This is a genomic window from Mesorhizobium sp. M1334, from assembly GCF_040317995.1.
GTDB lineage: Bacteria > Pseudomonadota > Alphaproteobacteria > Rhizobiales > Rhizobiaceae > Mesorhizobium.
The window spans coordinates 1-44,373 of the sequence record NZ_JAMYLM010000033.1; the positions used below are offsets into that span (position 1 = coordinate 1).

A 44,373-nucleotide genomic window follows, 5' to 3' on the forward strand; every position below is an offset into this window, starting at 1 on the left:
AGGCAGATCACGCCACGGACTGCCAGTCCGCACGATCGAAAGAACCGCTTCGACGAACAGGCGATTGTCGTGGCCGCTTCGCCCAGGATCCGCTGGCTTACCCAGACAATGCGGTTCCATCTTCGCCCACTGGGCGTCCGTCAGCACGAATCGTTCCATCCAAAGCTTGGAATCACGATCAAGCCTGAATGGGAATCATGAATATCAACAGGCCCTAGTCCGAATCCCTGTGTCTTCAGCAGAACGAAAATCGGTTACTTGCGCAGAAATGATCTTCATAGCGTCCACCCTCTCCCAAAACACCCTATGGGAGCATTGGCGTCGAGCAAAGTCGAACGGAAGAACGCGAGCGTCCGAAACGCGGGCGACCGCTGGTCGCTGCTGACAGCCGAGCCGCCGCACGATGGGCGGAGACGAAGCGGGCTTTTAGGCTTTCAATCCTGCCGAGGCGCTTTTTCGGAGACGAACTCCTGGGCCTTCGCCATTCTCGTCGGACGCCAGCCGCCTTCAAGAGCGCATCAATTTTTCAGCCAGACGTAAGTGTGTTCAAATTCCGGACACCAAATCTCGATACTGGTCTTGATCTCGCACGTCCGGCCAGTCTGAGTAAGGCAGTGGAGCGCCACCGCTTGGTGCGCTGCAACGACCGGATCTCCCGGGCAAGTTCGCTTACGATTTCTGGTTTCAGGCGGGCTCGCCCTTGTTCTTCTGACATCACACCAAATGCCTCTTGTCGGGCCAAGAGTGCGGGTCGCTCCTAGGCGTCAGCGGCTAAGTGTATGGCTAACGATTTGCTATTGTACGCTTTCGTATCAATTTCGGCAATGGATTCGGTCGGCGTGGAGAAGGATCTTAGCCCTCCCAGAAATCCTGCAGCGACGCGTTACCGCGCCGGCCGGGAGTTTCCTCCCTCGTGAACACCGGACGCGAGTTTTCTTGACTACGATTGCAAAAGTCTGTTCTCTCTCCCCAGCAAGGCATTTCGAGGCAATCGTGGATAGCAAGCGGCTCAACCACAAACTGGAGTGCAAGGCCTGCGGCACGATCCTGATGGCCATCCCCGACAATCCCGACGACGACACGCCCGTTCGTTGTAGCAATTGCGGAGGGTACCTCGGGCAATGGGGGGAGCTGCGGGACGATTTCTACAAACAGGCCCGAGGCGCACAGGCGTTCGACCTGAACCAGGGCAACATCATCAAGAAGTAAGCTAATTCACCCAGGGACGGGCCGGCCCTTAAATTTTTCAGCGCAGCGGCAATGCCCAGCGAAACGTCAGGCGGACCGGCGTGACCGCTTCCACTCGTCTGGCTTGAAGGCTGAAAAGATTTGAGGAGAATAATTCAATCAGTCCGCGCGAGCGGAACCTAGAACCGCAAAAAGCCCGCCGGACCTTTGGGCACGATGGGCTTTAGCGTGAAGAGATCGCGTTCAGTCGTAGATTTTCACAATCTTGCGGCGTACCTGGATCGACCAGGACGGTTCGTCCGTCGACGATCACGTAGCGGTACTGAACGTCTGGCACCTCGTAAAGCTCAACAGTGTCAGGCAGAGCCGTGCCGATGTTGACCTCCACGCCGGGAAGGCTCAACGATGCCATTGGTTTCTTTTTCACGTACTCTCGGACACAGTATCTTGTTCAGGCTGAATGATGACCTCCTAAGCGGCGGCGGCGCTGACACCAACTAGCAAAAGGATCCCAGTCGCAGCCGATGAAAGTTGCTTTCGCATTTAACCTCCAAGCAAATTTCCGCTGCGGTGCTAGATTGCTGCCGCGACGGGTTGCTTACGTTGAACGGTGCGAAGCAATTCTTGTTCCACTGGCAGTTTGCGCGAACCCGCTGAAACACATACGCGCCAGCTCAAGGCTTGGTTTCTTCCTGAGGAGGCGCGCTTGGATCAGGACAACCAGGATGTGGCAATTTTTCACACGGAGAGGGCCGGTCGCCAACGCCGCCATAGTGTTTCACGAGTTTTGCGAAACCGTAGGCGAAGGCGAAAAGAAGCGCTAAAACAACCGCTATTCGGACGGCCATGGGATATTGTATCAGGATCCCGATCAGGAAGGGCGCGGATCACTTCCCTCGCGCAATTTCCTTCGCGAGATCGCCCGTTTCGCAAAGCCTGTGCTGAGCTCGTCAACCAACCGGTTGCTCACTTCGATCAGCCGATACAGCGCGTCTACCAACCGGCAGCTGGCCCCTAGGGTGAGCCTCGGCTGCTGGCCGGGCTGAAACCCTTCGCGGCGGTGACGTTGAATTCGGAGAAAGCGCGGCAAACATCGCTAAAGAAGTCCGCAGCCACGCCGTAGTCGGCTTAGCCAGCGGGCAAGGGACTATCAGGTCGTAAGTCCGTCAGTGTGGCGACTTCCCTGTCATGCCGCATCGGAAGGCCGAAAACACTGCGCGCACGAAGGCAGAAGAAGCGAGGACTAGTCGGCTGCTGGAGGAGGCAACTGCGTTTCGCCAAGCATCGGACATTCGAGCTTACGTGAGAGGCGCAAGCGAGGCCAATAACTCTTCGAACGAGAACGTGCCCGCAGACCAGTTTGAGCGCTGGGCCACCTGGGCGCTAGCCAATGCGGAACGTATCCATCCCGTCAAACCTCGGGCCTTCTCAAGGGGCATTGGCGAGCAAGCGAATTAGTAAAACCCGCCGCCATGAGGGAGCGGCCTCTTTAGGCAGTCTCCTTGCATTCTTGCGTCTTCCTGCGACTGTCGGCAGGTTCAGGCGACATGCAACATGGCACATGGCTGAATCGCTAGCTTGTTAGGGAGAAGGCATATGGGTCTGGTTTTTACCGGCGAAGAGGGAATCACTGAGCGGTTCGAGTTGTTGCTTGAAGCCTTTGATGGAACAGAGCGCGTCCTCGTCGTAACATCAACCGAAGCGATCGAAGACTTCGGCTTGGATGCCGTCCGCGAAATGGCATCTAAAAAATACGATGCAGGGCAGTTGGACGAGGCCGGCCGCGTTAGAGTTCTGACTAGCGACCTGCAAGGTAAATAGCCCGCCATCTTGAGACAGCGGGCTCTCTCGGCAGTTGCCTTGGAGTCCTGCGTCTTCCTGCGACTATCGGCAGGTTCAGACGACATCGGCGCCACATTGGGAGCTCAGGCGATGGCACCAGTTAGGGCGCGCTGTCTCGGGCAGCAAGCACCTGCGAAGATTATCTTTTTTTAATTTACCTTTTGCTGCGTCGAGCTCCTAGTCTCTCCCCCAGGGCCGAGAACCGCCGGCGATGCCTCCCACATCGCGACACGACGGAACCGGACGGCCCGGACGGAAGGCGGAAGGACCCCACGCCGCCGCTTTCCCTAACAAAAGGAGATGCCGCCGTGCGCTCTCTCAGGATTGCAACCCTCACCTCAATTCTCATCGCCCTTCCGTTGGCCAGCGCCTATGCCGCCGGACATGCCAAGGGAGCCCTCGACGAGTCGACGCCGACCGTCTTCTATGGTCCGCGCCTGGCCGGCTTCCTCGACCAGGTACAGGGCATCGATAAGGGTATCACCGATGCTAGGCAAGAGAAGACGATCACGCCGGCGGAGGCGCAAAGGCGTGCACATGCAGGCCGCCCACATCAGCCAGGCAGCCGAAAGGACAGCCGGTGCGGATCATGGTCGGATCCCGGCTCCGAAATACCAGCAGTTGCTTCGCCAGGCCGATAATCTCGACCAGAAGCTCCGGCTCGACAGCGGCAGTGGCTTCTTAATCGGCGACGGCTCCGATGGTGGCCATTATCCAAACGGCTGAAATCATTACAGCGCCGCGCGTCCAGAAGGACGCGATGGCGCTTCGGAAATGAGAAAGCCCGCTACCGTGAGGCATGCGGCGGTCGGCTACGTGGCGGGCCGGCGGAGAGTTCAGTAACGGTACTCGGATGAACAGCTCCTAGACGGACTTCGGCGGCTACGCGCCGCTCACGGGCAATCTCACGTTGTCGCTGATTAATGCGGACTCCGATCTGCCCACATACCGCGTGTTCAAAAAGCGGTTTGGCTCGATGGCCGCCGCCTATACGCTGGCTGGCTTTCCAAGCATGGATTCAGAGCTAAAGCTGAGCTCGGCCGCGCGTAGGCGGGCCAGCGGCCCGGAGGGATTGCGACGCGACGTCTCGAAGCCTCCGAGCGAAGGACACGTTTGACCACCAAAACACCGAGGCTTGCCATTGATCCTTGCAAGCTCGCGCCAGTCCGTAGCCTCAGCAACCGCGTTGAGCAGAGGGGCGAGGCAAGCAGACGCTCTTCGTTCTAGCCTGTCAGCACGCAAGACGCGGGGCGCCCTCGTCGGCGATTTCGGGATCGAGCAAAGGTGGGCGCGCATTCCCAAATTCTAGCGCTTCGTGACACAGGGAGTTGTGGCTTCGCTAGTGTGGCGCCCCCCTCTCTCGCCGCATTGGCCGAAAAGATGAAGCAGCGGACGGGATCGGAGCCGTCGAGTGTACATCGTGACGGCCAAGATCAACAAAGACAACCTGAGACATCGGGAGCGAGGGCAACAAGGTATTAAGCGAGGGCGAACGATCATGCTCCCGTAGTCGCGGCTGCTTCGGATGGGCGAGCCCGCGTGTCCGGAGGGAGAGGACGACGCGGGTTCTTCCTTAGCTACTATTGAAAATGGTGCAAGACGGTGCGCCTCCGTTGCGATGCCACAGTGACTGAAGGTGGCTGACAGCTACTCGCGACTGTCGAAAGCCACGCAGAGGCACATGGCAGTTGCTGGCCTTTGGCGACCACGCCTATCTGGCGCTGACCCTGCGCCGCCGTCCTACGACCAGGTCCGGTTGCCTGAGCTCTCCAACCTCGCCACAAAGATGCGGGTGCCAACGGTGGTGACGAACGACGTTCTGTTCCACGAACCTGGCCGACGCGTCCTGCAGGACGTGGTGACGGCCATTCGCCACAACGTGACGATCAACGAGCTGGGGTTCCGGCGCGAGCTCCATGCCGACCGCTATCTCAATCACCCGAAGAAATGACGCGGCTGTTTGCGCGCCACCCGGACCGAGGCAGCGCGCGGAGCGGCATAAGTCATCCGTCCTCGCGCTTTCCACTTCCACCAAGCGCTGACGAGGCGTTGACATCGCAAGCCGCAACAAGTGAACTTGCGGCCGATGCAGATCAATCAGGTTCTCTCCTTCGCCATCATCGCACTCACGATGGCGGCGTTCGTGTGGGGCCGTTTCCGTTATGATCTCGTCGCTTGCGGCGCGCTGATCGCCACGCTCGCCACCGGAGTCGTACCATATGACGCGGCGTTTTCCGGCTTCAGCGACGATATCGTTATCATCGTCGGCAGCGCGCTGCTGGTCAGCGCCGGCGTGGCGCGCTCCGGCATCATGGAACTCGCCATCCAGCGCTACGCGCCAAACGTGATCGGCATCCGGGCGCAACTCGTCCTTCTGGTCGCCGTCGTCACCGTGCTGTCGGCCTTCGTCAAGAACATCGGCGCGCTGGCGATCATGATCCCGATCGCCTTCCAATTCGCCCGCAAATCCAACACCTCGCCCTCGGTGTTCCTGATGCCGATGGCATTCGGTTCGCTGCTCGGCGGGCTGATGACGCAGATCGGCACTTCGCCCAACATTGTCGTCTCGCGCATTCGCGAGGAAATCACGGGCACCGCCTTCACCATGTTCGACTTCACGCCGGTCGGTGCGGCACTGGCAGCAGCCGGCATCGTCTTCCTGGCGCTATTCTACTGGCTGGTGCCGGTGCGAACCCGCGAGTCTAGTTCCATCCACGAGGCGCTCGACAGCCACAGCTATGTCACCGAGGCGCGGGTCGTTGCCGACTCGGTGGTCAACGGCAAGAGCGTGGCCGACCTTCTGAAATATGCCGGCGGAGAAGTGGTGGTCACGTCGATCCTGCGCGCTCGCACTCAGCGTATCATGCCGCTGCCGGACGCGGTGCTGCGCGAGGGCGACATCATGCTGGTCGAAGGCCTGCCGGAGGCGCTCGACCGGGTCGTCGCCCAGGCGAAGCTCAGCGTCACCGGGAGCCGCGAGGCGGCCGGCGGCGGTGGCAACGAATCGTCCACCGCCATTGAAGCCGTCGTGGGCGAACATTCCTCGCTTATCGGCTGGTCCGCGCAACAGCTGGCGCTCTACGACCGTTTCAATGTCAATCTGCTGGCCGTCAGCCGCAAAGGCGAGCGCATCAGCGAGCGTCTCGGTGCAGTGACGCTGCGGATGGGCGACGTGGTCGTGCTGCAAGGCAATCCGCAGCGATTGCCTGAGATCTTGCGCGAACTCGGCGCCCTGCCGCTCGCCGAGCGCCCGATCCTGCTCGGCAGCGCGCGCCGCGGCGTCGTCCCAGTCCTCATACTGGCGGCGGCGATGGGTGCCACCGCTGGTGGCATGCTGCCGGTGCCGATTGCCTTCTTCACAGCTGCCGTCGCCATGGTGCTTTTCCGTGTCGTTCCCCTGCGTGAGGTCTATGCGGCGATTGATGGGCCGATCCTAGTCATGCTTGCAGCTCTTATTCCGGTCAGCGATTCGCTTCGCCGAACTGGCGCCACCAACGCCATCGCCGGATGGCTCGCCGATATCGCCACAACCCTACCGCCACTCGGCGCGCTGGCGCTGATCCTGATCGTCTCCATGGCGGTGACACCATTCCTCAACAACGCCGCCACCGTGCTGGTCGTCGCGCCGATTGCCGCCGGTTTCGCCGAAATGCTGGGCTACCGCCCCGAAGCTTTCCTGATGGCGGTGGCGATCGGCGCAGGCTGCGATTTTCTCACTCCAATCGGCCACCAATGCAATACGCTTGTTATGAGCCCCGGCGGCTACCGTTTCAGCGACTACCCACGGCTTGGCTTACCGCTGTCGATGTTGGTCATCCTAGTCGCCGTTCCGATGCTGATGCTGGTCTGGCCGTTGCAGTAGTTTTTTGCCATCGCGGCCACCAGGCGCTCGAGCGGACTGGAGCACTCTGAACAGCGCCAGCGTAATGTCTGATTTGGAAGCGTGCGCGACATTTGGGATGGTGCTGAAGAAGAAGCGGTTAGCGTGGAACCCGGCCATCCAGCGTGCCTATCGGAACGGCCCGGTTGCGCCCGTTGGCAGATTAGCAGACCGGCGCAGGCCCAGCACCAATCGGGGCCGCCGCCACGGCAAGCAACAGAACTGTTCGCGGTCGGTTACGGGCAACCGTGGACGTCTCTCTACGCGGTCCCGTCCGTCTCACTTCGTCATCGACCTCGCGCACCGGAAGATAGGCATTTGTTCCAGCCATTCCCGCATCTCGGCGGCAATCGAGTTCAGCGCATCTTCTGTCGTCGGCTCAAGCGGCACGCCAGTGACATTCCGAAGCAACAGGCAGCGCGGCGCAGAATGATCTGCAGATCGGCTCGAGGTATGTCTCCGACACAACAGGCGGCGCTTTCAAGTTCCTGGGCGACAGATAGACGAGGTATAACTCGGATGCTTTTCAATGGCGGGCTCCATTGCTCCTGCCGCAGAGGGATTCACGAGATGCGTTAAGATTGAGCCGGCAAGCCCTCGCGGTCGGTGCTGCCGTCCGCTGCTACTGTGGCCAGCAGATCGATGCCGGCATGGCGCATAAAGGCCTCGGCGACGCTCAACCGTTCCGGCCCGGCAAACGGGTCGGCCTCGCGGCCGCGGAAGCTAAGACGCTTTGCGCCCGCCGGGCGAACCTCGCCGGCGACCTACCGACAGTTCGCGCCTCGCTGCGGACGCTCATCTCTCACTGAAAACCGGCATTCTAACCATAACTGACTAAATTAGAAGTTTCTTACATACGTTTGGAACTTTGTAGCTTTCGTTCCATTTTCAACCGCATGCGAGAGTCTGTGGTCCACGACCCTGGAATGACGGTGAACAGGTCACCGCCTCGCTACTCGCTGGTCCTGCCCATATACAATGAAGAGCAGGTGCTGCCTCGGCTGGTCGAGCGGATCAGTTGGCTGATCGGCCGGCTGGACGGAGAAACGGAGGCCATCTTCGTCGATGACGGAAGCGTCGATGGAAGCGTCGAATACCTGCAAAAGATGGTCGCCGCCGAACCACGCTTTCGGCTGATCGAATTTTCCCGCAATTTCGGCCACCAGATGGCGATTACCGCCGGTATGGATGCCGCTGCGGGCGATGCCGTCATCGTCATGGATGCCGACCTGCAGGACCCGCCGGAGGTCGTTCTCGATCTGGTGGCAAAGTGGAAGGAAGGCTTCGAGATCGTCTATGCCCGCCGAGTCAAGCGCGAGGGCGACTCCTGGTTCAAGCGCTTTACGGCAAGTCTTTTCTATCGCCTGCTGGAGAAAATGACGTCGGTCGATATTCCGCGCGACGTCGGCGACTTTCGCCTGGTCGGCCGCAAGGCGCTGGAAACCTTCAAGCATATGCCCGAACATGACCGCTTCGTTAGGGGCATGTTCGGCTGGATGGGCTTCAAGCAGACGGCAGTGCCCTTTGAGCGCCACGCGCGAACCCTGGGCCAGACCAAGTACCCATTCTGGAAGATGATGCAGCTTGCGGTTCACGGCATCGTCAGTTTCTCCGAGAAGCCGTTGCGCCTAGCGCTCTGGGGCGGATTGGCCATTTCCGTGCTTGCGGTGGTCTTTGGTGCCTACGCGATGTTTGCCTGGTTTTTTGAAGCCGGCATCATTGCCGGGTGGACATCCACGGTGGTGATCGTGTCGCTCCTGTGCGGGATCAATCTTTTCATGACCGGCGTGGTCGGGCTCTATGTTGGCAGCATCCACGCCGAGGTGAAACGCCGCCCGCTGTACGTGATCGATCGGCTCACCGGCTTCGACGAGGCGATGCGTGCCGTCTCTGGTAAGCGCCGCCGATCGTTTCACAAGCCCAGGAGTGGAGTTCCCGCCAATGGGCGAACTCTTCGACAGCTATAATTCCAACTATGGCGAGGCGGTCGAAGGGTCCATCCGGTTTTCCGGACTCAGGCACGACTTCTTCCTTGTCGCCAAGGCGGACCTGCTGCGGCGTCTGGTGGTCGAGCGAAAGCTTCGGCAGGGTGGGTCGGCTGTAACGGCGCTGGATGTCGGCTGCGGCGTCGGTTCGCTCCACCCCTATCTCGACGGCGCTTTCGACAGCCTCGATGGTTGCGACGTCTCGCAAGACTCGATTTTGCGCGCCAGCCAACACAATCCGCGTGTGGCTTACAGGACATGCAGCACGCAGGGGCTGCCTTATGAGGACGGCACGTTCGACCTGGCTTTCGCCAGTTGTGTCGTCCATCACGTTCCGCCCTCCTCCTGGCTCGATTTCTTCCTGGAAATGCGGCGCGTCGTGCGGCCAGGCGGTGTCGCCTGCATCATCGAGCACAATCCCTATAATCCGATGACGCGTCTTGCGGTGTTCCGGTGTCCGTTCGACCACGATGCGGTCCTGCTCAACGCGGCCAGAGCAAGGTCCCTCTTTCAGGAAACAGGCTTCAGGGACATCCGCTCCGAGCATTTCCTGCTGCTGCCCTCGGCAAGGCCCTTGGCCAAAAAGGTCGAGCGCCTGCTTTCTGCCCTGCCGCTTGGAGCCCAGTACGTGTGCAGCGCTTATGTCTGAGCGCCGTTCGACCGGCGACGCCGGGCTGAGGCTGCTGGCGCGCTTCGGGTCGGTCGGCATCGCTGCAACGATCCTGTATGCAGTGATGGCCACCGCTTTGGTCGAATGGCAACGGTTCGGCCTCTCGCCGGTCGGTGCCTCGCTCGCGGCTTACACCGCAGCCGCCCTGTTTTCTTATCTTGCTCATAAGTTCGTGACTTTCGCGTCGAGCGGATCGCATCGATCGGAGGCTCCGCGTTTTCTCTTGCTGACGGCAACCGGCTTCGCCGTGGCTTACGCGGCGCCGGCACTTTTGACGGCGAAACTCGGCCTGCCGCCGATCATTGCCATTCTGGTTACATGCTTGCTTGCTCCGGGGGTCAATCTCTTCATGCTCGACCGCTGGGTTTTTGCGCAGCGAAGACCCGGCCAGCAACGTGATCGCCCGCCCTAATCCGCCTCAATGGGATCGAGCCGGAGCGACAACAATTTGATGGAGCGCTTATAGATGTTGCTGGCGGCCGGACTTGGCGGAATGCCGTCGAGGTAGTCGAAGGCGATGTCGAGTGTCCTCGCCCCGGGGAGGGCCGCCGGTGGGATGACGAACGTGACCGTGCGTGGCTCTTTGCCGGACAGCATCACCGCATGCACCCGAACGCCGTTCACCGAGATCACAACCCTTTGCGTGATCTGTGGCGGACGAATGACAGCGGCCATTTGCAGCGTGGCCGTCAGGCCGTCGCGAAGCGGCGGTAGCTTCAGGCGAAGCCGCGAGGTCTCGCCCAGGGAATGGGTGCCGTCGGCTACCGGCCCCGACCAGCCACAGACCATCATGCCGGCGGCCTGTTTGGCCCCATCGGACCGGAAGGACACTGTCTGGCCAAGGGCGTAGCTGCCGACGGCGTCGCGGTTGAGGCAGGTTGTCGTCTGGTCGATGTAATAGGCGCGATAGTCGGCGTAGACGTTCGGATTGACGGCAAGCGCAAGGATGATGATTTCGGAGCCGGCCAGAACCGCCGCCAGCGCGTAGCCGCCAAGCGAGGCCGCGCGCCGATATGGGTCCGGAATGCTAGACCAGGGCAAGATAGCCCCCGATCCATGCGACGGTCATGAAATAGCAGGCGCCCAGGAAGAGACCCAGAGCCGCAAGAAAAGTCAGCTTCGACGCCGACAACAGCGTGGTCAGCAACATTGTCAGAGGCGCAAGCCCAACGACGTATCTGACCATCGAGGCCAGGTTCGTGATCAGCGGCGAGATGATGCAGCAGGCGCAGAACAGCGCGGCGCCATATTGCCTGCGAACCGCCAGAACCGCCGATAATGCGAGTCCTATGAGTGCGGCGAGCGCGCTCCATTGCGGGGCTGTGGGCAGCCATCCGTCTGTCGGAACGGCCGAGAGTCCATCCCATATAAAGGCGAGCGGATTGCCCGCCACCCGTCCAAACGCGCGCTGGACGTGCAGGAAGGCAAAGCCGTCCCCGACCGTCAGATAGAGGAACAGGATGTAGGCGAACAAGCCGGCAGGCGAGATGAGAATTGCAACGAGCAGATCCGGTCGGCCAAGCAACCAACGCGGGAACGACAGCGCCGATCCGCCCTTTGCGCGGTAATCCCTGAACATCTGAATGACGGTCGCAAATACAACAAGCACTCCGACGAGCCTGGTTGCCGACAGCAGAGCCGATGACAGCCCCGCGGCCAGATAGCTGGAGCGTTTGAGTGCGAGAAAAACGCACGACGTCAGCAGCACGAAAAGAGGTTCGGTCAGGAAGGTCGTGAAGTGAAAGGAGAACGGGCCGCTGAGCAGAAAGGCGCAATACAGCACATAAGCGCGCATGTTCTTCTCAATCAGCGGCCACGCCACCAGACAGGCCGCGTAGCTGCACGCAATCGATGTGATCGATGCAACCACTATCGTCGGGAAAGGGAAAACAGACCGAATTGCCGCCACCACCATCGGATAGAACGGGAAGAAGCCCCAGCGTCCGACATTGCTCTGGTTTGGAATGGGAAAGCGCTCATAACCGTGTTCGGAAATGTCGACATACCACGCGCAATCCCACCGGCAGAGCGCCTGGGTATAGGCTGCGAAGCCTGGTTCCGCCGAGACCGAAGCAAATGCGGCATAGCGAATGGCCAGTCCACTGACGACGAACAGCAGCGGCACCGCCGCGACCGCAATAAAGCGGCCGCCGGCGTTCCGACGCGCGACAGCTTCGAGCGCCAAAATCTGCCTCCACCCGTTCAAGTGGCTGGCGCCACGCAAAGCTAGATGACGCGCGCCCGGGTGAATTCAAGGCATGCAACGCGGCTCGAATGGCGGTACCGCTACCCCGCGCTTCTGAGCCAGACCAGCATCTCGCCGGGGTCGCGGTTGTCCCAGGCGAAATACGGCACGGCGGTGAGCTTCGCTTCCTCCACCGCCGGCGGTTTGGTGCGGTAGAGCCCCTCTTCCCAGTTTTCGAAAGCCTCCTTTTTGGCGATCGCCGAAAGTGTCACGACGCCGCCCAGAAGGTTCGGCTGCTGATGCGCCTCGATGTCGGCGGTTCGCGGCAGGGCGATGCGGTGCAGCTGGCTGGAATTGTCGGTCTCCTCGACGCAATAGATCAGCAGCCCGCGCGCCAGTGCGACGCGGCCGATATCCTGCCGCACCTGGGGGTTGGCGTATAGACGGTCGACCGCCATTTCGAGGTCGAGCTCGACGCGGTCGCCTTTGCGCCATTCGCGGCGGATCGCGGCGTAACCGTCGCTGCTGATGGCAGCCAGATCGACATCGGGGCCGTTGACCTTGAGCGCCGGCGATAGTGAGCATGCTCCGGCGAGCGCTCTCCAAGGAGACTTAGCCGTCTATCGACCGATCGAAAGAACCTTTACGTCTCAAGAGAGCATCTGCAGAACTGGCTCGCGAAATACCAAGACCAGCAGTCAAGTCCGCTTTCAGTCAGTGGCAAAGGCTGGCCTCAACGGCCGCTAAGAAGGCGCAGAAGCAGACGGTCGGCTTTCAAACCGGAGCGACAAGAGCAGACCTTTGTTCGGCGCAAGTGCCGTCCTGACGTGACGCAACGCGGTCTTTCGGCTGCGGGCGCCGCTGGCTGGAGCTGCGTTAGTCGATCGGAGGCCAATGGTATTTTCAATGGAACGCTAATATACATGGAAACCCAAACGAGCAGCGCCTGCCAGATATTGAGGAATGCCATGCCAAGGCTCATCTTCACGGCAATGTGTATCGCCGCCGCAACAGCCGCTAACGCCCATGATTGGTACGAAGACAAGATTGACCCGCAGACCAAATTCAAGTGCTGCGGTGGTTCTGATTGCCGCGCCGTACCTCGGTCTTCGGTGCGGTCCAGGGTAGACGGTGGCTACACTTATTTGCCGCATAATTTCACCATCCCACGAGACCGGGTACAGGAATCCCCGGACGGTCAATACCACATATGCGAAAATAAATATGTTGTAACCAATCAGCTGTATTGGCGTTGCTTCTTCGCACCTCGTGTAGATGTATCTATACTTCTAAAGCATTAACCGCGCTTCCGCATTTCACATCCGCAAGGCGCTAGTCCATTAATTCTGTTGTACTTTCTTCAAATTGTCGAAGCTCAAGCCGTGCGCGACTGCCCCAGGGATTTCATTGAATACGCCGCGGCCACCGAGAGCCTGCGCACCCTGGGCGTTACTCCATAGGGCGCACTGCCGCGGGTGACTTCTGGGCGCGCTCCGCGGCTGGCGATTTCGGCCCCGATGGGCAGCCAAGCGATAGGGGATAACTGGCGCGGGATCATCAGCACGGTTGATGCGGGAGCGGCATTCGCCGGATGTGGTAGCTGCGGCTGCAGTCTCGAATTTGACGCATCAGCACTTGCAAATCGTCGGCCGAGGTCTTTTGCTCGCGCGATAGTTGCCCTTGACCGTTGAATGGTTGGCGAACAGATGAACAAGCTCGATCGACGGCGGCCAGAGTCAGAAACGGACGCCACCGTAAATGCCGCGAGACTTGGAACTCGGCTGCGCCTCGCCCGCCAGACACGCGGCATGACGCTGAAGACGCTGGCTGGGGCTGCGAATTGCTCGGAAAGCCTGCTGTCCAAGATCGAGAACGGCAAGGCTTCGCCGTCACTGCCCATGCTTCACCGCCTGGTCGAAGTTCTCGACACCAACATCGGCTGGATGTTCGAGCAAGTCGATGACGACGAGGCGATCGTATTTCGGGCGGGCGCAAGGCCTTTGATCGCGCTCGACGCGCTACGGCGTGGCGAAGGCATTTCGCTCGAACGCATCATTCCATATTCGCCTGGCCACCTCCTACAATGCAACATCCATCACATCGAGGCAGAGGGCTCGAGCGAAGGTCCGATCCAGCATGCCGGCGAGGAAGTCGGTTATGTGCTCGCCGGCCGGATCGAACTGATCGTCGACGGCAAGAGCCATGCTCTCGCCGCGGGCGATGCCTTCGTGTTCAGGTCGGAGTTGCCGCATCATTACCGCAACATCGGCGAGGAACGCGCTAGCATTTTCTGGGTCAACACGCCGGCGACTTTCTGAGCAACGCTCTGCGGTCATTTGGATTGACAAATATTCAAGTCTCTTGAATGTTTGCCTTGTGCCTGTAGCACCAACGGGACCAGCCGAGGTCTGGTCCGCAAGCAAGGGGAACCGAAATGCGTCTGTTCAAACTTCTCGCCGGCTGTGCCGCCGCCATTGCTATGGGGTCGGCAGCGATGGGATCGGCGCTTGCCGATACGTTCGCTCTCGTCAACATCAACCAGCAGGCCCTGTTCTTCAACCAGATCAACGAGGGCGCGCAAAAGGCAGCCGACGCCGCCGGCGTCAAGCTGGTCATTTTCAACGCCAACAATGTGCCGAGCGCGCAGAACGACGCGATCGAGAACTACATCACGCAGAAAGTCGACGGCATCATTCTGGTCGCTATCGACGTCAACGGCGTCAAGCCTGCGATCACCGCCGCCAAGTCGGCCGGCATTCCCGTCATAGCTATCGACGCGCAGATCCCCGACGGCGACAATATTTCGTTCATCGGCGTCGACAACACCAAGGCCGGCGAGGACATCGGCAAATTCTACGCCGACTATGTGAAGACCGAGATGGGCGGCAAGGCCAAGATCGGTATCGTCGGCGCACTCAATTCATTCATCCAGAACCAGCGGCTCGACGGCTTCAAGAAGGCGGTCACCGAAAGCGGCCAGGCCGTCACCTTCCTCGACACGGTCGACGGCCAGAACGTTCAGGAGACCGCGTTGAGCGCTTCGGAAAACCTGATGACCGCCAACCCGGACATGAACTCGCTCTATGCGACCGGAGAGCCGGCCTTGCTCGGCGCCGTTTCGGCCGTAACCAGCCAGGGCCGCACCAGCGACGTCAAGGTATTCGGCTGGGATCTGACCAAGCAGGCCGTTCAGGGCATCGACGACGGCTGGGTGGTCGCGGTCGTGCAGCAGGATCCGGCCGGCGAAGGCAAGGCCGCGGTCGAAGCGCTGGGCAAGCTCAAGAAGGGCGAGAAAATCGATCCGATCATCAATATCCCGGTGACGATCGTGACCAAGAAGAATGTCGACCAATACCGCGCGATGTTCAAGTAAACTGCGTCGGCGACCGAGCCGCGGCGCCGCCTGAGGCTGCGCCGCGGACACATTGCAATCGCGTGGAATCCCAGATGAGCAGTGGCCAGACCTATCGGGTGCGGATGAGCGGCATCTCAAAGCGCTACAACGCCATCCAGACGCTCGATGACGTGTCGCTGACGCTGAAGCCGGGCGAGGTGCTAGGGCTGGTCGGCGACAATGGTGCCGGCAAGTCGACATTGAGCAAGGTGCTGTCGGGGGCTGTGGTTCCCGACGCCGGCACCATCGAAATCGACGGCAAGCCGGTGATCTTCAGCTCGCCGGCGGACGCACGTGCGGCGCGCGTCGAGATGGTCTACCAGGACCTGTCGCTCTGCGACACTGTCGATGTCGCCGGCAATCTGTTTCTCGGCCGCGAGCCGCGCCGCCGCATCGCAGGCATTTCCTTTCTCGACAAGAAGCGCATGCATGACGAGACGCGCCAGATGCTCGATCGGCTCGGCATAGTCATCGCCGACACCCGGCTCAAGGTCGAAAACCTCTCCGGCGGGCAGCGCCAGTCGATCGCGATCGGCCGCGCCGCCTCGTTCGAGCCGGCCGTGCTGATCATGGACGAGCCGACGGCAGCGCTTGCCGTGGCCGAAGTCGAGGCGGTGCTCGAACTGATCCGCGCGGTCAGTGCGCGCGGTGTCAGCGTCATCCTGATCACCCACCGGCTGCAGGATCTGTTCCTCGTCTGCGATCGCATCCAGGTCATGTATGAAGGGCGCAATGTCGCCGAGCGGCTGATCGGCGAGACCAATATCGAAGACGTGGTCAATCTGATCGTCGGCCGCAAGTTCAGTGCGCGTTCCGCCACCAATGGCTATCGCGGTGGAGCGCCGGCATGAGCGACGCGATCCACGCCGCCCAGCCCTCACGAGTGCGCAAGGGCACCTGGCGCGATGTGCTGCACGCCAATGGCAGTGTCGTCTCGATCGCGCTGTTCTTTCTGGTCGTCTGCATCATCTTCTCGGTTGCGACCGACGCGTTTCTGACATCGCCCAATCTGTTGAACATCCTGCGGCAGTCGGCGCCGCTGCTGATCGTCGCCGCGGCAATGACTTTCGTCATCACGACCGGCGGCATCGATCTTTCGGTCGGCTCCGTGCTGGCACTAGTGGCGACGCTGTCGGCGACGCTTTTGCAGTTCGGCCTGCCGTGGCCAGTCGTTATCGTCGCCATGTTGGCGCTCGGTGCCCTGCTTGGCGCGGCGCAGGGCTATTTCGTCGCCTATGAGGGCATCCCGTCCTTCATCGTCACGCTTGCCGGGCTTTCGGTGATCCGTGGCGTGGCGCTGCTGATCACCGGCGGCTATTCCATCCCGATCGAGCCAGGAAGCGCTTTCACCGTGCTGGGCCGCGCCTGGTTCCTTGGCGTGCCGGTGCCGGCGCTGATCGCGCTGGCGATCCTGGCCATCGCCTATCTCGCCTTCAACGAGACGCCATTCGGCCGCTATGTCACCGGTATCGGCGCCAACGCCGAGGCCGTGCGGCGTGCCGGCGTCAACACGCGGCAGACGACGCTCTTCGTCTACGTGATTTCCGCCACCGCGGCAGCCCTTGCCGGGATCATCATTGCTGCCCGGCTTGGATCGGGATCTTCGAATGCCGGACAGGGTTTCGAGCTGGAAGTCATTGCCGCCGTCGTGCTCGGCGGCACCAGCCTGTTCGGCGGCCGCGGAACGATCATCGGCACGGTGCTCGGCGCGCTGACCGTGGCCGTCATCGGCAACGGCCTGATCCTGGCGCATCTGTCGCCTTTCCTGACGCCGATCGTCACCGGAACGATCATCCTGATCGCCATCTGGCTGAACTTCCGCCTGTTCCGCGGCGCCGTGCGGAGCCGTTGAGCCGATGAGCGGTCTGTTCGATGACGCAGTGCCCGCCCAGCGGCTGCCAGTCGGGGTCGCAACCGGCCATGTGATGACCGTGCTCGGCCCGGTTCCGGTCGAGGAGATGGGCATCACGCTGATGCACGAGCACATCTTGCTCGATGGCGCGCGCAGCTGGAAATGCCCCTGCCACCCCGACGACATGGCGATCGCCGAGCAGCCGGTGAACATCGAGATCATCGGCGAGTTGCGCATGAACCCTTACGTCAACCGCGACAACGTCTCGCTCGACGACGCCGACCTGGCGCTGTCGGAGCTGCAGCGCTATCGCGCGCTGGGCGGCCACACCGTCGTCGATGCCACCAATATCGGCATCGGCCGCGACCCCGACAAGCTCGCCCGCATCAGCCGCATGTCCGGCCTGAAGATCGTCATGGGCACCGGCTTCTATCTTGAGCACACCCATCCCGAATGGCTGAAGGCGATGGATGTGGACGCCGTTACCGAGTTCATCGTCAACGACGTCGGCGGCGGCGGGACGCAACCGCCGATCATGGCCGGGTTGATCGGCGAGGTCGGCGTCAGCAAGGATTTCACCGCCGAAGAACGCAAGTCGCTGCGGGCTTCGGCGCGCGCCTCGCGCATCACCGGCGTGCCGCTGTCGATCCATCTGCCTGGCTGGGAGCGGCTGGCGCACGACGTGCTTGATATCGTCGAGGCCGAGGGCGCCGATCTCCGCCACACCGTACTCTGCCACATGAACCCGAGCCACGACGATCCCGATTACCAGAAAAGCCTCGCCCGGCGCGGCGCGTTACTCGAATACGACATGATCGGCATGGACTATTATTATGCCGACCAGGACGCGCAATCGCCCTCCGACGAGGAGAACGCACGCGCCATCGCGAATCTTGTCGAGGCCGGCTTCGGCGACCGCCTGCTGCTGTCGCAGGATGTCTTCCTAAAGATCATGCTGACCCGCTTCGGCGGCTTCGGCTACGGCTATATCCTGAAGCATTTCATACCGCGCCTGAAACGGCATGGCGTCGAGCAGGCGGCCATCGACCGCATGCTGATCGCCAATCCGAAGAGCGTGTTCGCGCGGCTCCAAGCGGCCTAGACTTACGACGGAGTTCAAATGTCCAAGAAGAAGATCCTGCTTGCCGGCGAATCCTGGGTGTCGACCGCGACCCACATCAAGGGTTTCGACCAGTTCCCGACTGTCACCTATCACACCGGCGCCGACGAATTGCTGGGCGCGCTCAAGGCGACCGACTTCGACGTCACCTTCATGCCGGCACATGAGGCGCAGCGCGGGTTTCCTCAGACGATGGAGGCGCTGTTAGCCTATGACGCGGTCGTGCTCTCCGACATTGGCGCCAACACGCTGCTGCTGCATCCCGACACCTGGGTCCACTCTAAGCCGACGCCGAACCGCCTGCGCCTGCTCCGCGATTACGTCAGCGGCGGCGGCGGTCTGTTGATGTTCGGCGGTTACTACAGCTTCCAGGGCATCAATGGCGGCGCGCGCTACCGCAAGACGCCGATTGAGGACGTGCTGCCGGTGAACTGCCTGGCATTCGACGACCGAGTCGAGGTTCCCGAAGGCTTTGCGCCGGTGCCGCAAGCCGGGTCGAGCCATCCCATCCTCAGGGGTCTCGGTTCGGACTGGCCGATCCTGCTCGGCTTCAACGAGGTGACACTGAAGGACAATTCGGAAGTTCTGGCCAGCGTCTCGTCGGATTATGGTTCGCTGCCGCTGCTTGTCACCGGCCATTACGGCAAGGGCCGCACCGTGGCCTGGACATCCGATGTCGGGCCGCATTGGCTGCCGCCGCAATTCATCGCCTGGCCAGGCTACAAGACCCTATTCGAACAGATGCTGGGCTGGGCGACCGGTGAGAGCTGAGCCATGCATGTCCACGTCGTCGGCAATGCCTGCGTCGATACCGTGTTTCGCGTCGGCCGCTTCCCTGCGGCTGGCGAGACTTTGAATGCCGTGAGCTATGCCGACGGGCTCGGCGGCAAGGGCGCCAATCAGGCGGTCGCAGCAGCGCGGACTGGTGCAGGGGTGACGTTCTGGACGGCGCTCGGCAAGGACCGCGAAGGCACATGGATCAGAGACCGCCTTGACAGCGAACTGTCAGACCTCGAGGTCAGCGAATTCGAGCTGCCGAGCGACCGCTCGACCATCGTCGTCGATCGAGGCGGCGAGAACTTCATCGTCAGCGGCGTTGCCTGCAGCGAAGCGTTCGATCCGGTGGCGCAAACAGCACTTGTCCGCTGGATCGCTCCCGACGATATCCTCGTCTGCCAGGGAAATTTGCGGACTGCCGTGACCAATGCCTGCCTCAGAGCAGCAAGGGAAAACGGCGCACGCACTGTTCTCAACGCCAGCCCGATCGATGCGGCATCCGTTCCCGATCTTGGCCTGGCGGAGTTTTTGGTTGTCAACCAATCCGAGGCGAAAACCCTGACCGGCCGGGATGACATGATAGCAGCCGCCGGCGCGCTGGTAGCCAAAGGTGCAGGCACCGTCGTCATCACGCTCGGCGCCGCAGGCTGTCTCGTGCTTGGCCCGGGCCATGAAGAGCCGCTTCGTTTGCCGGCGCCGCAGGTCGAGGCGCTCGACACCAGCGGCGCCGGCGATGTGTTCTGCGGCTGTCTCGCCGGCGGGCTTGCGCGGGGCATGTTGGTCACCTCGGCGCTGGATCTTGCGCTTGCGGCCGCCGCAATCGCCGTGACACGGCCGGGCACGCTGGCATCCTGTCCTTCCGCCTCCGAGGTGGCGGTGCTCATCGATCAAACGGAGCTCTCATGACCCAGATAGGCCAATCCGGCGGCGACGCACTCTTGCACCTTTTCGGCCGCACCAAGGTAGTGATCGGCGTCGTTCACCTGGCGCCCCTGCCCGGCGCGCCGCGCTACGACGGCGAGGCCGTGGAAGTGATTTACCAGCGCGGGCTCGATGACGCCAAAGCCTATCTCGACGGCGGCTGCGACGGCGTCATCGTCGAGAACCATGGCGACATCCCTTTCGCCAAGCCTGACGATATCGGGCCGGAGACGGCGGCCTATATGGCGGTCATTTCCGATCGCATCCGCCGCGAGCTCGGCAGACCGGTCGGCATCAACGTGCTGGCCAATGCCGCGATCCCGGCTTTGGCGATCGCCAGCGCTGCCGGCGCCGGTTTCGTCCGCGTCAATCAATGGGCGAACGCCTATGTCGCCAATGAGGGTTTTGTCGAAGGCGAGTCGGGCCGCGCGGCGCGCTACCGCGCCAGGCTGCGCGCCAACGGCATCCGCATTTTCGCCGATGCCCATGTCAAACACGGCGCACATGCCATCGTCGCCGACCGTCCGGTGGAGGAACTAGTCAAGGACCTGGTCTTCTTCGATGCCGATGCCATCATCGCTACCGGCCAGCGCACCGGCCACGCCGCGGATTTGGGCTACATCAGCATGATCAAGCAGGCCGCCGGCCTGCCGACGCTGGTCGGAAGCGGTGTCACGGCGGACAATGCCAAGGATATCCTCGCCATCGTCGACGGGGTCATCATCGCCAGCGCGCTGAAGCACGACGGCGTCTGGTGGAACCAGGTCGACTCTGCTCGAGTAAAGGCGTTCATGGGTGGTCTGAAGCGATAGCTGACTTCAACCGCCTAGCCCACCGGTCGGGCCACCTCCGTCAGAGACGACGGACAGGCCCAGGATACTGCGCGACCAGATCGTCGATGGTCAGCAATGTGATGCCTTTGACAATCGATTGAGCAATCAGATCCGATCGAAGGGGTCTTTGTGGATGGGTGGAAGCCCATCCACCGCAATGGCATGCTCGCTGGTGATTGGCAGCTAATGATAGCCATTGTCTATCAGGCCCCGACGTAAAAGACGCGCATCGACCCTAAAGTCAGGGCGGCCCAGACCGCGCTTGTTGGCAATCTCCCAGAGGCTTGCGGCGCTGAAAGTCAGGTGGTTGTCGACATTCTCGATTTCGGCGAGGGCGGCGGACGGGAGCTTCTCGGGCTCGCCCGCCGCCCAAAGCAGAAGATGGGTATCGAGCAGAAGTTTCATGCATCGCCGCCAAACAGCTTCTCGATTTCCTCAGCGGCCATACGATCAAAATCGTCCGGAACTGAAAACTGCCCGGCCATAAACCCCACGCGACGCATTTCGCCGGCGGCAGGTGCGTCTATGGCAACGACCTTGACCATCGGCTTGCCGGATTTGGCGATAATGAAGGATTCGCCTTTGGCCGCCCTCTCGATAAGACGAGACAGATGCGTCTTGGCCTCGTGGATATTGACGGTGGGCATTGCGGGCCTCTGACTTAGTCCATGCAACTTAGTCTACACGAGCCCGATTTTCGAGCGTGTTTCAATCAGTGAAGGTGAAGGATGCCGGATGCGGCTGATCCTTTCGGATCGGCCGCATGGCACGACTTCAACAAAGGCGCGTAATCGATTGTCTGAACTGCATGTTTGTTGGGACTACGTCTCACCTGATGTTGGCCGAACCTGTTGGTCCGCCATGCGAGGTCGGAGTTCACAGGACCGATTTTTGCCGAACAAATGCTCTACGATGTGCAGGGGCCGGAAGCGAAACGTTCCGCTTTTAGGGCGCTGCACCACAGCGGCGACGAGCCCGACGCTGTACCGAAGGCGATCGACGCGACGGGCGCCAAGGGCCTTACCGGACTCTATGTTCCCTTCACGATTCTCGGTTTAGTCGGTCGGCGGAATTGAGCGGCGCTCTCGAGGGCCAAGGCCAACCGCTTCTCGTCTTCGATGGCGCGATCGACTGCCTCAATCGAGGTGCTGCAGGCGATGACCTCCCTGCTCGAGCGCTGGCAATGCCTGGTGCGCCCCGCCACCTCGACCGGTGACGCGCTCGACATGCTTGGCGATACCGACTGGTTGCCAGACATTGTTATAGCCGACCAGCATCTCGACGGCGGCGACCTCGGCACCACCACAATCGCCGAGGTCCGTGATTATCTCGGCCGCGCCGTGCCGGCACTGATCGTCACCGCCGACGGTTCGGAGACCGTCGCCAACGCCGCCCGCGCCGCTGGCATCGAGCTGATGCGCAAGCCGCTGAAGCCAGCGCAGCTAAGGGCGCTGCTGGCGCATTTGCTGGCTTGAACTGGTCGTATCTTCCCAGCACACGGGTCACCGTATTCCAGCCATAAGGGTTGCAACAATCGAAGGCGAACGCAGTTTCGTCGAAGCCATCCTTGTCGCGACCGCCACCGGACGGCCGCGGATCGCGTCGTGACCTAGTACTACAGTTGCGGATGTCCATGCCGTTTGTAATGACAGATGGTGGCCGCGGCCTGATGTCGTCGTCGCCATAGCGCCAGGCGATGATGAAGGGCTTTTGTGTCGGTGGGAAGATGAGGATCCGGGCGAGGAGATAGCGGATCTCGGGGACGCTCGGGACGAGCGCAGCCATCCGGATCAGGCGGCGATTGGCTCCTTTGGACTCGTATCGTTCGGTTTGCTCCATGCGCTGCGGCGAAGATCAGCCGATAGCTTCGAGAGGAATGCCAGGGCGGCCATGCACAGGCTCATGTGCCGATGCCATCCGTGCCAGGACCGAGCCCCGCAATGATCAAGTCCGAGATCATCCTTAGCGCACTCAAAGCACTCCTCGATCGCCCAGCGCAGGCCGGCCACTGCCGCCAATTCGGCCAAGGAGGAACCGGGCGGGGCGGAGACCAGGTAGTAGGCTTTTTCTCCGGATGTCGATCGCTTGCGGCGGACGAGAAGCCAATGCTCGAAGCCGCCTTTTGACGTCCAAGGGCGGCGGATGCGTGCCCAGTCGAAGAGCCGAGGCCCTTTGGCGCCTTCACCTGCCGCATGACAGACCCAGTCGTCGGGCTCGAACTCGCTGGCCAGTTCCTCGGGCGAGGTTTCCTCAAACAGACGATCCCCTCCCCGGCGCATGAAGTGAGCGCCTCGAACCGCCAAGACATAGGGCTGCTCGCGAGCTTCCAGCATCCGGCGAAGGCCGCTGTCCGCCCCGTAGACAGCGTCGCCCAGAACGTAAGCGCACAGGCCGCCGGCATCGAGCGCCGCCTCGACCATGGCGCGCGCCATCTTTGGCTTGGTCGCAAACTCGACCGTCTCCGGGATCGACGCCCTGGCACATCGCGCCCGATCCTTTGTCCAGCTCTCCGGCAGATAAAGGCGACGATCGACCAGCGCTTGGCCGTAGCGGCTCGCGTAAGCCAAGAACACGCCGATCTGGCTGTTCTCGATCCGCCCCGCCGTTCCCGAGTACTGACGCGCGACACCGGCGGAACGATCGCCCTTCTTCACAAATCCCGTCTCGTCGACGATCAGGACGCCATCCTCATCGCCCAACGCCTCCACCACATAATCGCGAACCTCGTCTCGGAGCCGATCAGCGTCCCAGTGGCTGCGCCCCAACAGCGACTGCATCCGATAGGGCCGCTCCGCTCCGGACTGCTCAGCCATCAGCCAGCCTGTCTTGCACTCAATGGCGGAAAGAAGGCCGTCAAGGAAATCTGCGCCCGTCTCCCCGCAACTCACGACGAGGAAGCACCCGCCCCAACCCGCGCCTTCAGCGCTGTGAGCTCCTGCTCCCAAGCCAACAACGGCCCTGACCACGAAGCGACAGACATGGTTCCCTCCATAACCTGTCGAAGTGAATCAGAAAACCAATGATCCGCAACTGTAGTACTAGGCTGGTAATCCGTCACGGGGTGATCACATAACTACAAATCTGAAACGCTATCGTGCAGATAGCTGCGATCGAAATCGGCACGCCAAACGGCACGACGCCTTTGCGATCCAGATGCTGAATGTAAAGGCGGAAGGCGCCCGCGGGTAGCATGAAGGGGTTCTTCACGATCAGTGCCGTCGCGAGCGCGAAGACCAGCAGCAGCACTGAAAACACGACGAGCCCATTGCCGCCGATGAGGAAAGAGACGGCCGTCATCAGCTTGACATCACCGGCGCCGATCTTTCGCATGGCCCAGAACGGGAACAGCGCAACTAACAGCAGAAGGCCGGCAAGCGCGCTCAGACCCATGTCCCACCACGACCCGGTCAGGATCGACAGAAACTCCTGCGAGCCCAGCCCAAGGCACAAAACCAGCAGCACGTCACGATTGGATATTTTCTGGGTGGTGAAGTCGAGCCAGGCGATCCTTGCAAGCAAAGAAATGGCCAGTCCCTTCAGCAGCAGCGCTGCGGCAAGCAACATGCTACCGCCTTACCGCTCGAGATTCTTTACGCTGGACGACAGCAGCCGCAGATTGTTGGCGATCGTCGGATCGTTGGGCACCAGTTCGTATGCCTTGAGGAAATTGCTGCGCGCGTCCTGCAGCTTGCCGCGCAGCAGATAGGAATAGCCGACATTGTTGTAATACTCGGGCGTCCCGCCGACCAGCCGGAAGGCCTGGCTATAGGCTCGGTCGGCGAGGTCGAAGCGGCGGATGCGATCGCTACAGGCGGCCAGACCCATCCAGGCACCACCATCATTGGGCGCCAGTTGCGTCGCCTTGTAGAAAAGGGCGCCGGCATTGCCGTAATTTTCCGCGCGGAACTGGTTTTTGGCTTCGGCAACAGCCTGGTCCGAGGCATAATATTCGACATTGCTGATAGTCTTCAGTCCGTCGAAGGTGTCTCCAAAGGCAGTCAGTTCGACTTTCGCAGGCTCATTGGTGCGAACGACACCCGTGCTGTCCGCCCCATTCGTCTGACAGCCGGAAAGCACAATGACCAGCAGACTGGCTGCGGCGGCAAGGCGAATTGGCCCTGTCATTTCGTCCCCCAAACGAGTTCTCCGACTCAGTATTTCGACCAAAGCATATACCTGCCTAGAAGAAAACACCTTTCATCCGGACGATAATCGGCAGCAGCACAATCATCAAGACAACCGGAAAAACGCAAATCCCCAGCGGGATCATCATCTTGACCGGCAAAGCGTTGCCGCGCTCTTCAGCGCGAAGAATTCTCTTGCTACGCATCTCGTCGCTATAAACGCGCAAAGCGTCCGTGAGGCTGGTGCCAAGTTCTTCCGACTGCCGGAACAGTATCGACAGCGCCCGCGCCTCCTCAAGGCCAAGGCGATCGGAGAGATCTCGAAGACCCTCGCGCAGCGGTTTGCCGGCGCGCAGTTGCAGATTCATGATCGCAAGCTGGATGCCGAGCCATTTGTGGGTGCCGGCAAGTTCCTGACTGACACGCTCGACTGCCGCTTCCAGGCTCATGCCCGCGTCGGCGCAGGTGATCATCATGTCCATGAAATCGGGAAAGCCGCGACGATAGGTTTCCTTCTGCGCATTTTCGAAGCGATCCAGGGCGATGCTGGGAACGACGAGGCAAGCGAGGCCAAACAATGCAGCAGCTGCGAATGTCAAAAAACCTGGTATTTGCGGCGGCACCACTGCAACCAACCCGGTGTATGATCCGAGAAAGCCGATAGCGACAGCGCCGAAACGCGACAAGGTATACGTAAGAGGCGCGCTCGCTTGATAGAATCCTGCGCGAAAGAGCTTTGCTTCTAGAGCATCCGGCTCACTGCGTTCCTTTTCCATCGATCGGAAATAAGCATCGACCGGACGTTGCGCCGCAATCTTGGCAAGCTGTTCCTGCCCAAGAAGGGACCGGCGGTCGGCAATCCCCTCGGAACGCAAGCTTTGCGCCACCAGTTTCCGGGTCTGAAGCGCAGGCATAAAGGTGAACGCACCGAACAAAAATAGCGCTGCCGTGGCCAGGAAAACAGCGACGGAGACCAATAGGCCCAGACCCTGAATGTTCGTAAACAGGCCCATGTCCCGCTCCGGTCAGAAATCGAAGTTCACCATGCGATACATGATGATATCACCCATCAGCGCCCACAGACCGAAGATCAGGAATGCGGGCATGACGAGCGGGTTGTTCCATATGTCGCCGTAATAGCTGGGTGCAATGATCATGAGCAGACCGAACATGACGAGCGGAAAGAGCGAAATGATCCATGCGGACATTCGTCCCTCGGCCGAGAGCGCCCTGATTTTCATCCGTAATTTCCCCCTCTCGCGCAGCACCGATGAGAGGTTCGACAGGATCTCAGTGAGGTTTCCGCCTGTCTTGGCCTGGATGGAGAGCGATACCGAAAGCAGATGGAGACCTTCAAAACCCACACGTTGCGATAACTTCCGTACTGCCTGTTCAAGGCTGAGACCAAAGGTGATTTCGTCGGAAACAATACCGAATTCGGTGCCGAGCGGGTCAGGCATTTCACGCGCGACAAGGGCGATGGCAACTGTCGTGGGGTGACCGGCACGCAAGGAACGCACGATCATGTCGAGCGCATCGGGAAGCTGGGCAGCGAATTTCAAGATACGTTTATTGCGTGCGCGTCGAAGGACGAGAAGCGGCAGCGCAAATCCTACCAACAGAAAAGCGATCAGCGCCACGACGATGGAAAAGCCAAGAAGCAATGGCAGCACCAGCGCGAGCACCAGCCCGGCAAGGAGGTACATAGCGGCGAAAGCCAGCGGATTACCGGTGACGCCGGATTGTGTGTAGAGCCGGTTCAACATGACCATGCCAAAGATGTAATCGCCCGAATCGGTCAGCCCACGTTCGCGCAGCAAGCCTTGCAGGGTCTTTTCGGCAGGTGCCTCCTCCGCCAGGCGCGCCAGACGTCGGTTGATCGTACCGGCTCGAAAGCGCCGGGAGGCGTAAGACATATAAAGGGATTCGGCGGCAAGGATCATCGACGCTGCTGCAAGCACATAGATGAAGTAGAGCAAAGTCTGACCGGTCGGCATCAAAGCGGAACCTGCGGGTTGAAGGCATCTTTGGCGAAGTGGTGGCCAAGCGTCGCCGCTTCCTGGGCAAAGCGCGGGCGAACACCGGTGGCGCGAAAGTCGCCGACGATCTGGCCTTCCGCTGTCGAATCCCGGCGAACGAAATGGTAGATTTCCTGGAGCTGGACGACGTTGCCTTCCATACCGGTGAGTTCCGAGATGGAAACGACCCGCCTGCCGCCATCGGAAAGGCGTTGCGTCTGCACGATGATGTCGATGGCCGACGCAATCTGGGCTCGGATGGATTCGTGGGTCATCGGCATACCCGCCATGCCGACCATCTGTTCCAGCCGCGATATCGCATCGCGCGGCGTGTTGGCATGGATGCTGGTCATCGAACCCTCATGGCCGGTGTTCATCGCCTGCAGCATGTCGAAGGCTTCCTCGCCACGAACCTCGCCAACAATGATGCGGTCCGGCCGCATGCGAAGCGCATTCTTCAGCAGCTCGCGCTGACGGACCTCACCCTTGCCCTCGATATTGGGCGGGCGCGTCTCGAGACGGCCAACATGCGGTTGCTGCAATTGCAGTTCCGCCGCGTCCTCGATGGTGATTAGCCGCTCCTTGGCCGGGATGTAGCTCGACAGAGCATTGAGCAGGGTCGTCTTGCCGCTGCCGGTGCCGCCCGAAACCAGGATCGATTTGCGTGCCTGCACGGCGATCCGCAGCAGGTCGATCATCGGCTGGCGGATCGAATTGAATGCCATCAGGCGTTCGAGCGAATAGGGGTTCTTGGAGAATTTCCGGATCGATACCAGCGGGCCGTCGACCGAGATCGGCCGCACCGCAATGTTGACGCGCGAGCCATCTGCCAGGCGCGCGTCCACCATCGGCGCCGATTCATCGACGCGCCGACCGATGGCCGAAACAATCTTGTTGATGACACGCAGCAGATGTGTTTCGTCACGGAAGCGGATCGAGGTTTCCTCAAGCACGCCGCGCCGCTCGATGAAAACGCGGTTGTGGGTGTTGATCAATATGTCAGCGATCGAGTCATCCTTGAGCAGCGGTTCGATCGGCCCGAGCCCGAGCATCTCGTCGGCGGTGTCGCTGGTCAGTTGATCGAGTTCGCGCGCGTTCAGGGGCACGTTTCGACTGCGGACGAATTCGCGCACGATCGGTCGGATCTCATTCAGGATCTCGCCCTTGGACGCTGTTTCGAGGACGGCGAGATTGAAACGGTCGATCAGGTGACGATGGAGATCGACCTTGAGTGTGAGGAAATCGCCGCCATGCGGCGCGAGATCGGAGGCTGGGGAGGCCGGGGCAATAGGCAACACGGCCACCGGCTCGACCCGCGGCTCGCTTGGCCCCTTCATGAAACGGCCCAACATGGTGCTTCTTCCCCGTTAGATCCCCATCGTGAAACTAAGCGTTAACTACGGATGGCACAAGCGCCAGCCGCGCATCATGCAATTAATACTTCAGACGTAGTTAAGGTCAGGATTCAGAAACACGACCTTTATTTTGGTCAGGGGCGCTGTCCTAAATGAAACACGAGCTACTCGCTTTTCAATGGATAGTGCGTTTTTGTCACAAGGCGTCATGGAACCCACTTAAGGTCTTAGATATAAGGGAATATGCACTATCGCTAATGCTGCCTCACTTCCGCCATAGCCACGGCCAGATTGTGAACGAATGGTTCAGAGGGGTTGAAAATTCAGCCGAATCAATGTCTTGATTGGCGTTCGAGCGGAAATATTCTTGCCCGGCAATGTATCGGCAATGTATATGAGAGTTAAGGAACCATTAATCCCATTTGACTCTGGTTTTCGTCGGGACTTTGATCGAGATGACGGGGGATGCTCAGGTATGGATTTCATCCTTGGCTCGTCTCGTCGGGTTTGAGCCTCCAAAGGAGATTGGCATGAAGAAGCTCATGACGATGGCCCGGCAGTTCCGCGACGACGAAAACGGCGCTGCCATGGTCGAATATTCCATTCTGGTCGGCATCATCGCCGGCGCCGCGATTCTCATCATCGTCGGCATAGGACTGTGGGTGAACGGCCGGTTTACTGGCCTCTGTACCACTCTCAATGCCAGCGGCATCGGCACCTGCGGTGCGGGCGTAGGAAGCTAATCAAAATGCTCATTTTCAGGTCCGGATTTCGATCCGGGCCTGAATCCAATCGCGGCGGGCGAATTCCCGCCCTTGGGGTTTGGGGCTTGGGCTATGCGCGCCAATACACTTGTCATGATCATCCTCGCGGGCGTGTTCGGTGTGCTTGCGGTGGTTCTCATCAATATCTGGCTGGCCAGCCAGCGTAACGCCATGGCAGAAGCGAACGGTGTCCAGCGCGATACGGTCGTGGTGGCGGCGGTGGGGCTGAAGTTCGGCGACACTTTGACCGCCGACAAGCTGCGAGAAATCGCATGGCCGGCGGGCGCGGTTCCGTCCGGCGCTTTCAAGACGACAAAGGAATTAATGGCCGGCGAAGGCTCGAAGCAGGCGCTGCAGGCGATCGGCGCCAATGAGCCGGTTCTCGCAACCAAGATCACCGGCCCGGGCCAGCGCGCAACGCTTTCGGCAGTGCTCGGCGAAGGCATGAAGGCTGTTTCCATCAGGGTCAACGACGTGCTTGGCGTTGCCGGATTTGTCTTTCCCGGCGATCGGGTCGACGTGCTTTTGACGCGCACGGTGCGCAGCGAAGAAGGTCCTGACAAGAGTTTTGTCGACGTACTCCTGCAGAGCATGAAGGTGCTCGCTGTCGACCAGGTCGCCGATGAGACCAAAGACAGCCCGACAGTGGTGAAAGCGGTGACGCTTGAAGTCAGCACCAAGGACGCGCAGAAGCTAACCTTAGCTGCCGGCGCCGGCCAGTTGTCGCTGGCGCTTCGCCAGGCAGCCGCCAGCGAGGGCGAGACGACGGAACGCGTCACGCTTTCGGACCTGACCGGCGACACGCCGGCCGACGTTGCGGCCAGGCAGGCCGAGCTCGCCAAGCAGGCCGCGGCCGCGGCTGCTGCCGCAGCCGAACGCAAGCGTGCTGACGACAGGATCGCCGGGCTGACCCATGCCGTGGAGAAGGTGGGAAGCCGCCTTGACGAACTGGGCAAGGTAAAGCCGGCCCCGGCCGTGGCTTCAGCACCCGAAGTGCAAGAAGTCGTTAAGGAAGTGATAAAATATGTGCAGCCGGAGCCACCTGCGCGGGCTACGATCGGTGTGTTTCGAGGCGTGAAGCTCGAGACATATGATGTGCCGCGACAAAAGTAACACTGCTATTAGGCGTTGAATCAGGCGGCAAGGGGGGTAGCGTAGATGCGTATGTTCTGGGGACCACTGGCGGCAGCCGCACTGGCCTGTTCTGCGGCGCTATTGCCTTTTAGCCCCGCGGCTCATGCGGCCGATCGCAGGATCGACGTGTCGAACCCCAGCGTCCACCGTATCTTCCTTCCGATGTCACAGTCGGTGACGATCCAGGTGAATGCCGCTCTTGGCGATATCGTCGTCGCCGACGAGAAGATCGCCGATGCCCAGCCGATGACCGACAAGACGCTCTATGTCATCGCCAAGGGCGCCGGCACCACAACGGTCAATCTCTTTTCCGAGGACAAACGCTCGCTCGGGGTGATCCAGATCGAAGTCGGCGTCGACGTCAACGACATGGCGCAGGCGATCCGGCAAGTGGCGCCCAGATCACGGATCGAAATCGGCTCGGTCAACGGTAAGGTCAGGCTTGCCGGTCACGTCAAGGATGGCGCGACACTGGCGTCGGTCCTCGAGGTGGCGCAGCAATATGGACCCGACGCCATCATCAACTCCGTCATCGTCGACGATAGCCAGCAGGTCAATCTGGAAGTGCGCGTGTTGGAGGCCAAGCGCAATGCGGGTCGCGACCTTGGCGTGTCGATCAGGAGCACCAACAACAGCGGAACGACCCGCACCGGAACCGGTATTGCCGCCGCCGATGAGGACGGAGTGGTCCTTGGACCAGGCAATCTGCTGACCGGCCTCCTGTCGAACACAAATCCGTTCGCAGCGTTGATCACCCGCGTCATCGACAGCAACATCAAGGTCGACCTGATCATCGAGGCGCTTGAAGCCAAGGGCGTGGTGCGCATGCTGGCCGAACCCAATCTAACCACACTTTCCGGCGAGCCGGCCAGCTTCAACGCCGGCGGTGAAGTACCCATCCGCACCGTCGACAGTGATGGCGAGATCAGCATCGTGTACAAGCAGTTCGGCGTCAATCTGCTGTTCACGCCGATCGTGCTCGCCGACGACAAAATCCATATCAAGCTTGCGCCGGAAGTGAGCGACCTAACCGGTTTCACCCCCGCTGGCGACCCGATATTCACCAACCGCAAGCTCGCGACCGTCGTCGAATTGCGCGACGGCCAGAGCTTCGCCGTCGGCGGGCTTTTGTCGAGCAAGAACAGCAAGATCCAGAGACAGGTGCCGTGGCTCGCCCAGGTGCCGATCGTGGGCGCGATTTTCCGGAATTCGAGCAACCAGAAAGAAGAGACCGAGCTTGTCGTCATCGTCACACCGCATATCGTGCGCCCGACAAAGCCCGGCGAGCAACTGGCGACGCCGTTCGACAAGACGCGGCCCGCCAACGACCCCGAGTTTTTCGTGCTTGGCCAGTTGGAAGTAACCAAGGACATGGTTCGCAAATATGAACTGGGCGAAGGCGTCGTGGGGCCCTATGGCCACATGCTCGACCTGAAATCAAAGGACAAGATGCTCTATGTCAAGAAATAGAACCTTGATCCTCTTTTTGTGTGCCGGCGCGCTGACGGGCTGCGCCGACTATCTGAACCGGTACGACACGATGACCTTGGCCGCCGGCGACACGCAGAAATACAATTCGCTTCTGCAGACCGTCGATCCGCTCAATCCGGCCTCGAAAAATACAACCATCGAAGGCGACGGCGCGCGCGCTGCCGCTGTTGCCCAGGGCTACAAATTTCCACCACCGCCGCCGCCGCCGCCGGCCATCACGGTCAATGTCGGCAATACCGGGAAATGAACAGAAGGATGCGGTTTCAGCGCGCCAGGCAAAACGAGGAAACCTAGCGCCATGGAACAGAGAGTAAGGTCATGTTGCGGACCATTCGTGCGTTCTGGGGCGATGAACGGGGAATAGCGATGATACTCGTCGCCATCCTGCTGCCGGTGATCGTCGGCTTTGCTCTGCTGGTGATCGACATGTCCCGGGCCAACAGCCTGCACAACGACCTACAAAAGGGCGCCGATGCCTTCGCGCTGGCCACCTCAGCGGAGCTTGACGGCAAGTCGGACGCCATCATTCGAGGCGATCGCGCTCTTTCTACGCTTGTCTTCAATTCCTACCATTTCGCACAGCCACTTGCCGGCGATCCGCCTGGCGCGAAAGCGCTAGCAGCAGCCGGCGTGACAAGGCGGTATCTCCGTTCAATCCCGGCTGACGACAGCCTGCCGATAGCCGCAGGCGATGTGATCACTGACGAGGTTGGCGATGCTACCGACGCGAAGTTTGTTGAGGTGACCGTCACGCCGGTTGGTTTCGCGACGATATTCCCCGCCACTTTTGTTGGTAGCACAACAAACGGCTTCAGTGTCGGTGCGGTTTCGATCGCAGGGTTCAAGAGTGCCGTTTGCCACTTCACACCGGTATTTATGTGCAACCCGTACGAACTCGCACCGGGCGGCGTAACCCTTCAGCAGGCCGCAGCCGATCCGAACTTGCGCCGCCGACTGATCGAACTCCGCAAAGTCGGGAATGGTGCCGCCGCGGGACCGGGTAATTTCGGTTTCCTAGAGCCTCCCCAAAGCGTCGGCAACGGTGCGCAGGCGCTTGCCCAAACCATTGCGACTTCAAACCCGATAGGTTGCTATGGAAACAACAACGTCACCTCCAAAACCGGGCAGAACGCAGGCCCAGTACAGGACGCCTTCAACGTCCGGTTTGGTATAAAGACCACCGGCGGTCACTTCAACACTCCCGAATACGGTCCTGCCGCCAACGTGCGAAAGGGTGCGATAAAGACCCAAGGGAGTGCGAACCAGTGTCCCAGCTTTAACCAGTTGACCTTCAACCTGCCTGGGACAATGGGACTACCGCGAGACGCCGGTGTTACGCCGAACACAAACAACCGGGTGGGTGATGGCAACTGGAATCTAAACACTTACTGGAGTACCAACTTCGGGACGACGGCGAAACCGGCCGCATGGGCCACGACCAAGCCGACACGGTATGAGGTTTATCGCTACGAAATATCGGCCGGTCTGGCAGGGGCTGCGTCGAGCGGTGGGGAGAAGGGAACACCGCCCTCCCAATGCCAGTCCCCCATAACAACTGTCGATCGCCGCCTGATTTATGGTGCAATTCTTAACTGCAAAGCATTGACAGATGCCGGGAATGATTTGTCAGGCCATAGCGAGAATCTTCCCGTTGAATCGTTCGCCAGCTTCTTCCTGACCGAGCCCGTCTTATCGGCATCGGACGATGCCTCCGTCATGGTCGAGTTGGTCGATATCGCCGCAGGCGGACAGGGAACACTTGACAATTTCGTGCGTGACGAACCGCAGCTTTACAGGTGATGTGGTGTTGACGGCGTTGATGTCGATTTTCCGCAAGTTTGGTCGCGAGGAGCGAGGCACGGTTCTCGTCGAAATGACGCTGATCACTCCATTGATGATCAGCCTTTCGGCGGGCGTCTTCGAGTTTGGCAATCTTCTCCATCAGAAGCTGCTGATCGAAGCCGGCCTCAATGACGGAGCTCGCTACGCCGCGCGCTGTAATGCGCCATTTTATAATCCGATAGTCAATCCGGACGTGGACTGTGCGGCCTATGCGCAGAACATCGCCGCCACAGGATCGTACAACTGCAATGGAAATTGCAATGTTGCAAGCCGGGTCATGGGTTGGCTGCCGGGGACTGTCACGGTCGATCTCAATCACCTCGTCATACCGGTGACTACCGACCCTAATACTGGCTTGGCGAACTACCATAGCACGACAGCCAATGTCCGGGTGGTCCGGCTGGAAACCTCTTTCACTTATACCGGGGCGTCCTTGCTCAACTACCTTGGCCTGGGGTCTATCACCTTTTCCGCCGCCCACGAAGAACGCTATGTCGGGTGGTGAGATGCGCGCGTTGGGCAGATTCAGGAAAGAGCAGGCTGGCGCCGTGATTGTGGAGTTTGCCATCTGCATGACCCTGCTCCTGACCTTGACTCTCGGCTTCGTGGACTTCGGATATGCCTGGTACCAATGGAACGCCGCGACCAAGGCCGTCGAAATCGGGGCGCGCATGGCTTCGATTTCGGCGCCGATTGCGCCATCGATTGCGGCAGCAGGAACCGCGACAACGCCAGGCGATCCGATTCCTGCAGGCAACTACGACTACACATGCAACGGCGCCACGAGCGCATGCAGTTGCATCGGCACTGGTTGCGTGGCCGGAACTTTTACTGCCGCGAACTTCAATCGCATTTTTCGCGGCGACGCGACGGGCGTCGGCACCTGCCCGCCGCTTACTGCGGGGCAACGGCCGGGCATGTGTCATTTCTTTCCAATGCTTCAGCCCGCCAATGTGGTCGTCAGATATACAGCCACCGGGCTTGGCTACCTAACCCGGCCGGGCGGACCGGTGCCGACAATAACTGTCAGCTTGCAGAACGTGACTTTCCAATTCTTCTTCCTCGGCGGGCTGCTCGGATTCGGAAACGTCACCATGCCCTCCATGCTGAGCACGGTCACGGGCGAAGACCTGAAGAGCACCTATCCATGAACGCCATCAACACCAAGGTTTCTCCGACCAAACGAAAGCAGGTTGCACTGTTCTCGTCGGATCCGCAGTTCAAGCGCGAGGTGGCAACGCGGCTCGACGCGCTGGCCATCTACGATGTCCGGGTTTCGGAGACGGGTGACTTCCTCAAGGGCCCGCCCCCCGAGACGCGCCCAGGCATCGTCATTCTGGACCTTGGCAATGGCGAGCTGCTCGATAATGCGGGAATAGTCGCGGCGCGCGCCTTGTGGGCAACCGTGCCGCTGATCGCGGTCTCCGGCGAATTGACCTCCGAGCAGACGCGCATCCTGGTCCGCATGAACGCCTCGGACTGGCTGCACAAGCCGCTCGACGCCAAGGAGCTGCTGAACGCGGTCACCTTCCATGACACCGGCAACCAGGGCACCAAGAGCCGGATCATCACCTTCATCAGCGCCAGCGGCGGCGCCGGTGCAACGACGCTTGCCCTGTCGGCGGCGGAATTCCTGGCGTCGAAATCCACCGAACGGGCGGCTTCGACTTGCCTCGTCGATCTCGATTTCCAGAGCGCCAATTGCGGCGCTTATCTCAACCTGTTCAACCAGTTCGACCTGGCCGGGATCATCGGCCAGCCGGAAAGGCTCGATGTCGAACTGATGGATGTCATCAAGCTTTCGCGTCCGTCCGGCCTGACGCTCTATGCTTTCGAGAGACCGCAATTGCCGTTCGAGCCGCAGGGCGCCGATTTCGTGTTTCGGCTACTGGACCTCGTCGCCTATAGGTTCGACGACATCGTCATCGACCTGCCGAACAGCGAAACCCCCTGGCAGAATTCCGTGCTTTCGACGAGCGACGAGATCTTCATAGTCTTCGAACTCAACGTCGCCTCGCTGCGGCAGGGCAAGCGGCTCTACAAGAAAATCCGCGAGCTGCGCGGCAATGCGGTGAGCATCACCCTGGTCGCCAACAAGCACAAGCGCAAATGGTTCGGGAACCACTTCTCGCGCAGCGAACTCGAGAAGATATTCAAGGCGCCGCACATCAAGTCGGTCATCCTGGACAATGCGCTTCTGACCGATGCTTTGAACCGCGCGATCCTGCCTTCCGAAGTGGACGGGCGGGCGCGCTTCAACAGGGATCTGAAGCGGATGTTCAAAGAGCGGCTCGATGATGCTGCCCGCTAGATATCGCATCGTTGCGACCGGCGTTTGCGCATTGGGCCTGGTGCTTGCGCTGTCGGCCTCGGATTTCGCCCATGCGCGATCCGGAGTCTTGGGGCGCCCGCCGCTGCCGGCGATGGGCCCCAGCCTACGCAAGAGAGTTGCCCTCGAAACCACGGAACGGCCCGGAACGATCATCATCCGCAAGGATGAGAAGGCACTTTATCTGGTGACCGGACATGGCCAGGCGCTGCGGTACCAGATCAGCGTCGGGCGGGACGGATTTGGCTGGACGGGCATCGTCAAGGTGGGAGCCAAAACGGAGTGGCCACAGTGGCGCCCGCCCACGGAAATGCGTGCCCGCCAGCCGGATCTGCCCGAAATGGTGCCCGCCGGTCCTTACAATCCGCTCGGCGCAAGGGCTCTCTACCTGTCGCGCGACGGGCGCGATACGCTCTACCGCATACACGGCACCAACGCTCCTTCGGGCGTCGGCTTCGACGGAACATCGGGTTGTTTTCGGCTTACCAACACCGATGTCATCGATCTCTTCAAACGCGTCTCGGTCGGCGCAAAGGTGGTGGTTCAATGACAATGATCAGCGACCCGGATATACTGGCGATCTCCATTGGGCCGGCAGCCCACACGCGAGAGCAAGCTGTCATAGGCAAGGCCAGCAATGCAAGGACGATGGGCGTTGTCGCCGCCGCGGTCTTGCTGATCACGGCGGTGAACATAACAGCCGCCATCTATCTCTACCGCGGCATCAACGACCTGCGCTTTGTCGAAGGGCGGCTGGAACAGCTCGGAACTTTCGAGCAGCGGATCGCAGGCCGGCTCGATACGGTCAACAACGGTTTTCAAAGCCGGTTTGAAAGGCTGGACAGTCAACTGCAGAGTAGCTTCAGGCAGATCAATGGCAGTATTGCCCGACTTGAACAGAGCCTGCCCCTGGCCAATGACGACGTGTCGAGCGTAGCGGAGCCTTCCGTGATCGCGACCAACACCATGGCGGAAGCGCCGAGCGACGTCGACGGTGAAGAAGCGACCGAGCCCAGGATCGTCGAAGTGCCAGGCCTCCCCCAGAAGAGGATCGGGGCAGCGCTGCCCCCTGCCCCCAGCTCTTCCTACCAGCGCATAGAGCAACCCGACGGCAAGGTCTACTACCGCAAAATCGACTGAGCTGGCGTCAAGGGAGGTATTTCTGCGCTTGTGCGAGGGCGGCCCGCCTAGAGATCCAGTTGGAGAGCCAAGATGCGGGTTGCCAGGGCTTCGGAACGCCGTCGGGTTTCGTGAAGGAACGCCAAATGACAGTACGCGCATGCTGCCGCACCCAGAAGCATGACCAAACTGTTCTCCCAGGTGAAATCGAGCACCAGCGAAAATTGAGCGCCGCGAAGAGCGGTGAATGCCGCAATCGTGCTGGCGGTCTCCGAGTGACCGCTGACGGCCATCATCAGCCCTGCGAAAAGCAGGGCGAGGTGATTAGCAAGAAAGTAGAAAGCGGCTGACCTTCTCGCCTGGCAAGCCATCCAGCAAAGGGCCGCTGCGGCAGCAAGGACAAGGCCATCGAGGGGCATTGAGCCACCAAGATAAAGGTCGACCTGCTGCCAGAACATCGTCGCAAGCGGACGCAGTTCCAGCCAGATCCGCCACATTGTGGAACTGGCCGGATAGACCCCCAGCAAAAAGGTCGCGCCTCTCTCCGCCGCCAGGACCAGGAGCATGAGAGCCGGAAAGGCAAAAAGCAGAATCGGCTTGCGGTTCATGTCCCCCTCGACAGTGGACCAACAGGATAACCTGCAAAAGATCGCCAGAGACTTAATCAAAGGCGCGCTCCTGCCGAGCGAGCTTTAGCTAGCCGCCCTTTTATGTGCCATTTTGTTACATTTTCGAAACTTGTGGCCCCCAATCAGAGCTTTAGCCGGCCTTAAAACAATATCCACTCACAAATTTTCAAGAATTATTGAATAGTCTGTCAAAGCTCGGGGAGACATTCATCCGCCTCGATCAGGAAGCCCTGATAAGAGTGACCGCCTGCGACTTCTTATTTTCGGCGGCATCGAGGAAAGGTACCTAACATCACGGCACACAGCCTAGTCGACCAGAACCGGAACCCTATTACCCAGTGCGTGTAGCGACGGACAGATCGACGCTCGAACGAGACGGCAAGGCTTACTCGATCAGTCCGGGTTTAATCTGCTCGGTCGACATCAAGACCAGTCGAAAGACAATCCTGAATTACCTGCTCAAACCTACCAACAAGGCGGGTTAGGAGGCGATGAGTGAGCGATAGCGCCTCTCCTTCCGGCAATCGTAATCGGCTGCTTTTAACGATCACTCGAGAGGATTTCGGGCTGGAGTTCCGCGTCGTTGCGCGCGGCGGCATACGCCGCGGCATTCGTCTGGAAAAGGCTTTCTGGACGTCTCTGAAGCAGATGGCTGAAACTAGGAAATGCACAATCGGCATGCTGATCGAGGAGATCGCCGAGAGTTCGACCAAGACTGGTAACCTGACCTCGGCGATACGGGTGGCTTGCATAAACCGGCTCGCGGGTGAAAACCTGACCCTACGCAAGCTTGCTTCGATCAGAACGATCAACGCTATATTGCTTGCCTGCCCCTCGCCCGCTTTTGCCTTGGCATCATCGAAGAAGATCCTGACTTTCAATGCGCCGTTCCAGCAACTGGTCATGCGTCAGTTGCCGATCGGACCAAACAATGATTCACGACAAGATCTCAAACTGGCGCTGGATCTCAATGTGGCCGACATTTTCGCCCGGCTCGACGCCAATAGCGAAGTTCCAATCGCCAGCGGCTTTGTCATTAGGGCCGGCGAACGTCGGTACCGAGGTCAATTAAATTTAGTGCGGGCGCCCGTACCCGAACCGGAGTTGCTGATGGCGTTCGTCAACGGCGGCTAAAACTACTAACTCCGCGTTGGTTCCTGACCAGGAAACCTCGCGGTCTCTTGCCGAAAGCTTAGGGTTGCAGACCTTCGCCAGGTGCGACGGTCGCGAGGCTGCCTTTGATACTTCACCGTATATTGTTGCCAGGGGTTATGTGCCCGGTCACGAGGCAAATCAAAGTGCCACAGCGCCGTTGCGCATCCAGGAGGACAGCAAGCATTGGCATCTGTGGACGCCCCTTCGGACGCAAGCGATTTTTTTGGCGGTAGGCACGATGTCGGATGCTGCCATCTGTCCGGCCTCCTGATGCGGCCATCGGCTGCGGGCCCGTATGGGAGTTCGCGGACTGGATCCACATCAGCTTTGCGCGCTTGGGTAGCGCTCTGCCATTCCCTGGTTCTTCCAGCCCCGTCTTGCCGACTGTTGTGCCATACCTCCTTCGACCGACCTCGCGTCCCCGACAGCCTCTGACGTCGATCCCGGCTTACGCCGCGACCGCCGCCGGAGCTCGGTAACTTCCGCCCTTCGCCAAAAGGGCCCAGACAATGCGCGCCATCTTGTTGGCGAGCGCCACCGTCACCAGCATGCGCGGCTTGCGCGACAGCATTTGTTCCAGCCACGATCCCTTGGGAGCTCCGCGACGGGACGCCTGTTTGACGACGGCGCTGGCGCCGATAATCAGCAGGCGGCGCAGCGTTTCGCTCGCCCATCTTCGATGTCGCGCCGAGCTTCTGTTTGCCTCCGGTCGATCGCTGCAACGGTGTCAGACCCAGCCAGGCGGCGAAGTCGCGACCCTTGGCAAAGCTCTCGGCAGCGGGAGCAAGCGCGGTCAACGCCGTCGCGGTGATCGGCCCGATGCCGGGGATGGTCATCAGCCGGCGCGCCGTCTCGTCCTCGCGGGCACGGCGAGCGATCTCCCGGTCAAGATACGCGATCCGCTCGTCCAGCTCGGCCAGGAGATCCAGCATGACACGGAACATCGCGACCGCCGCCGCCGGTAAGGACGCGGCCATCTCCTCCTCGAGCATATCGCCGAGCATCGAGACGTAGGACAATCCCTTCGGCGCCACCCAACCGTACTCGGTGAGGTGTCCCCGGATGGCGTTGACGAGCTGGGTTCGCTGGCGAACCAAGAGATCGCGGGTCCGGAACACGAGGGCGGACGCCTGTTGCTCCTCGCTCTTCACGGCCACGAAGCGCATGGTTGGGCGCTGCGCTGCCTCGCAGATCGCTTCGGCATTCACCGCATCGTTCTTCTGCCGCTTCACGAACGGCTTGACGTAGGCGGGTGGGATCAGCCGCACGTCATGGCCCAGCGCCATCAGTTCACGGCCCAATGATGCGCACCGCCGCAGGCTTCCATAGCCACGGTGCAAGGCGGTTGCGCAGCGAAGAAGTCGAGCACCTTCGCCCGGCTCAGCCGCTTCGAGAAAACGCCTCGACCGCGTGAATCCGAACCATGCGCATGGAATACATTCTTCGCGATATCCAGACCGATCGTGGTAACCTCAGGCACGGACGCCCCCCTTCGAATGGTTGCAACACTCCATTCTGGCACAGCGATGCCGTCGGGAGGCTTCCACATGGGGTAATCGCGGGAGCGAGTCGCCCTGAAACCAATCATATCCTTGGAAGGTGGCTGTTCCCCGATAAGATGGAAATACGGGCTCACGACCTGACGCCGGGCCCAAGCATCTGATGGAGAACAGCCATGGAAGAATATATCGGTCTCGACGTGTCGATGAAAGAGACAGCGGTGTCGATCCGACGTGAAGGCAAGCGCGTCTGGCGCGGGAAGTGCGCCTCTGATCCAAAGATCATTGCCGAGCTTATCCGCAAGCGGGCGCCAGCCGCCAAACGCGTGGTGTTCGAGACTGGACCCCTTTCCGTCTGGTTCTATCACGCGCTACGCGCGGAAAGGGTGCCAGCGATCTGCATCGATGCTCGCCATGCCAAAGCTGCGCTCGATATGGCGGCGAATAAGACCGACGCGAACGACGCCGACGGTTTGGCGCATCTTGCAGAGGTGGGATTCTTCCGTGAGGTGCGGGTGAAAGGATTTGACAACATGCTGACCCGCACGCTTGTGGCGGCACAACCCGGCTGGTCCGGATCACCACCGAACTTTCCAACCAGATTCGTGGAATCATGAAAACGTTCGGGCTGCTCGTTCCTGCAGGTAAGGGAACCACGTTCGAGAAGAACGTTCGGCACCTTCTTATCGATCACGAGGAACTTGCTCTCATCGTGCTGCCGATGTTGGAGGCCTGGCGCGGCATTCGCATCCGTGCCGCCGAGCTTGGGCGCCAGCTCGTCGCAGATGCACGTCAGAGCCAGGCATGCCGCATGCTCATGTCGATCCCTGGCATCGGCGCCATCACCGCAACCTCATTCGCCACTGCCATTGAAGATCCGGGCAACTTCAAGACGTCCCGATCTGTTGGCGCCTGGATAGGCCTAACGACGCGCCGCTACCAATCCGGAGAAGTCGATTATGACGGCCATATATCCCGACGCGGCGACCGCCATTTGCGAGGGCTTCTCTACGAAGCGGCGTCGGTTATTCTGACGCGTAGCTCAACCGAGAGCGCCCTGCGGACATGGGGTCTCCAGCTCCGGGAGAGGACCGGCTTCAAACGAGCCGCCGTGGCTGTGGCGCGCAAACTGGCGGTGATAATGCATACGATGCTTAAAACCGGCGAGCTCTTTAATCCGAATGCAGGAGCCACAAAGTAAATCCGGATAGCGTTCAGAATCTGAACGCCTGAGGCGTCCCTGCCGGGACGTGAGCCGAGCCATTCCGCTGATGGGGTTGCACCGCTGACTCAGCAAAGTGCGTCGTCCACATTGAAGGCTCGTCCCGCGAAGCTCCATCATGCGGCGACCGATGTTGACCGCGAAGACAACCGTGTACCCGGCCAACGCATCTCCAAGCGCGAAGATACTTGACGTCCCCACCGCGATTAGACAACCCCATCAGCTTTAGACTAGCGGCAAGAGATCGCTGCGCGACAAGGCGGGGACTCTCAAGAAAACATCCAAAACGGATGGGCTGCGCGCTTAAGCTGGTTCGCAGCGCTATGAAACAGACTTGCCCGGCCGGTGTGTTGCCAAGCGACCGCTTTATCGCTCCCTATAGCCCCGAGCCGATCCACGGGCGAAAAGCCTTCGAAAGGTTTGAACCGATGTCTCCTTGAGTCAGTGCCGCGACGAGCAGTGAGCAGTCGAGTTCCTCCGGGAACGAGTCCTTCAAGTCACTCTGAGCTTCCATGCGAAGCGATCTCAATCTTGCTGTCTTTTCGGCGCGTTCGGCACGCTCAGTCTCAGCAATGGCCTTGGCAGACCTGTCGCTACGTCCCAGCCAACACATTTATATGATCCCGCGAAATTCCAATGCGCCGGTCATGCCTTGACTCTTTGAGATTGTCGCCGTTCGTTTTGATGACGTTGTTCGATCGGTGACCGATATGAAGCGCATCGCGCCAAAACGGGGGCCGGATAGGCCTGGGAAATATTGGGCCTTGTCCGGTTAGCCGCCTGCGCACTTACGCCCCGTATCTGGACTTTTTCCCGCAATGGACGCAAGCTGTCCCCGGGGAGAGGGTTGTGGGCAAGGTCCATCGTCATCGAGGCGCCGACCAGGCTGACCGGTGGCGAAAGCGCGCCGGCAGAAGAATGTCGTCACGGCAGCTGCCGCGACGGCTGGGTTTCATCTTTCTAGGCGTTGGTACGCTTGCTGCCGCAGTCGCTCAATTCGTCATCCAGAGCACCGCTGGCCTCCGGAGCACCATAACTAATTGGACAGAACCGCTCCCTCACGCCATGCAAGGCCGCGCGTCGGTTATTGATGGCGACACCGTCGAAATCGCCGGCAAACGGATCCGTTTCAGCGGCATCGACGCACCTGAGAGCCGGCAGTACTGCGAAGACGCCAAGGGCTTTGAATATTCCTGCGGGCGCCGCGCTGCCCAAGCCTTGGACGAATTCCTGGCAGCGTCGCGGCCATTGCATTGCAGCTTTGTGGACCGCGACCACTACGGTCGGCTCGTCGGGAATTGCGAGCGCGCCGATGGTCACAGCGTTCAACGCTGGCTTGTCGAGGAGGGTCTGGCACTCGACTGGCCGCGCTATTCGAATGGCGCGTACGCCGCCGAGCAAGCCACTGCCAAGGCGGCTCGCCGTGACCTTTGGCAGGGTAGATTCGATCAGCCTTGGGATTGGCGTGCAGCGAACGCCGACAAGGTCGACACAATCAGCGAGCGACCGATCGGCCTTGGTCTTTTCCGTGGCTGCAGCATCAAGGGCAACATTGCGATCAACAGTGGGGAGCGAATCTACCATGTCCCCGGTCAGGAGCATTACTCAGAGACGAAGATAAGCCCGCAATACGGCGAGCGCTGGTTCTGCTCCGAGCAAGAGGCTCAAACTGCAGGCTGGCGAAAGGCAAGGCGGTAACTCACTGGCCCTCGAAGCGGAATTCACGTGCCATTCAGAAGATGCGCACGGCCGATTGTTCGACTTGCGGCCGCAACCCGGGGTGCAGGCGATCCCGCGTAGTCACGTCGACCGGGATATGCAGTTCATCCTCCAGAAGGCGCTTGATGCCCACCAGATCGAAGGCATTGAAGCGGCTCTTCGGATCATAGTGGATGAACATCAAGATCGCTTCCTTGGCCGGCTTCATCTCGAACCGTTGCCCCAAACAGGTAAAGCAGGCTAGCTGCTTCATGGGCCACTACATTTCAATCAGGACGTGGGCGACACCAACGACAATGCTCATCAGAACACCAAACCATGCCCACCCCTTCAATGCGGCGCGCACGTCCTCAGGCTCAGCGCCTTTCTGGTTGTTGTAGTCGTCCATAATCAGATCCAGGTTTGTCGATGGGTACTTCGTACAAATCAATAGAGGGTGGGTAACCCCAATCCTGCTCGCAAAGCATTCGCGCGGGATTCGTGCTCTTATCTTTCTTCGAGAACGGCAACGGCCATTTACATCGCATCTTATAATTTGACGCAGACAGAGACAGGACAAACCACACTCGCACACGCGCAATCTAGACAAGCTCGATAATTTCTCGCACAAGGTCCGTCTGGTCTGTTGATTATGCCGGAACATCTATCCAGCCTGCGACGTCCTCGCCCTGCCTTAGATCGCATCGAGTTATAGCAGACGTGCCTTGGCGAAAAGCGGCTTGCCAACGCGGCAAGCCGGAGGCCTTCTCTGCAATATTCAAAAAGTCATGACGATCATTGTAGCAGGAGTCCGCCGGCCGGTGTGGTCGCAAAGGTTCCTTCCCTACTCGAACATGATCCGAGCGGCGCCTCTTTTGGCGAGCAACATTCTCCGAGCTTCCTGGATCCGCTCAGCCTGTTGTTTGGTATATGGACCCATCGGCCGGGTCTTTTCATCGCCGACGAACACGGCAATACCAGCGGCCGCTGTCCGAGAAGATTTGAACCAGGGTCGGTGCATCGTTAGCCGCCTGTTTGGCGACCTCCTCGACGAATTTCACGATCTTTGAATAACGCTGGACGGGCGCAAACGTGTCCAAGCCACTGGTTATACCTGGTTCCTGCTGCACTGAGGACATAGTCGAACTCCTTTCAGTCACAACCAACATTCCGCTTCGCCGTTCTGAACCTGAATGCGGGTTTTTTCGGAAGCCGAAGCTAGCACTACTTTGGCAGATTTTTAGCGGAGAGGGTTCTGCGGCAGTGGGGACAACGGATTGGGGGCGGCTGCGCGAGCGCGGTGAGGATGGCTTGCCTGACGGCGGGTAGGCTCGGTTGGGGCGGCGG

Annotated in this window: 43 protein-coding genes and 7 pseudogenes; 31 read left to right on the top strand and 19 right to left on the bottom strand. The window is 60.3% G+C overall.

Annotated elements, in window-relative coordinates:
- The coding region (locus NKH17_RS30340) for a transposase (RefSeq protein WP_352973210.1) at positions 1-159 on the bottom strand (159 nt) is incomplete at its 3' end.
- A gap of 834 nt (positions 160-993) precedes the next feature.
- On the opposite strand from NKH17_RS30340, the gene NKH17_RS30345 reads away from it, so the two are divergent.
- A complete protein-coding gene (locus tag NKH17_RS30345; RefSeq protein ID WP_352809014.1) occupies positions 994-1,209 on the top strand; it encodes a hypothetical protein in 216 nt (71 codons plus the stop codon).
- 222 nt (positions 1,210-1,431) lie between these two features.
- Here NKH17_RS30345 and NKH17_RS30350 read toward each other — a convergent pair.
- Positions 1,432-1,731: pseudogene (locus NKH17_RS30350) on the bottom strand (DUF1236 domain-containing protein).
- A 1,053-nt stretch (positions 1,732-2,784) separates the two neighbouring features.
- On the opposite strand from NKH17_RS30350, the gene NKH17_RS30355 reads away from it, so the two are divergent.
- The 4 genes from NKH17_RS30355 (at position 2,785) to NKH17_RS30370 (ending at position 6,892) form a co-directional block, all read left to right on the top strand.
- Positions 2,785-3,009 carry a hypothetical protein gene (locus NKH17_RS30355; protein WP_352808649.1) on the top strand — a complete coding sequence of 75 codons (225 nt, stop codon included), beginning with the start codon at positions 2,785-2,787 and terminating at the stop codon, positions 3,007-3,009.
- A 558-nt stretch (positions 3,010-3,567) separates the two neighbouring features.
- Positions 3,568-3,756, top strand: a complete 189-nt coding sequence (locus NKH17_RS30360; RefSeq protein WP_352901870.1) for a hypothetical protein — start codon at positions 3,568-3,570, stop codon at positions 3,754-3,756.
- Positions 3,757-4,711: 955 nt separating this feature from the next.
- Complete coding sequence (locus NKH17_RS30365) at positions 4,712-4,981, top strand: hypothetical protein (protein WP_502910642.1); 270 nt, start codon at positions 4,712-4,714, stop codon at positions 4,979-4,981.
- 135 nt (positions 4,982-5,116) lie between these two features.
- Complete coding sequence (locus tag NKH17_RS30370; RefSeq protein WP_352808651.1) at positions 5,117-6,892, top strand: SLC13 family permease; 1,776 nt, start codon at positions 5,117-5,119, stop codon at positions 6,890-6,892.
- A gap of 596 nt (positions 6,893-7,488) precedes the next feature.
- Here the strand turns inward: NKH17_RS30370 and NKH17_RS30375 are convergent.
- A pseudogene (locus NKH17_RS30375) lies at positions 7,489-7,641 on the bottom strand (EF-P lysine aminoacylase EpmA); the annotation flags it as partial.
- A 195-nt stretch (positions 7,642-7,836) separates the two neighbouring features.
- Here NKH17_RS30375 and NKH17_RS30380 point away from each other — a divergent pair.
- Genes NKH17_RS30380 through NKH17_RS30390 form a run of 3 tightly spaced genes read left to right on the top strand, consistent with a single transcriptional unit; the run spans position 7,837 to position 9,977 of the window.
- Complete coding sequence (locus tag NKH17_RS30380; RefSeq protein ID WP_352808710.1) at positions 7,837-8,877, top strand: glycosyltransferase family 2 protein; 1,041 nt, start codon at positions 7,837-7,839, stop codon at positions 8,875-8,877.
- A complete protein-coding gene (locus tag NKH17_RS30385; protein WP_352808653.1) occupies positions 8,852-9,544 on the top strand; it encodes a class I SAM-dependent methyltransferase in 693 nt (230 codons plus the stop codon). The genes NKH17_RS30380 and NKH17_RS30385 overlap by 26 nt, the downstream gene beginning before the upstream one ends.
- Complete coding sequence (locus tag NKH17_RS30390) at positions 9,537-9,977, top strand: GtrA family protein (RefSeq protein WP_352808654.1); 441 nt, start codon at positions 9,537-9,539, stop codon at positions 9,975-9,977. The genes NKH17_RS30385 and NKH17_RS30390 overlap by 8 nt, the downstream gene beginning before the upstream one ends.
- Here NKH17_RS30390 and NKH17_RS30395 read toward each other — a convergent pair.
- The 4 genes and pseudogenes from NKH17_RS30395 to NKH17_RS30410 form a co-directional block, all read right to left on the bottom strand.
- Positions 9,974-10,606, bottom strand: a complete 633-nt coding sequence (locus NKH17_RS30395) for a hypothetical protein (protein WP_352808655.1) — start codon at positions 10,604-10,606, stop codon at positions 9,974-9,976. The two genes, NKH17_RS30390 and NKH17_RS30395, sit on opposite strands and share 4 nt — an antisense overlap.
- Positions 10,593-11,750 carry a putative hexosyltransferase gene (locus NKH17_RS30400; RefSeq protein ID WP_352808657.1) on the bottom strand — a complete coding sequence of 386 codons (1,158 nt, stop codon included), beginning with the start codon at positions 11,748-11,750 and terminating at the stop codon, positions 10,593-10,595. Before NKH17_RS30400 ends, NKH17_RS30395 begins: the two co-directional genes overlap by 14 nt.
- A gap of 101 nt (positions 11,751-11,851) precedes the next feature.
- Positions 11,852-12,208, bottom strand: a complete 357-nt coding sequence (locus NKH17_RS30405; protein WP_352808658.1) for a hypothetical protein — start codon at positions 12,206-12,208, stop codon at positions 11,852-11,854.
- Positions 12,209-12,217: 9 nt separating this feature from the next.
- Positions 12,218-12,313: pseudogene (locus NKH17_RS30410) on the bottom strand (hypothetical protein); the annotation flags it as partial.
- Positions 12,314-13,456: 1,143 nt separating this feature from the next.
- Here NKH17_RS30410 and NKH17_RS30415 point away from each other — a divergent pair.
- The 8 genes from NKH17_RS30415 to NKH17_RS30450 all read left to right on the top strand — a co-directional run bounded on the left by NKH17_RS30415 (position 13,457) and on the right by NKH17_RS30450 (position 20,626).
- Positions 13,457-14,068, top strand: coding sequence for a cupin domain-containing protein (locus tag NKH17_RS30415; protein WP_352808659.1), 612 nt, complete (start codon positions 13,457-13,459; stop codon positions 14,066-14,068).
- Positions 14,069-14,184: 116 nt separating this feature from the next.
- Positions 14,185-15,123: an ABC transporter substrate-binding protein gene (locus NKH17_RS30420; protein ID WP_352808660.1), complete on the top strand. Its 939-nt coding sequence runs from the start codon at positions 14,185-14,187 to the stop codon at positions 15,121-15,123.
- Positions 15,124-15,197: 74 nt separating this feature from the next.
- Positions 15,198-15,995, top strand: coding sequence for an ATP-binding cassette domain-containing protein (locus tag NKH17_RS30425; protein WP_023721835.1), 798 nt, complete (start codon positions 15,198-15,200; stop codon positions 15,993-15,995).
- Entirely contained in the window at positions 15,992-16,996 is a 1,005-nt protein-coding gene (locus NKH17_RS30430; protein ID WP_352808662.1) for an ABC transporter permease, read from the top strand. The genes NKH17_RS30425 and NKH17_RS30430 overlap by 4 nt, the downstream gene beginning before the upstream one ends.
- A 4-nt stretch (positions 16,997-17,000) precedes the next feature.
- Positions 17,001-18,098 (top strand): phosphotriesterase family protein, encoded by a 1,098-nt coding sequence (locus NKH17_RS30435; RefSeq protein WP_352808664.1) that lies wholly within the window; start codon positions 17,001-17,003, stop codon positions 18,096-18,098.
- Positions 18,099-18,116: 18 nt separating this feature from the next.
- Positions 18,117-18,887: a glutamine amidotransferase gene (locus NKH17_RS30440; protein ID WP_352808665.1), complete on the top strand. Its 771-nt coding sequence runs from the start codon at positions 18,117-18,119 to the stop codon at positions 18,885-18,887.
- Between the two features lie 3 nt (positions 18,888-18,890).
- The gene (locus NKH17_RS30445) at positions 18,891-19,799 is read left to right on the top strand and encodes a ribokinase (protein WP_352808667.1); all 909 of its coding nucleotides are present in this window, start codon (positions 18,891-18,893) and stop codon (positions 19,797-19,799) included.
- A complete protein-coding gene (locus NKH17_RS30450; RefSeq protein WP_352808670.1) occupies positions 19,796-20,626 on the top strand; it encodes a BtpA/SgcQ family protein in 831 nt (276 codons plus the stop codon). Before NKH17_RS30445 ends, NKH17_RS30450 begins: the two co-directional genes overlap by 4 nt.
- 40 nt (positions 20,627-20,666) lie before the next feature.
- Here the strand turns inward: NKH17_RS30450 and NKH17_RS30455 are convergent.
- Both NKH17_RS30455 and NKH17_RS30460 read right to left on the bottom strand, forming a co-directional pair.
- Positions 20,667-21,052, bottom strand: a pseudogene (locus tag NKH17_RS30455) (type II toxin-antitoxin system VapC family toxin).
- On the bottom strand, positions 21,049-21,294 hold the full coding sequence (locus tag NKH17_RS30460) for a type II toxin-antitoxin system Phd/YefM family antitoxin (protein WP_352808671.1): 246 nt from the start codon (positions 21,292-21,294) through the stop codon (positions 21,049-21,051). The pseudogene NKH17_RS30455 and the gene NKH17_RS30460 overlap by 4 nt, the downstream one beginning before the upstream one ends.
- A 255-nt stretch (positions 21,295-21,549) precedes the next feature.
- Here NKH17_RS30460 and NKH17_RS30465 point away from each other — a divergent pair, with 255 nt between their 5' ends.
- On the top strand, positions 21,550-21,723 hold the full coding sequence (locus NKH17_RS30465) for a hypothetical protein (RefSeq protein ID WP_352973198.1): 174 nt from the start codon (positions 21,550-21,552) through the stop codon (positions 21,721-21,723).
- An 81-nt stretch (positions 21,724-21,804) separates the two neighbouring features.
- Positions 21,805-22,122 (top strand): response regulator, encoded by a 318-nt coding sequence (locus NKH17_RS30470; protein WP_352808672.1) that lies wholly within the window; start codon positions 21,805-21,807, stop codon positions 22,120-22,122.
- 315 nt (positions 22,123-22,437) lie between these two features.
- Here the strand turns inward: NKH17_RS30470 and NKH17_RS30475 are convergent.
- The 6 genes and pseudogenes from NKH17_RS30475 to NKH17_RS30500 all read right to left on the bottom strand — a co-directional run bounded on the left by NKH17_RS30475 (position 22,438) and on the right by NKH17_RS30500 (position 28,141).
- Positions 22,438-23,627: pseudogene (locus NKH17_RS30475) on the bottom strand (IS701 family transposase).
- Between the two features lie 74 nt (positions 23,628-23,701).
- A complete protein-coding gene (locus NKH17_RS30480) occupies positions 23,702-24,211 on the bottom strand; it encodes a prepilin peptidase (RefSeq protein ID WP_352808675.1) in 510 nt (169 codons plus the stop codon).
- A 9-nt stretch (positions 24,212-24,220) separates the two neighbouring features.
- Complete coding sequence (locus NKH17_RS30485; RefSeq protein WP_352808677.1) at positions 24,221-24,772, bottom strand: tetratricopeptide repeat protein; 552 nt, start codon at positions 24,770-24,772, stop codon at positions 24,221-24,223.
- A gap of 55 nt (positions 24,773-24,827) precedes the next feature.
- Positions 24,828-25,784, bottom strand: a complete 957-nt coding sequence (locus tag NKH17_RS30490) for a type II secretion system F family protein (RefSeq protein WP_352808678.1) — start codon at positions 25,782-25,784, stop codon at positions 24,828-24,830.
- A 12-nt stretch (positions 25,785-25,796) separates the two neighbouring features.
- Entirely contained in the window at positions 25,797-26,768 is a 972-nt protein-coding gene (locus tag NKH17_RS30495; RefSeq protein ID WP_352808679.1) for a type II secretion system F family protein, read from the bottom strand.
- Complete coding sequence (locus NKH17_RS30500) at positions 26,768-28,141, bottom strand: TadA family conjugal transfer-associated ATPase (protein ID WP_352808681.1); 1,374 nt, start codon at positions 28,139-28,141, stop codon at positions 26,768-26,770. Before NKH17_RS30500 ends, NKH17_RS30495 begins: the two co-directional genes overlap by 1 nt.
- Before the next feature lie 533 nt (positions 28,142-28,674).
- Here NKH17_RS30500 and NKH17_RS30505 point away from each other — a divergent pair.
- The 10 genes from NKH17_RS30505 (at position 28,675) to NKH17_RS30550 (ending at position 36,844) form a co-directional block, all read left to right on the top strand.
- Entirely contained in the window at positions 28,675-28,887 is a 213-nt protein-coding gene (locus tag NKH17_RS30505; RefSeq protein WP_095826439.1) for a Flp family type IVb pilin, read from the top strand.
- Between the two features lie 93 nt (positions 28,888-28,980).
- Complete coding sequence (cpaB, locus tag NKH17_RS30510) at positions 28,981-30,021, top strand: Flp pilus assembly protein CpaB (RefSeq protein ID WP_352808683.1); 1,041 nt, start codon at positions 28,981-28,983, stop codon at positions 30,019-30,021.
- 45 nt (positions 30,022-30,066) lie between these two features.
- Entirely contained in the window at positions 30,067-31,512 is a 1,446-nt protein-coding gene (locus NKH17_RS30515) for a type II and III secretion system protein family protein (RefSeq protein ID WP_352808685.1), read from the top strand.
- A gap of 4 nt (positions 31,513-31,516) precedes the next feature.
- Positions 31,517-31,780 (top strand): hypothetical protein, encoded by a 264-nt coding sequence (locus NKH17_RS30520; protein ID WP_352808687.1) that lies wholly within the window; start codon positions 31,517-31,519, stop codon positions 31,778-31,780.
- Positions 31,781-31,851: 71 nt separating this feature from the next.
- Positions 31,852-33,333, top strand: coding sequence for a pilus assembly protein TadG-related protein (locus NKH17_RS30525; RefSeq protein WP_352808690.1), 1,482 nt, complete (start codon positions 31,852-31,854; stop codon positions 33,331-33,333).
- Positions 33,308-33,880: a TadE/TadG family type IV pilus assembly protein gene (locus tag NKH17_RS30530; RefSeq protein WP_352808692.1), complete on the top strand. Its 573-nt coding sequence runs from the start codon at positions 33,308-33,310 to the stop codon at positions 33,878-33,880. The genes NKH17_RS30525 and NKH17_RS30530 overlap by 26 nt, the downstream gene beginning before the upstream one ends.
- Positions 33,867-34,526, top strand: a complete 660-nt coding sequence (locus tag NKH17_RS30535; protein WP_352808694.1) for a TadE/TadG family type IV pilus assembly protein — start codon at positions 33,867-33,869, stop codon at positions 34,524-34,526. Before NKH17_RS30530 ends, NKH17_RS30535 begins: the two co-directional genes overlap by 14 nt.
- A complete protein-coding gene (locus NKH17_RS30540; RefSeq protein ID WP_352808696.1) occupies positions 34,523-35,686 on the top strand; it encodes a CpaE/TadZ family protein in 1,164 nt (387 codons plus the stop codon). The genes NKH17_RS30535 and NKH17_RS30540 overlap by 4 nt, the downstream gene beginning before the upstream one ends.
- Positions 35,670-36,254 (top strand): L,D-transpeptidase, encoded by a 585-nt coding sequence (locus NKH17_RS30545; protein WP_352808698.1) that lies wholly within the window; start codon positions 35,670-35,672, stop codon positions 36,252-36,254. Before NKH17_RS30540 ends, NKH17_RS30545 begins: the two co-directional genes overlap by 17 nt.
- Positions 36,255-36,256: 2 nt before the next feature.
- A complete protein-coding gene (locus tag NKH17_RS30550) occupies positions 36,257-36,844 on the top strand; it encodes a hypothetical protein (protein WP_352973205.1) in 588 nt (195 codons plus the stop codon).
- A gap of 47 nt (positions 36,845-36,891) precedes the next feature.
- On the opposite strand, the gene NKH17_RS30555 is transcribed toward NKH17_RS30550, so the two are convergent.
- Positions 36,892-37,431, bottom strand: a complete 540-nt coding sequence (locus tag NKH17_RS30555) for a hypothetical protein (RefSeq protein WP_352808702.1) — start codon at positions 37,429-37,431, stop codon at positions 36,892-36,894.
- A 516-nt stretch (positions 37,432-37,947) separates the two neighbouring features.
- On the opposite strand from NKH17_RS30555, the gene NKH17_RS30560 reads away from it, so the two are divergent.
- Positions 37,948-38,586 carry a ribbon-helix-helix domain-containing protein gene (locus NKH17_RS30560; protein WP_352808703.1) on the top strand — a complete coding sequence of 213 codons (639 nt, stop codon included), beginning with the start codon at positions 37,948-37,950 and terminating at the stop codon, positions 38,584-38,586.
- Positions 38,587-39,055: 469 nt separating this feature from the next.
- On the opposite strand, the pseudogene NKH17_RS30565 reads toward NKH17_RS30560, so the two are convergent.
- Positions 39,056-40,087 (bottom strand): annotated as a pseudogene (locus NKH17_RS30565) (IS110 family RNA-guided transposase).
- A 195-nt stretch (positions 40,088-40,282) separates the two neighbouring features.
- On the opposite strand from NKH17_RS30565, the pseudogene NKH17_RS30570 reads away from it, so the two are divergent.
- Together NKH17_RS30570 and NKH17_RS30575 are read left to right on the top strand one after the other, a co-directional pair.
- Positions 40,283-41,307: pseudogene (locus NKH17_RS30570) on the top strand (IS110 family RNA-guided transposase).
- Positions 41,308-42,393: 1,086 nt separating this feature from the next.
- A complete protein-coding gene (locus NKH17_RS30575; protein WP_352973208.1) occupies positions 42,394-43,026 on the top strand; it encodes a thermonuclease family protein in 633 nt (210 codons plus the stop codon).
- 34 nt (positions 43,027-43,060) lie between these two features.
- Here NKH17_RS30575 and NKH17_RS30580 read toward each other — a convergent pair whose 3' ends face one another.
- Positions 43,061-43,300: a hypothetical protein gene (locus NKH17_RS30580; protein ID WP_502895650.1), complete on the bottom strand. Its 240-nt coding sequence runs from the start codon at positions 43,298-43,300 to the stop codon at positions 43,061-43,063.
- 6 nt (positions 43,301-43,306) lie between these two features.
- A complete protein-coding gene (locus NKH17_RS30585) occupies positions 43,307-43,435 on the bottom strand; it encodes a hypothetical protein (protein WP_352808707.1) in 129 nt (42 codons plus the stop codon).
- Positions 43,436-44,373: the final 938 nt, after the last annotated feature.

What these genes read in the sequence shown, in the direction of transcription:
- NKH17_RS30445 (WP_352808667.1), top strand. Translation starts at nt 18,891, where the DNA reads ATGCATGTCCACGTCGTCGGCAATGCCTGCGTCGATACCGTGTTTCGC.
- cpaB (WP_352808683.1), top strand. Translation starts at nt 28,981, where the DNA reads ATGCGCGCCAATACACTTGTCATGATCATCCTCGCGGGCGTGTTCGGT.
- NKH17_RS30390 (WP_352808654.1), top strand. Translation starts at nt 9,537, where the DNA reads ATGTCTGAGCGCCGTTCGACCGGCGACGCCGGGCTGAGGCTGCTGGCG.
- NKH17_RS30545 (WP_352808698.1), top strand. Translation starts at nt 35,670, where the DNA reads ATGATGCTGCCCGCTAGATATCGCATCGTTGCGACCGGCGTTTGCGCA.
- NKH17_RS30535 (WP_352808694.1), top strand. Translation starts at nt 33,867, where the DNA reads ATGTCGGGTGGTGAGATGCGCGCGTTGGGCAGATTCAGGAAAGAGCAG.
- NKH17_RS30485 (WP_352808677.1), bottom strand. Translation starts at nt 24,772, where the DNA reads ATGACAGGGCCAATTCGCCTTGCCGCCGCAGCCAGTCTGCTGGTCATT.
- NKH17_RS30495 (WP_352808679.1), bottom strand. Translation starts at nt 26,768, where the DNA reads ATGCCGACCGGTCAGACTTTGCTCTACTTCATCTATGTGCTTGCAGCA.
- NKH17_RS30385 (WP_352808653.1), top strand. Translation starts at nt 8,852, where the DNA reads ATGGGCGAACTCTTCGACAGCTATAATTCCAACTATGGCGAGGCGGTC.
- NKH17_RS30465 (WP_352973198.1), top strand. Translation starts at nt 21,550, where the DNA reads ATGCTCTACGATGTGCAGGGGCCGGAAGCGAAACGTTCCGCTTTTAGG.
- NKH17_RS30370 (WP_352808651.1), top strand. Translation starts at nt 5,117, where the DNA reads ATGCAGATCAATCAGGTTCTCTCCTTCGCCATCATCGCACTCACGATG.
- NKH17_RS30460 (WP_352808671.1), bottom strand. Translation starts at nt 21,294, where the DNA reads ATGCCCACCGTCAATATCCACGAGGCCAAGACGCATCTGTCTCGTCTT.
- NKH17_RS30515 (WP_352808685.1), top strand. Translation starts at nt 30,067, where the DNA reads ATGCGTATGTTCTGGGGACCACTGGCGGCAGCCGCACTGGCCTGTTCT.
- NKH17_RS30425 (WP_023721835.1), top strand. Translation starts at nt 15,198, where the DNA reads ATGAGCAGTGGCCAGACCTATCGGGTGCGGATGAGCGGCATCTCAAAG.
- NKH17_RS30500 (WP_352808681.1), bottom strand. Translation starts at nt 28,141, where the DNA reads ATGTTGGGCCGTTTCATGAAGGGGCCAAGCGAGCCGCGGGTCGAGCCG.
- NKH17_RS30490 (WP_352808678.1), bottom strand. Translation starts at nt 25,784, where the DNA reads ATGGGCCTGTTTACGAACATTCAGGGTCTGGGCCTATTGGTCTCCGTC.
- NKH17_RS30450 (WP_352808670.1), top strand. Translation starts at nt 19,796, where the DNA reads ATGACCCAGATAGGCCAATCCGGCGGCGACGCACTCTTGCACCTTTTC.
- NKH17_RS30435 (WP_352808664.1), top strand. Translation starts at nt 17,001, where the DNA reads ATGAGCGGTCTGTTCGATGACGCAGTGCCCGCCCAGCGGCTGCCAGTC.
- NKH17_RS30540 (WP_352808696.1), top strand. Translation starts at nt 34,523, where the DNA reads ATGAACGCCATCAACACCAAGGTTTCTCCGACCAAACGAAAGCAGGTT.
- NKH17_RS30360 (WP_352901870.1), top strand. Translation starts at nt 3,568, where the DNA reads ATGCAGGCCGCCCACATCAGCCAGGCAGCCGAAAGGACAGCCGGTGCG.
- NKH17_RS30355 (WP_352808649.1), top strand. Translation starts at nt 2,785, where the DNA reads ATGGGTCTGGTTTTTACCGGCGAAGAGGGAATCACTGAGCGGTTCGAG.
- NKH17_RS30550 (WP_352973205.1), top strand. Translation starts at nt 36,257, where the DNA reads ATGATCAGCGACCCGGATATACTGGCGATCTCCATTGGGCCGGCAGCC.
- NKH17_RS30555 (WP_352808702.1), bottom strand. Translation starts at nt 37,431, where the DNA reads ATGAACCGCAAGCCGATTCTGCTTTTTGCCTTTCCGGCTCTCATGCTC.
- NKH17_RS30580 (WP_502895650.1), bottom strand. Translation starts at nt 43,300, where the DNA reads ATGAAGCAGCTAGCCTGCTTTACCTGTTTGGGGCAACGGTTCGAGATG.
- NKH17_RS30430 (WP_352808662.1), top strand. Translation starts at nt 15,992, where the DNA reads ATGAGCGACGCGATCCACGCCGCCCAGCCCTCACGAGTGCGCAAGGGC.
- NKH17_RS30480 (WP_352808675.1), bottom strand. Translation starts at nt 24,211, where the DNA reads ATGTTGCTTGCCGCAGCGCTGCTGCTGAAGGGACTGGCCATTTCTTTG.
- NKH17_RS30380 (WP_352808710.1), top strand. Translation starts at nt 7,837, where the DNA reads ATGACGGTGAACAGGTCACCGCCTCGCTACTCGCTGGTCCTGCCCATA.
- NKH17_RS30440 (WP_352808665.1), top strand. Translation starts at nt 18,117, where the DNA reads ATGTCCAAGAAGAAGATCCTGCTTGCCGGCGAATCCTGGGTGTCGACC.
- NKH17_RS30365 (WP_502910642.1), top strand. Translation starts at nt 4,712, where the DNA reads ATGGCAGTTGCTGGCCTTTGGCGACCACGCCTATCTGGCGCTGACCCT.
- NKH17_RS30420 (WP_352808660.1), top strand. Translation starts at nt 14,185, where the DNA reads ATGCGTCTGTTCAAACTTCTCGCCGGCTGTGCCGCCGCCATTGCTATG.
- NKH17_RS30405 (WP_352808658.1), bottom strand. Translation starts at nt 12,208, where the DNA reads ATGGCGGTCGACCGTCTATACGCCAACCCCCAGGTGCGGCAGGATATC.
- NKH17_RS30575 (WP_352973208.1), top strand. Translation starts at nt 42,394, where the DNA reads ATGCAAGGCCGCGCGTCGGTTATTGATGGCGACACCGTCGAAATCGCC.
- NKH17_RS30505 (WP_095826439.1), top strand. Translation starts at nt 28,675, where the DNA reads ATGAAGAAGCTCATGACGATGGCCCGGCAGTTCCGCGACGACGAAAAC.
- NKH17_RS30470 (WP_352808672.1), top strand. Translation starts at nt 21,805, where the DNA reads ATGACCTCCCTGCTCGAGCGCTGGCAATGCCTGGTGCGCCCCGCCACC.
- NKH17_RS30415 (WP_352808659.1), top strand. Translation starts at nt 13,457, where the DNA reads ATGAACAAGCTCGATCGACGGCGGCCAGAGTCAGAAACGGACGCCACC.
- NKH17_RS30585 (WP_352808707.1), bottom strand. Translation starts at nt 43,435, where the DNA reads ATGGACGACTACAACAACCAGAAAGGCGCTGAGCCTGAGGACGTGCGC.
- NKH17_RS30525 (WP_352808690.1), top strand. Translation starts at nt 31,852, where the DNA reads ATGTTGCGGACCATTCGTGCGTTCTGGGGCGATGAACGGGGAATAGCG.